Raw genomic sequence first — 55,915 nt, 5'->3', positions numbered from 1 at the left:
GAGCGCGCCCTCCGGATACCGCACCCAACTCGCGACGGTGGTCTCCGGAGGCGTCGCGTACGCCCGATACTTGAGCGAGGAGACGAGGTTGCGGACGAACCCGAGCCGGTGGAGCCGCGCCTCGACGACCGGGTACGGCTCGCGGACCGTGAACGCGTACTGCTCGCGGGGCGTCTTCCGCTCGGCGTAGAGGCCGACGAGCGACAGCGGCGCGTGGAGGAGGCTCGCGACGTGCTGGCGGAGCCGCTCGAGGAAGCGGAGTTCGTGGGTCACGGCGGGCGATTCGGGCGCCCCCAGAATGAAGCTTCGGCGTAAGGTAACTCTTAAGTCCGGAGGTCGGATACCTCGACATGGACGGGTTGGTGGTCTAGCTAGGTTATGACGGCTCCTTCACACGGAGCAGGCCGGCGGTTCGAATCCGCCCCAACCCATCCGCTTTCCTGACGTTCGTGAAGGAGCTACTGAGAGGTCAAGGATTCTCATCCGGATCCTCTCGACGGAACGCAGCGGCGATGTAGGAGAGGCAGCGATCGCCGTCAGACCTTAGCCCGCCGCGCCCCCGTAGTCTGCCATGGTCTCGCACGCCGGGTTCCACTCGCTTCACGAGGAGACGACCGCGTCGATTCCGGTCCGGGGCGATCTGCCCGCGTGGCTCCGGGGCAGTCTGATCCGGAACGGTCCCGGCGCGTTCTCGTTCCCGGACGGGAGCGACGTGGACCACTGGTTCGACGGCCTGGCGATGCTGTACCGCTTCACCTTCGATCCGGGGGACCGCGCAGACTCGGTTTCGGGTGGCGACGGCGACGCGGTCCACTACCGCAACCGCTTCCTCCGGAGCGACGCGTATGACGCGGCGACGAGCGGCGAATTCGAGGGCGGGTTCGCCACCGGCGAGACGACCCTGCGCTCGCGGCTGGCGACGTTCCTCGCGGAGCCGTACGACAACGCGAACATCGTCACCGAGCGGATCGGCGACGAGTACGTGGCGCTGACCGAGTCGCCGCGGGGCGTCGGGGTCGACCCGAACACGCTCGCGACGGCCGGCCACGTCGACCGGGAAGGCGACGCGCCGAGCGGCCAGCTCTCCTGCGCTCACTTCAAGCGCGACCCGGCGACGGGGGCGCTCGTCACGGTCGACACCGAGTTCGGACGGACGAGCCGGTACCACGTCACGGCGTGGACCCGAGACGGGGAGCGTCGCCACGTCGGCAGCGTCGACACCGACGAGCCGGCGTACATGCACAGCTTCGCGCTCACGCCCCGGTACGTCGTCCTAACGGAGTTCCCCCTCCGACTCGACCCGCGTCGGTTCCTGAAGCCGGGCCGGCAACCCCCGTTCATCGAACAGTTCGAGTGGGAGCCCGATCGCGGCACGCGGATCGTCGTGCTAGACCGGACGACGGGCGACGTGGTCGCTGACCCGACGACCGACCCGTTCTTCGGGTTTCACCACGTCAACGCCTTCGAACGGGACGGCGGGACCGAGGTGGTCTTCGATCTCGAAACGATCCCGGACGCGACCGCGATCGACTCGCTGTACTTAGAGAACGTCCGCGCCGGCGAGATGGGGACCATGGCGGGTCGGATCGAACGGTTCACCGTCGACCTCGGGTCGGCGATCGGTGCGAACCGATACGGCGGCGGCGACGCGGCGGTGTCCCGGGAACGCCTGTTCGACGGCGGCAGCGCGCTGCCGACCGCGTCGCCCGCGCGCTGGTGCCGCTCTCACCGCTACGTCTACGCGATGGGGATGGACACCCCGGTCACGGAGTGGGCGCGACGCGTCGTGAAGGTCGACGCCGAGACGGACGCGGTCCGGACCTTCGACGACGGCGGCGACTACTTCGGCGAGCCCCTGTTCGTCCCGGCGCCCGACGGCGAGGCCGAGGACGACGGCGTCGTCGTGACCGTCGCGCTCGACGTCGACGCCGGCCGGTCGCGCCTGCTCGTCCTCGACGGCGAGACCCTCTCTCTGCGCGCTCGGGCGACGTTACCGCACGCGGTCCCGTTCGACTTCCACGGCCGGTACTTCCCGGAGCTCCGGGCGAAGCCGGCCGAGTGAACTCGGTCGGGGTTCGTCCGGGTCGCGTCGGTAGTGCTCAATAGCCATCTATCGGCGTACGATGGCCTCATAGTTCGTTTTATGACGGATCGGGACGGCCCTCAGACCCATGGGAGCGAGCGACGTGGTCCGACGGCGATGTACGGTCGCGGCGGAACCGAACCGCGACGGTGGAGTGACGCTGTACGGCGTCGACGGGCGGGCCTACCAGGCTATCGACGCGAGTGAGGGGGTCTGCGAGCGGCTCCGGGAACTCGGTCGCGGAGACACCGTCACGGCCGTGCTGGAGCCGGTCCGATGTCGCGGCGACGGCTGGCGGATCGTCCGGCTCGACGGCGTCACCTCACGAGGCCACCCGCTCGAGCGGACGCCCTCGTCCTCGACGGACGGGGGGGTCGACGGACCGGAGCCCTGAGAGCGGCGCTGCTACGGACGCAGCCGAATCGCCGCGAACACATCGTTTTCAACCGGGCCCCCGTTAGCGGAGACATGACTCGCACGGCAGTGATCGCCGGCGTCGGTCCGGGGCTCGGGGAATCGCTCGCGCGGAAGCTCGCGGCGGAGGGGTGTCGGGTGGCCCTGTTCGCCCGCTCGACGGAGTACGTCGAGGCGCTCGCGGCCGACCTCCCCGACCCGGGGGAGGGGCTCGCGGTCACGACCGACCTCACCGACGTCGACGCGGTCCGGGACGGGTTCGAGACCGTCCGCGAGGCGTTCGGGCCGGTGGACGTCCTCGTCAACCACGCGAGCGCCGCGTCGTGGACCGGCCTGATGGACACGAGCGTCGAGGCGTTCGAGGAGGCGTGGGCGGTCAACGGCCGGGGCGCGTTCGTCTGCTCGCAAGAGGCCGTCGACGACATGCTCGAAACAGGCGGCGGGACGGTGATCTTCACGGGCGCGACCTCGGCGGTGCGGAGCCGCGGCGGCGCGATCGGGTTCACGGCCGCGAAGTTCGCCGCCCGCGGGATGGCGATGGACATCGCCCAGGAGTTCGGCGGCGAGGGCGTTCACGTCGCGCACGTCGTGATCGACGGACAGATCGACTCGCCCGACGCCCGCGAGCGCCAGCCCGACCGAGAGGCGGAGACGTTCCTCGACCCCGACGAGCTGGCCGAGACGTACTGGCATCTCGTCGAGCGGGACGACGTCGGCACGCAGCCGTTCGAGGTCCACGTCACGAACGGGCCGAACCCCTCGGAGTTCATCTAGCGACGCGGGCGCAGATGACGGGGCGTCTGGAACGACGCCGTGACGCGGTCGGAGTCGGACTCGGTGACGCGGTCGGAGTCGGACTCGGTGACGCGGTCGGAGTCGGGGTCGCAGTCGGGGGAGTACCGGGGCGACGCGTCTGTACGCCGGGGCGCACCGGTCGCCAGCGGTCCGAGGCGTCTGTCAGAACGTGATGATCTCGTCGTCGTCGTTCTCCGCGAACTCCGTGGCCGCCTCCGAGGCGTTCGCGAGGCGACCGTAGTCGGCGTGCGACTCGTCGCCGGCGAGGACCACGGTTGCGGCGCGTACCGTCGTGTGTCCGGATGAATCGCACTCGTACGAAACCCGACCGGGGCCGTGTGTTCGGACCGCCGGACCGACCACGAACGCGGGCAGACGGTCCCCGGACGGGTCCGACGTGACCCGTCCTCACCAGTCGCGCGACACCGGCGTCTCGCTCGCGTTGGCGTTCTCCAGCAGCCACGCCGCGGCCGCGTCGAGCGCGTCGTCGTCGGTCGCGGTCACCTTCAACCGGTTGTGGGCGGCCTCGCGGTCGGGGTAACAGCCGACGGCGACGTCGAACCGCTCGGCCGCCTCCGCTAAGGCGGCGATGATGTTCGACTCCGGCTCGACGGTGTACAGGAACCGCGAGCGACGGTCGCCCGCGAACTCGTCCCCGACCGTCTCGAACGTCGCCTTCAGCTCGTCCGGAATTCCCGGCATGACGTAGACGTTCTCGACGACGCAGCCCGGCGCGAGTCCCGCCTCGGTCACGAGCGGTCGGCTCCCCGCCGGGACCGCCGCCTCGGCCGCGACGTCGACGTCGAACTCGCGGTCGGGCACCCGCTCGCGGATCGCGGCCAGCCGCCGTTCGACCGACTCGCGCGTGAGGTCGGTGACGACCATCTCGCGGTCGAACGCGTCCGCGACCGCCTCCACCGTCACGTCGTCCGGGGTGCTCCCGATGCCGCCGGTGACGATCACCGCGTCGAAGTCGTCGGCGTACTCCCGGACGCGCGCCGCGATCTCGGCCCTCTCGTCCGGGATCGAGAGGATCCGCTTCACGGCGACGCCCCGGTCGCTCAGCTCCGCGGCGAGCCAGTTCGCGTTCGTGTTCACCGTGTCGCCCGAGAGCAGTTCGTCCCCGACCGTGATCAGCGCGACCTCCATCGATCGGCCGTACGGCCGGCCGACGGATGTACGTTTCCCGCGCCCGATCCGATCCAAATTATAATGAGGGATCGCGGCCTCGGTCGGGAGGTGACGCGCGATACCACGCGCCGCGCGGTCCTCGCGAGCGCCCTCGCGGCCGGCACGGCCGGGCTGGCGGCGAGCGACGCGGCCGACCTCCTCGACTCGTTCGCCCCGCTGTCCGGCGAGACGTGGGACGCGGCCGACCGGTCGCTCCCGGAGACCGTCGAGAGCCCCCACGGGGCGGCGAGCGTCTCGCGCGACGAGTTCGGCGTCCCGCGGATCGAGGCGGACGAGGAGCCAGCCGCGTACTTCGCGGTCGGCTACTGCCAGGCGTTCGACCGGCTGTTCGCGATGGACCTCCAGCGCCGCGCCATGCGCGGCCGGCTCTCCGAGGTCGTCGGGGAGGCGACCCTCGACAGCGACGAGTTCAACGTCGCGATGGGGTTCGCCGACGCCGCCGAGGCCACGTGGGGGGTCGTGGCCGAGACCCGCGCCGGCCCCCTCGTCGAGGCGTTCGCGGACGGAGTCAACGCGGCGATGAGGGACCTGCCGCTCCCGCTGGAGTTCGAGCTGATCGGCTACGAGCCCGCGCCGTGGACCCCCGTCGACTCGATGCTGATGGAGAAACAGATCTCGTGGACGCTCACCGGGAACTTCGGCGAACTCCGGCGCGCGCTCGTCGCCGACCGCCTCGGTGCGGAGCGCGCGGCGACGCTGTTTCCGAGGCGGTACGACCACGACGAGACGATCCTCGACGGGACCGAGACGCGGCTGTCCGAAGCGGGGGCGTCCGCACTCCGCGGGGCCGACCGCGCTTCGGTCCGCTCGCCCGTCGATTCGCTCGGATCGACCGATCCGGTCGGCCCGGTGCTGACCGACTGGCTCTCCGGCTTCGAGTCCCCGACGGGCGTCGGCTCGAACAGCTGGGTCGTCTCGGGCGAGCACACCAAGAGCGGAACGCCGATCGTCGCGTACGACCCGCACCTCTCCTTACAGGCGCCGCCGCTGTGGTACGAGCAGTCGGTCGACACCCCCGAGCGGTCGGTCCGGGGCGCGACGTTCTCCGGCGTCCCGTTCGTCATCGCAGGCGCGAACGACCGCGGCGCGTGGTCGTTCACCAACCTCGGCGCCGACGTCCTCGACTGCTACCGGTACGAGATCGACGACGCGGGCGACCGCTACCGGTACGACGGCGAGTGGCGCCCGTTCGAGACCGACGAGCGCGAGGCGATCCCGGTCGCGGGCGGCGAGGACCGCGAGCTCCGCGTGCGCCGCACCGTCCACGGACCGCTGATCGAGCGCGAGGGGCGCACGGTCGGCGTCGCGTGGACCGGCCACACCGCGACGCGCACCACGGCCGCCATCGAGGCGTACGGGCGAAGCGAGGGGATCGACGACCTGCTGGAGGCGACCCGCGACTTCGATCTGCCGACCCAGAACCTCGTGTACGCGGACGCGGACGGGCGGACGCTCTACTTCGCGACCGGCCGGCTCCCGATCCGCCGTATCGACGGCGAGGTCGTCGCCGGGGATCGGATCTTCGACGGCTCCGCGGGCGAGGGGGAGTGGGAGGGGTTCGAGCCGTTCGGCGAGTCCTCGTGGGACGGCTTCGTCCCCTTCGCGGAGAAGCCGCACGCGATCGACCCCGACACCCTCTCGACGGCGAATCAGCGCCCGATCGACGACCCGGTCCACTACGTCGGCGTGCACTACGCGGCCCCGTACCGCGGCGCGCGGATCGCCGACCGGCTCGACGACGCGGTGGGCGGGGACGACGCCGACGACCCCGGGAGCGGGACCGGCGCCACGGACCCCGACTTCCACCGCGCGCTCCAGAGCGACGTTCGCGACGGCCGCGCGCCGGAGTTCGTCCCCGAGTTGGTCGCCGCCGTCCGCGCCGGGGCCGACCCGGATCCGGCGCTCGTCGACGCCGCGAACGCGCTCGACGAGTGGGAGTACCGGATGCGGCGCGACTCCCGCGCCGCGCTGCTCTTCGCCCGCTACCTGCCGAAGTTCCGCGAGCGCGTCTTCGACCCGGCCTTCTCCGACGCCGACCTCGGGGAGGCGTACTACCCGAGCGACTGGACGCTCGCGCGCCTCCCCGACGACGACCCGCTGTTCGACGGGCGTTCGCGTGCGGACCTCGCGGTCGAGGCCCTCCGCGACGCGCTCGACGAAACCGACGAGGCGGGCTGGGAGGCGTACGGGGACTACAACACCACCCGGGCGATGGACCACCCGCTGGGCGGTGAAGCGCCGTTCCTGAACTACGAGGAACTGCCCGCCGACGGCTCGTCCGCGACCGTGAAGAACTACCGCGTCGAGTCCGCCGTCGGGTCGAGCTGGCGCATGGTGGTGCGCCCGGGGACCGACGCGACCGCGGTCCTGCCGGGCGGCAACTCGGGCGACTACTTCTCCGAGCACTACGACGACCAGCTCCGGCGGTGGCTCGACAACGACCAGCGCCCGATGCCGCTCGGCGCCGGCGGCGGGCCGACGGTGCGGTTCGAGCCGACGGAGGAGTCGCGATGAGCGGCTCGCCCTCGCTCCTGGACCGCGTCAGGACGGAGCCGCGACCGCACGCCGTCGCGCTCGTCGCCGCGACGGCGGTCGGCGTCGCGCTCGCGTCGGCCCACTGGCTCGGGCTGATCGCGGCCGGTGCCCTCGCCTCGCTCGCGGCGCCGACGGTCCGTCGCGGCGTCGCGTACGCGCTCGGCGCCGGCGTGACCTCCCTCGTCGCGTTCGCGGTCTCGCTCGGCCCGGCGGCCGCCGCGGTGCCGGGGATGCGGCCGGTCGTGTACGTCGCGGTCGGCGCGGGGCTGGGGCTGCCCCTGTTCGGGTCAGTCGCGCGCGCCGTCGCGCCGTGAGGATCAGTCGAGCCGTTCCGGCTCGGTCACGGTCTCGTCGCTCTCGACGTTCCCCGTGTTGCGCGTCTCGCTCGGCTCGAACAGCACGACGTCGGCCTCGGGCTCCGCGACCGGACGGTGTTCGGTCCCGCGCGGGACGATCGTGAACTCTCCCGCCTCCAACACCGCGTCGCCCGCCTCGCGGAACTCGATCCGGAGCCGCCCGGAGTGGACGAAGAACAGCTCGTCGGCCGCCTCGTGTCGGTGCCAGACGAACTCGCCGTCCGCCTTCGCGAGCTTGACCGCCTGCCCGTTGAGTTCGCCCGCGAGCCGCGGCGACCACGTCTCGTCGAACGAGTCGAACGCCTCGGCGAGAGAGACCTTCTCCATGGCCACGCTCGGCGGCGGAGCGGTAAAGTTGCTGTCCACCGGCGCCGGCGATCGGGCGGCCGCGGGTTCGACGGCGAAGAGATATATACCGCTCCGGAGCGGTCCGAACCGCTCTGGCGGCCGCGATACCCCTCATATAAGCGTTTACTACGGGGCTCGGCGTACGGCGGCGTATGGCAGCCACTCACGCGGACGAGGGGAACGACCCGGTCCGTGCGGCGCGGGCCGCCCTCCGGATCGAGCGCCGCCGGACCGTCGACGAGCGGGAGGCGCTTCGGGCGTTCCGCGGTCGCGTGTCGTCGATACCCGACGAGAGCGTGAGCACCGGTCCGTCGGACGCCTCGGGGGGTGACGGATTCGCCGGTGTCAGAGGCCTAGCCGGCGGTTCGGTGAAGGGTTCCGTCGGGGGCGCCGGCCGCGGGACCGCCTCTCCCGGCTCTCGACTCGTCGCGGTGCGGGACGCGTACCGAGCGACGGTGATGTCGGTCCCGCACTACGAGGCGGAGTACGACGACACCTACGAGCGGAGCGTCGTCGAGGAGTTCGGCCCCGAGCTCGCGTACGCGCTCACCAGGACGGACTACTTCCACGAGGAGTACAAGCGCTCCCTGCTGAGCGCCGCCGAGACCGCGGTCCAGGAGCGCGAAGCGTTCCTCGACGCGCTCGAATCGGAGACCGAGTCGGTCGAGCGCGCCGAGTCCCGACTCGACCCGATCCGGACGGAGATCGAAGCGATCCGCGACGAACTCGGCGGCGACGCCGAGCCCCGGAGCGAGAGCGACGACGAAACCGAGGCCGGAACGCCGGGGTTCGGCGCGCTGGACGCCTGTCGGACTCGAATCGAGGCGCTCCACGGGGACTGCGACCGGATCGCGGCCCGCCGCCAGCGCGTGCTCGCGGAGCACGAGCGGCGGCTCGCGCTGAGCGACGACGTCGACCTGCCGGCGTACTGCTACCAAGACCTCGACGTCACCTACCCGGTCCTCGCCGCGGTCGGCTCGGTCGGCGAGCGACTGGACGGGCTCCGCGACCGGATCGAGCGGGCGATGGCGCGGACGCGGTGAGCCGTCGGTCCGCTCCGCCGCGGCCGAGGACCCGGTAACATCCGTGTCCGCGCCGATTCAAGTCCCTGGGCCACGTATCGGGTACTATGACGGACGAATCCGATTCCACCGACGCCGGCGCCGAGGGCGCGGCGGGAGACGGCCCGACGCCCACCCCCGGAATCCACCACGTGACCTGCGTCGCGGGCGACCCCCAGCGGAACCTCGACTTCTGGGTCGAGACGCTCGGCCTCCGGCTGGTGAAGCGGTCGATCAACCAGGACGACCCCGGCACGTACCACTTCTTCTACGGGGACGCCGAGGGCACCCCCGGCACCAGCATGACGTTCTTCCCGTGGACCGACCTCCCCGAAGGCGAGGTCGGCGCCGGGCAGGTCTCCCGAACCGCGTTCCGCGTCCCCGAGGGGAGCCTCGGCTACTGGGAGGAGCGGTTCGACGAGCGCGGCGTCGACTACGACGCCCGCGAGGAGCGCTTCGGCGAGACGGTCCTCCCCTTCCGCGACCCCGACGGGCTCCCGGTCGAGCTGGTGGCCGTCGAGATCCCCGACGACGACCCGACGACCGCGTGGACCGCGTTCGTCCCCGAGTCGGCCGCGATCCGCGGCTTCCACTCGGTGACGCTGTGGCTCGACGACGCCGAGCGCACCGAGGGGCTCCTCGAAACGATGGGGCTGACCGAGTCCGAGTCCGGGGCGGACGCCGCGACCGGTAACGACCGAACTCGCTTCGCCGCGGGCGGCGCCGTGGGCAAGTACGTCGACGTCGTCGAGACGGACCGGCAGGGGAGCTCGGGCCGCGGCACCGTCCACCACGTCGCGTTCCAGACGCCGACCGACGCCGACCAGTCCGGGACGCGCGACGCGGTGGCGTCATTGGGATTACGCCCCACGGAACAGATCGACCGCCACTGGTTCCGTTCCGTCTACTTCCGCGAGTTCGCCGGCGTCCTCTTCGAGCTCGCCACCGCGGACCCGGGGTACGCGAGCGACGAACCGCTCGACGCGCTCGGGGAGCGCCTGGTGCTACCCGGGCGGTTCGAGGACCGCCGCGACGAGATCGAGGCCGGGCTCGACGACGTGACGGTGCCGAGGCCGGAGACGGAGTTCGCCGCGAACCGCGCCGACTGAGCGGCGTCTCGGCGCGCCACCCCGGGCTGAACGCGATCCGCCCGCCCGAGACCGATCCCTCCCGAGACCGATCCCGCCCGAGACCGATCCTTCTAATCGCGCGCGGTCGAACGGGCGCCCATGACCGAGGATCTCGGCACGCCCGTGCTGGACGATCACCTCCACCTCGACCCGCGACACGGGCGGGGGATCGAGGCCGTCGAGGAGTTCGCGCGGCTCGGCGGCACCCACCTGCTCGTGGTGAACAAGCCCTCGTGGCTGCTCGGCGTCGAGCCCGACGAGCCCGAGGAGTTCCGGGCCGTCTTCGAGGAGACGCTGGAGACGGTCGCGGCCGCGACGGAGGCGCTTCCGGGGCGCGCGTGGCCCGTCCTCGGCGTCCACCCCGGCCTGATCAGCCGGCTGGTCGACGAGCGCGGCTTCTCGCCGGAGGACGCCCGCGACCTCATGCGCGGCGGCCTGAAGGTCGCGAGCGAGTACGTCGCGGACGGCGACGCGCTGGCGCTGAAGTCCGGACGCCCCCACTACGACGTGAGCGACGCGGTCTGGGAGGCGTCGAACGCGGTCACGCGCCGCGCGTTCGAGCTCGGCGCCGAGGTCGACTGCGCGGTCCAGCTCCACACCGAGGCCACGGAGGACCTGACCGACCTCGCCGCGGTCGCGGAGGCGGTCGGCCTCGACCCCGCGAACGTCGTCAAACACTACGCCGCCGGCGAGCTGGCGGGCGTCACGCCGAGCGTGATGAGCGACGAGGAGCGGTTAGAGCGCGCCGCCGAGTCGGGCGAGCCGTTCCTGATGGAGACCGACTACGTCGACGACCCGGACCGGCCGGGGATGGTCCTCGGGCCGAAGACCGTCCCGCGGCGGGTGCGCTGGCTGCTGGAAGAGGGGCACGAGGAGGCGGTCCGGCGCGCGCACGTCGAGACGCCCCGGGACGTGTACGGGATCGACACCGAGTCGACGCTCGAACGGGAGCCCTGAATCCGGGATTCTCACGGGTGAGACGCGGTCTCGCGCGGCGATCGATAGGAAAGGCATTTGAGTAGTCCGGGCGACGTACGGGACATGACCGACGACGACGCCGTCGAAACGTTCTATACCGACGAACGCTGGCAGAACTGGCTCGACAGGCTGGCCGAGGAGGACCTCGACCCCGAGAACGAGGACTCCGCGCGGCTCCTCCTCAACCTCCAGGACGACGCCGCCATCGCCGTGGTGAAGGTGCTGGCCGCGTTCGACGACGACCGCATCGACGAGGACCGCGCCGTCGAGGAGATCCACGACATCCGCGACATCGTCCTCGCAGACGTCGACTTCGACGACGAGGACAAGGTGATGCTGATCGACGGCGTCCAGACCTCGCTCGTCCCCGTCTTCTACGCGGCCGAGGAGTACGTCGTCGGCGGCGTCGTGGAGGGCGACGTGAGCGAATTCGTGCGCGCGGCCGCCGAGGCCGAGGAGGGCGACGACCTCGACGCCGCGCTCGGCTACGTCGTCCAGGCCGGCACGCGCGTCATCGACGGCGAGGCGCTCGACATGGAGCTCGTCGAGGACCTGGCGTACGGGCTTGTCTCCGAATGGGTCAACGGGCTCGACTCGCTCCAGTCGGCCATCGAGGACCCGGAAGTCGTCGAGGAAGAGGACTAACGGCGTCGGCGGACCCGTCCCCGCCGGGTCGATCGAAGTGAAGTGTTTTCAGCGCACGTAGCGTCCGGTCCGTATGGTGACTCTCGCGGCCGGGGTGGCGATCGCGCTGCTCGTCGTCTGGACGGCCAGCTCGTTCGTCCCGCTCGTGCCGGGCGGCGTCCTCGCGGCGCTGACCGTCGTCGGCTACGCGTACACCACCGGGTTCGCGGAGCCGAGCCTCGCCGTGGCGGTCGCGCTCGTCGTCGTCTCGCTTTTCGCCGCCGCCGCGGACGTCGCGTCGGGGATGGTCTCCGGGCGGCTCGGCGGGGCCTCGACCCGGACGGTCGTCGTCGGGACGCTGGTCGGGATCGCGCTCCTGATCCCGCTCGGCCCGATCGGGCTCGTCGTCGGATTGGGGGGCACCGTCTTCGTCGCCGCCCTCGACGAGCACGACGGCGACACGCGCGAGGCCGCTCGGCAGGCGGCCTACGCGGCCGTCGGCGCCCTCGCCAGCGCGTTCGTCCAGGCCGTCCTGCTCGCCGGCGTCACGGTCGCGTTCGCGCTGGCGGTCCGCTGAGGACGGACGCCGAGTTCACGCCGCGACGGAGAACAACAGCAGGTTATGCGCGGCCGGCCCGAGCCCCATCGCCGCGACGAAGCCTAAGAGGAGGTACCCCTCCGCCGGCTCCTCGCGGACGTACGCCGCGAACAGCCACACGACGGCGCTCGCGACCGCGAGCTTCACGAGCAGGAACAGCCACCCCTCGCCCAACACCGGCACCGGGGGGATCCCGCCGAGTTCCAGGAGGATCCGCGATATCGGCGTGCGCTCGCCGAAGCCGAGCTGGGTCGTGCCGACCGCGGTCGAGACGCCGTCGAGCGCGTGGCCGAACAGCGCGAGGGCGCCGACGCCGCCGGTGACCGCGACCTCGGGCCGGAGGCGCGTCAGGCCGGCCCAGGCGGCGCCGGTGATCGGGAGGGCGAGCGCGAGCGCGACCGCCGACCAGCGCGCGCCGGCGAGAGAGAGCCCGGTCCCGAGGGCGACGGCGACGACGGGGAGGAGGCAGAGCGCGCCCGCGGCCGCGAGGGCCGTCGCCACCCGGTCCGGGCGAGCGGCGGCGGCGGCGAGCCACGCCGCGCCCGCCAGCGACCCCACCGTGAGATAGACGGTCGGAGATCCGGCGAACGGGGCGAGGAGGGGCGGGAGCGCATCGACGACGTAGAGGACGTGGGCCGCGGAGCCGAGCGCCATCCACGGGGCGAGCGCGAGCACGCGCCGGGCGGTGACCCGCGGGCGCCGGCGGCGGAGCGCGGCGACGACCCCGCCGGTCGCGAGCAGGACGACGAGGAGGTGGGGGAGGGGGGGTAGCGTCGTTCCCGCCGGGAGGAGGCCGACGACCATCAGACGGACAACACGGGCTGGCTCGCGTACAGCAGGACGTACTCCGCGGCCTTCCCCAGCACCTCGCCGGGATCGCCGGAGACCGGCTCGCGCGGGACGACGATGAAGTCCGACTCCAGCTCCTCGGCGGTGTCGAGGACGACGCTCCCGGGGTGGACGGTCTTCACCGACGTGGAGAAGCCGTAGGCGATGGAGTTGCTGTGGGGGACCTCGGCAGCCTCCGCGCGGCGCGCGACGGAGTCGGTGAACGCCTCGGAGTCGGCGGCCACCTCGCTCTCGTCGACCACGCCGTGGTCGATGGCGCGGACGACCTCCTCGTCGAGCACGTACAGCGCGTGGACGCCGGCGCCGTACTCGCTCGCGAGCGCGATGGCGTAATCGACCGCCTCGTGTGACTCCTCGCTGCCGTCGACGGGCACGAGGACGAGGTCGATATCGAGATCGGTCATACCCTGGCCGTCGGCGGGGGAGGTCAAAAAGCCCGCCGTAACGGCGCGGTCGGGGACGCGGAAACCGACACCGGCGGCCCCGGCGGTCGCTGCCGCCGGCGGCCGCTCGGGACCGGTTCAGAAGCGAGAGAGCTTCCGCTGGCCGGCCTCCCGGCGCTCGGCGGGCGGGACGTTCGTCGCGACGATCTCGTCGACGGCGTCCCGGTTGTCGGCGTCGCTGTTGATCGCGCGTGTCGCGTCTTCGCGGTCGACGCGGAACCCCGCGTCGGCGTACGCGTCGTACATCATGCCGCTGTTCGAGAGCACGACCCACACCCCGGCGTCGTCGAGTTCGCCGGCGACGTCGAGCAGGCGGCGCTGGTCCTCGCGGTCGAACCCCGACGCGCTGTACTCGTTGAAGTTCGCGGTCGCGCTCATCGGCTCGTACGGCGGGTCGAAGTAGACCAGATCGCCCGGTTCCGCCGCGTCGAGGACGTACGCGAAGTCTCCCCGTCGGATCTCGGCGTCGGCCAGCAGATCGCTCGCGCGCCGGACGCGGTCTCGCTGAACCCAGTCGGGGTCGACGTACCGCCCGACCGGGACGTTGAATCCGCCGTCCGCGTTCTCGCGGTAGAGGCCGTTGTAGCAGGTGCGGTTGAGGTAGAGGAGGAGGGCGGCCTCTTCGAGCGGGTCGAACTCCCCCTCGTACGGGCGGCGGTTGAACCGCGCGCGCTGTTGGTAGTAGTAGCTGTCGACGGCCTGACCGCGCGCGGTCTCCGCGGCGTACGGGAACTCCGGGTCGGGGTCGCTCTCGGGGTCGTCGAACGAGGCCAGCCGAGAGAGCAGTTCGTCGGGGCGGTCGCGGACCTGCTCGTAGAAGTTCACGAGCCGCGGGTTCGCGTCGTTGATCGTCGCGTGCGGCGGTTCCAGGTCGAAGAAGACGGCGCCGCCGCCGACGAACGGCTCGTGGTACCGGCCGAAGGAGGACGGGAACCGGGCGTACAGCTCGTCGAGCAGCTGCCGTTTCCCGCCCGCCCACTTGAGGATCGGCTCGGCCATCGCTGTCGGGTGTCGCTCGCGCCCGGACAAAAACGTCCCGGGCCGCGCCGGCGGCGGGGCCTCGTGCCGGGGCGCGCGATCGGTCGGAGCGTCAGTCGTCGGAGGGCTCCGGCTCCGGCATCGGGAGGTCGTCGACGTGGGCCGCGGCCTCCTCGAAGTTGGGGCCGGGTTCGATGGTCCCGGCCTCCCGGTCCCACTCGATGTAGCCGGCCTCCTCTAAGGCCGGCAGGTGCGTCTCGCGGAGCTCGGCGGCGATCTCGTCGGCCCGGCCGCGAACGCGCAGATCTGCGACCGTCTCGACGGTGTCGTCGGCGAGGCCGGCGACCGCGCGCCTGCGCTCCGGGGCGGAAACGACGAGCGCTGGATCGGTAGTGGGAGTGTCGGGTGTCATCGTGTGTCTCTGTCCGTATCTACGGGACGACTCGAACCGGAATAAAGCCACCGCCGAACGCGGTGCCGGTCCGGCGTCGCCGCCGGCGGAGCGCGCCCCCCGACGCCGGAACCGCGAGCGGCGTCCGCGCCCACCGGGAACCCCCAACCACCGGGCGGGATCGGCGCCACCGACCGACGTATGTCACAGATATATGAGAAGTGTACTAACCGTTCCCATGGTACCACTTACACGGCATGAACGACCGTTTTAGATGTTTTCCGTGCGTGAGTGTTGGTACCATTTCTCAAAACTTATTTGGAATATGAAAGGTTTTAGTCGTCGGAGCGTGTAGGGTGAGATATGAATCAAGGCTCCATGATCTCGGCGGACCAGCACCGACGGATCGGCTCCGAATCGCCGCCGGGCAGTCGCTCGCCGCTGGGAACCCTCGCGTTCCTCGCGCTCATCGTCGTTCCGTTCGTCGCGTTCGCGTACCCGGTGGCGAGCGTCGCGCTGTTGACCGGCACCGTCGCGCTCGCCATCCTCTCGCGGTCCGTCCTGCGGACCCTGCGCCGACGCAGCGGACGGGTCCAGACGCTCACGCTCCCCGGTCTGGGCACGGTCGAGTACCGGATCACGACGAACTGACGCGACCGCCCGGCCGCCGGCCGAGGCGTCGCAGAACCGCTTTTTCGAAAAGCCGCCGTTCTCGGAGCGGCGCCGCCGCGTCCGACCGCGGCGCCATCCCCGAATCTCTCGTTTCCCGCTCCTCCCTAGATCCGGTACGCGACGCGCTCGCCGGCGTCGAGCCCGTTCGCGATCGCGGCGTGGAGGCGTCCCTCGCCGGCGACCCAGTCGCCGAGGAGGTACAGCCCCACGTCGCGCGCCGAGTCGACGGGACCGCGGTCGACGCCGCCCTCGGGGAGCGCGTAGCGCCACCCCTGATGGTCGGTCCACGCCGGGTCGGCCAGCCGATCGTCGCCGATGATGTCGGCGGCGTGGGCCGCCAGCGCGTCGACGTTCCGGGCCGGGTCGTCGTCGTAGTGCGCGGCGGACCACGCGCCGTTCGCTTGGACGACGAGCAGCGTCTCCCCGTCGGGGACGTGGCCGGCCTTACACTCCTCGCGGGAGATCCAGCCGACCGCGTGCTCCTTGTCGGTGTTGACGAGCGCGTAGTAGGGAACGTCGAGCGAGAACGGGTAGTGGAGGACCGCGGTCCAGACGCTCCCGTACTCGACACTCCCGACGGCCTCGACGAGCGTCTCGCGGAGCGGGTCGTCCCACTCGGCCGTCCGGAGCAGCTCGGCCGTCTGCGGGGCCGGCGGATTCAACAGCAGCGCGTCGAACGGCCCGTGCGTCTCGCCGTCCGCGTCGTCGAGTTCCCAGCGGTCGTCGCCGTTCGCTTCGTCTGCGCCCCCGCCCGCGCCGCCCGCACCGTCGACCCGCCGCACCGTCTCGACCCGGGTGCGTCGGTGGACGGTCGCGTCGGTGCGGCCGAACAACCGCTTCGCGATCTGTGTGAGCCCCCGCCGGTAGCTCCACTTGTGGTCGTCGGCGTCGCGGCCCGGGGACACCGCTCCGTCCGCCTCGAAGGTGTACACCGGATCGGTCACGTCGACGAGCCCCTCGTCGTCGAGCGTCTCGGTGATCAGTTCGACGACGCGGTCGTCGTCGCTTTTCAGGTAGTTCGCCCCGTAGTCGTACGTGAGGTCGTCGTGGCGGCGGGTCGCCGCGCGCCCGCAGAGGCCGCCGGACTTCTCAAGGACGGTCACGTCCGCGTCGGGCACGGTGCTGTCGATCACGAACGCCGCCGCGGCCGCCCCGGCGCCCGCGCCGACGATGCCTACGTGGGTCACACCGATCGTTGGGCTCCGATCCACTTAATCGGTCGCGTGGCGGCGACCGCGGCGTCGAGGACGCGGTGACGGAGCGAAACGCCGGACGCGGGCCGGGACCGAGTCGGAGTGACGGAGGCGGTCGAGCCCGGGTCGGCGGGCGGCGCCGATCACCGCGAGGTCCGCGTCGTGCGAGTCGGCGCGGGGGACCGACCGCAACGACGCGTTTTAGTCGACGAGTGCGGTGAGTGAAAACGAGCGGCCCGCCCCGCGACGGACGGAGAGACGGGCGCGGGGACGCGGACCGACACGGGACACGCACGTCATGACACAGACCGACAGCACGCGGACGACGAACGACGATGGGTGAGGGCGAACCGACGGCGGAGGACGCCGATGGGGAAGCGGAGGGAGCGGCGACGGCCGGCGGCGTCGACTACGCCGCGCGCGCGGCCGACACCCTCGGCTTCTCGCGGTGGTGGCAGATCGCCGCCGCCGCCGGGATGATGGCCGCGGTGAGCCCGTACCAGTACGTCTGGTCGTCGATCTCGCCGGCGCTCTCGGAGGGCCTCGACATCGCGCTCCCGGCGCTCGGCGCGGTGTTCTCGTTTTACGTGGTGTTCCAGTCGCTCTCGCAGTTCCCCGCGGGAAAGTGGCGGGACAGCCGCGGCCCGGGTGCGCTCACGTTCCTCGCGGCGATCCTGGCCGGCGGCGGGTACGTCGGGCTCGCGTACGCGACGAGCCTCTGGCAGCTGTACCTGCTGTACTCGCTGGGCGCGGTCGGCGTCGGCATCGTCTACACCGTCGCGGTCAACACCGCAGTCAAGTGGTTCCCCGACCGAACGGGGCTGACGACCGGGGTCGGGACGATGGCGTTCGCCGCCGGGAGCGCCCTCGTCGTCCCGTACGTCCGCGCGAACGCGACCGTGACGGCGTACAGCGACGTGCTCCGCAACATCGGGATCGGGATCCTGGTCGTGACGCTGGTCGGGTCGCTCCTCCTCCGAGACCCCCCGAAGGACTGGCTGGATCGGGCGGACGGCGACGACGACGGCGACGAGGGCCTCGCGGCGTCGATCCGCGGCCGAAACTACTCGACGCGAGAGATGCTCACGACGTGGCAGTTCTGGCTCCTGTACGCGATGTTCATCGCGATGGCGAGCGCCGACCTCCTGGTCATCGCGAACGTGGTCCGGTTCGCGGAGAACTTCGGGCTCGCGGCGCTCGTCGCGACGCTGTCGGCGACCCTGCTGCCCGTCGCGGCAGGCGTCTCGCGGCTGATCCTCGGCGAGGCGACCGACCGCTTCAGCCGCAAGCGCGTGATGGCGGGCTCGTTCCTCCTCGCCGGGCTGTTCCGGATCGGCCTCGTCGGCGCCGGCGAGGCGGGCAACGGCGCCGTCTTCGTCGTGTTCGTCCTCGGAGCGATGTTCTTTTCCTCGCCGCTGTACGTCTTCTTCCCGTCGCTCCTGGCCGACTACTACGGCGCGGCCAACTCCTCCGGCAACTACGCGGTCCTGTACACCGCGAAGGTCGGCGGCGGCGTCTTCTCCGGCGTCGTCGCCGGCTACCTCGTCGCGGCCCTCGGCTGGAACCCGACGTTCCTCCTCGGCGGCGGGCTGGCGGTCGCCGCGGGACTGGCGACCTTCGCCCTCCGGCCGCCGAGCGGGTCCGGCCTGGAAACGGTCGAGCCGGCGGCCGCGGACTGAACGAGCGGCCTCGGAGTCGGGCGTTTCGGCCCCGCCCCCTACCGCGTTCTCCGACGGACGGCGAGCGACCAGAGCCCGACCGCGGCGCCGCCGGTCGCGAGCACCGCGTTGACGCCGCTCGGTTCGAGCCCGAACGGCGTGAACGCCGGCGCTATCGACGCGTGGAGCAGGAAGCCGACCCCGAACGCGGCGGCGACGCGTCGCGGGCGAAACACCCACGCGTCGGCGTCCCGCTCCGCGGTGCCGAAGACGCGGTCGCCGGAGGCGACGAGGACGTGCCCGACCCCGAACACGAGGCCGAGGGCGACCGAACCGGCGAAGTCGACGGCGACGCTCGTCGCGAGGGCGCGGTACCACAGCACGTGCGCGAGCCGCGCGGCCGCGCCGAGCGTGACGGCGAGCGCGAGGTCGAAGGCGACGACCGCGACGCCGCGCGGCGTCACGGGAGCCTCCCGACCACGGCGTGGAACGGGTCCTCCCCCGGCCGCTCCGCGATCCGCTCGGTGACCTCGAACCCGCCCGCGGCGAGGTATTCCTCGACGAGGTCGGCGCGCTCGGCCATCGAAGCGGCGCGCCACGCGCGCACGGCCTTCGTCGGGAACATGCGGTTCGAGAAGCTCACGACGACCGTTCCGCCGGGGGCGAGGACGCGGGCGAACTCCGCGAACACGGCCCCGGGATGCTGGAGGTACTGGACCGACAGCGCACAGCAGACGACGTCGAAGGCGTCGTCGTCGAACGGGAGCGACCGATCGGCGTTGAGGTCGGTGACGACGAACTCGTCGAGCCGGTCGTTCGCGGCCAGCTCGGCCTCGTTGAGCCCGTGGCCGACGACGCGCTCGTAGTCGGTGTCGGGCAGGTGCGACACCCAGCTGCTCATCGCGTCGAGGACGCGGTCGCCGGGCTCGGTGACGGAGTCGTACAGCTCGGTCAGCCGCGCGAGGAACGCGTCGTCGGCGTGGGTGACGAACCGCGGCTCGTCGTAGAACGTCCCGTCCGGCCGGTCGTCGCGCTTGCGGCGGTCGAGATCCGAGAGGACGGTCGTCACGGTACCGGATTGTGGGGAGCGGGACAAAAGAGCGCGTCGCCGTCGCGGGGCGGCACCCGCGCCTCGCTCGCCGTCCACACCCCGCCTTCCGCCGGTCCCCTCCACCGGACGGCTTTTGCCGACGGAGATTTTACCAGTTGGTAATGGACTCCACCACGACCACCGACCGCGGGCTCTACCCCGCGCCCCGATCCGACGTCTTTCAGGACCAGGGGAAGTTCCGCACTCGGTTCAACTTCCCCGGCCGCAACCTCCCGGACCACGACGACCACGGCTACGGCCCGCTGTCGACGGTCGTCGAGTCGTTCATGGACCCCGGCACGCTGATCCGGATGCACCAGCACCGCGACGAGGAGATCGTCTCGTGGGTGCCCGCGGGCGTGATGCGCCACGACGACCGCGAGGGAAACGAGCTCGTCACGGACGCCGACCACCTGCTCGTGATGAACGCCGGCGAGGGGTTCTGGCACGCCGAGGAGACGCTCGCGGACGACCCGCCGCTCCGGATGCTCCAGATCTTCGTCCGCCCGCGGGAGCTCGGCTTAGCGCCCGGGATCCAGCACGGCCCGCTGCCGGACCCCGAGCCGAACGAGTGGCGCCGCGTGTTCGCGTCCGCGGGCGCGGATCACCCGTTCACCGTGCGCAACGCGGTCGACTGCTACGACGTTCGACTCGACGCGAACGAAGGCGCGACGCTCCCGGCGGCCGGGGAACGAGACGCCTACGCGTACGTCTTCGAGGGGTCGGTCGACGTCGGCGGCGCCGCCCTCGACGAGACGGAGAGCGTCCTGTGGACCGGCGACGGCGCCCCGCCGACCGTGACCGCGGGCGGCGAGGGCGCGACGGTCGTCGCCTTCCTCGTCGACCCCGACGCGCCCGTCACGCGGCAGGGGACGATCGGGCGGTAGGGTCGGAAAGGCTCAACTCCCGGCCCGCCGAACCCGGGGTATGCGCACCCCGCTCGCGGCCGCCGCGCTCGTCGCGCTCGGCCTCCTCCTGATGGCGAACCCCCTGTATCTCCCCGTCTCGGTCGGTGAGCCGGACCCCGCGTACACGCACACGGTCCGGCCGGTGGGAGAGGGGTCGGCGGCCGGCATCGAGTCGCCGGCGGCCGGGAGAGCGAACGGCAGCGCCGAAGCGTCGAACGGGGTCGTCGCGTACGCCGACCTCGCGCCCGAGGCCCGGGCGGCGTTCGACCGCGCCCGCGACGCTCCCGAAGGCGGGTTCGGGGTCGAGAGACCGGACGAACGCGTCGACTCGCTGTCGTACCCGACGGAGCCGACGCTCGGGGACGGCCTGTTGATCGTCGCGTACGACGGCGAGCGGTACGAGTTCTGGACCCGGACCGTCGAGCGCGAGCCCGTGGGCGTCGTCGCGCAGCGCGTCCTCCTCCAGCCGGCGGCGTTCCTGGTCGGCTTCGTCGGTGTCGTCGCCGGCGCCGCGCTCGGGCTTCGGAAGCGGCTCGGCGGGAGCTGAAACCGCCCCTCCCGCGACCTCACCGCGACGCCGTCGGCGTCGGCTGTCCCACCGGCTCGGGCGCGTCGCCGGCCTCGATCGCCCGGCGGGTCGACTCGCCGATCTCGACGAGGTGACACAGGGGGTTGCCGGGGTAGACGACCGGGTTCTCTAGGAGCCCGATCAGGAGGCCGGTGAAGGGGGCTTCGACCGCGACGGCGTCCTCCTTGAACGGATTGGTGATCGTCGCGATGCGCTCGCCCTCGCGGACGAGCGACCCGCTCTCGAAGTGGGTGTCGACGATGCCGCCGGAGTCGGCGCGCAGCCACGTCTTCTCGCCCGCGCCGGCGACGATCGTCCGCCAGCCCGGCCAGCGCACCGTGTCGGTCTCTAGCAGGCCGTACTCCGCGAACACGGAGCGGACGCCGGCGAGGGCGTCGTCGATCAGCGGGCGCTGGAACCGGTGGGCCTCCCCCATCTCGATCGTGATCGTGGGGACGCCGTCGTCGGTCGCCTCGCCGCGGAGGGTGCCGCCCGGCCCGTCGCTGTCGATGATCACCTTGGAGCCGAACGCCAGCGCGAGCCGGTGGACCGACTCGTCGGTCATGTCGGCGCGGACGTGGAGCATGTTCGTCCGGCCGCGGGTGGAGGTGTGGAAGTCGAGTCCGAAGTCGCACGGCGCGACGAAGTTCTCGTAGATCCGGTGGGCCATCCGCTTCGAACTGGTCGACCCCGGCTTCCCGGGGAACGACCGGTTCAGGTCGCGGTCGTAGACCGGCAGGTAGCGCTGTTGGGCGAGGAAGCCGGGGACGTTGAGGACCGGGAGACAGACCAGCGTGCCCGCCAGCTCCGAGAGGTCCCACTCGTGGGCGACCTCGCGGACGACCTCGATCCCGTTGAGCTCGTCGCCGTGGGCGGCGGCGGTGAGGAACGCGGTCGGGCCGTCGCGCTCGCCGTTGACGATGGTGACCGGGATCCGCACCGGGTCGCCGAGGTACGTCTCGCTGATCCCGTAGCGGATGTTCTGGGTGTCGCCGGGCGGTACCGCCCCGCCGTTGTACGTGAACGCCCGGTCGTCGCTCATGACAGGAGGGAGCGCTGCGGAGGGTTTATATATGACGACCCGGCCGTCGGGCCGCGGTCCCGCGTCAGCGGTCCCACCGGTCGGTCCATTCCGCTCGGGACTCGTGTTCGGCGGCCCGCGCCGCGACCGCCGCCCGGTCGAGCCGCCCGTCCTCCGTTAGCACCCCGGCCAGCAGGTCGCCGGGGACCCGCTCGAAGATCGGGTTCTCGACCGCGACGGCGCGGTCGCCGTCGTACACCGCCGAGGGGTCGCCCGACTCGCGGACGACCTCGTCCGCCGTCGCGACCTTGTCCGCGGCCGCGACCGCGTACGCCGGGACGCCCGCGTCGGCCGCCGCCAGGGCGAGCGGATACGAGCCGACCTTGTTCGCGACGCCGCCGCTCGGCAGTATCCGGTCGGCACCGAGCAGGACGCAGCCGACGTCGCCCTCGCGGACGAGCCCGGGGAGAGCGGCGTCGGTCGCGAGCGTCGCGTCGACGCCGGCGGCGGCGAACCGCTCCGCCGCGTCCACCCCCTCGCGGCCCGGGCGCGACTCCCCGACGACGACCGGCCGGTCGACGCGGCGCAGCGTCGCCGCGACGGTTCCGGACCGCGACAGCGTCGCCGCCGGACCGACCGTCTCCGCGACCGCGGCCGCCGCCCGCTCCGCCGCCAGCCGGTCCGCGTCGAGCGCGGCGTCGAGCCCCGCGAGGGCGCGGTCGTGGACCGCCTCCGGCGCGCGGTCCGCCCCGCTCAGTACCCGGTCGATCCGGTGTCGGACGACGATCATGCTCGGGCGTGCGCCGCGGAGCTCCCGAGCGGTCTCCGCGACCCGGTCGACGCCGCCGTCGAGCGCGCCGAACGCGACCGCGCCGGCGCGGTCGCGCAGCGCTTCCAGCGCCCTGACGGAGAGCCACGCCGCGCCGTGGGTCCGGTCGGTCCGGAGCAGGTCGGCGTCGGGGCCGACACGGCGGTAGCTCTCCCACAGCCCGGGTGCCGTCGTGTGCCGGAGGAACGCCGTCGGCGGCAGCCACTCGCCCGCGGCGGTCGGGGGATCGCGCGGGGCGTCGTCGGCCGTGCCGCCGGCCGCGACCTCGAACAGGAATGGAGAGAGGGTCCGGTCGGTCCCCCCGACCGGGACGGACAGCGGCTTCCCGCGGCGGACGAGTTCGGACTCCCCTCGGGGTGTCGCGTCGCGGACAACCCGGCGCGCGCTCTCGGCGGGGTCGCTCTCCCCCGCGAGTACGTCCCCCACGAGGACTTCGAGCGGTTCGCTCCCCTCCTCGGTCGCGCCGCGGGAGGCGGGACGGAACACCCTCCCGCGGCGTCTGAGGAAGACCCTGACTGCGTCGGTCACGCGACGGGGTTCGGCGGACGCGGAGTTAACCGTGATCCTCCGTGGTTCCGCGCGACCGCCTCGCCGGTCGGAACCCGTCGCTCGCGGCCTCGACGGCCCTCGATCGGTCGCCGTGTCGAACCGATCGGCGCGCCTTTTAGCTCGGCCCACGCAGGTGTGGACATGAGTTCGGACTCGGTTCGGGTGGGAGTGCTGTCGCTGCACAACAGCAAGGAGACGAAGGCAATTTGCAACGCCGTCGAGGACCTCGGTCACGAGCCGGTGTGGCTCCGCGAGGAGAACGCCGCGGTCAGCGTCGAGGACGGCGACGTGTCGGTCGAACCCGCGGTCGACGTGATCGCGAACCGGCTCCTCCTGTCGAACACCGACCAGCCCGCGGAGCTGCTGGGGCTGGCGGCGACGTTCGAGCGCATCCGGCCGATGCTGAACGAGCCGAACGCGGTGCTCGCGTCGATCCACAAGTTCGCCACGGCCGCGACGCTCGCGGACTGGAACATCCGCGTGCCCGACGCGCTGCTCGCGCTGTCGAACGACCGCCTCAACGAGGGCCGCGAGCGATTCGGCGACGTGGGCGTGTACAAGACCGCGATCGGCACCCACGGCGGCGGGACGTGGAAGGTCGACCTCACGGAGCGCGTGAACCCGAAGGTGGGGAACCGCCAGGCGTTCCTCCAGCGGCTGATCGACCGGGACGACGAGAAACACCGCGACCTCCGGGTGTACGTCGTCGGCGACGAGATCGTCGGCTCGATGTACCGGTACGCCCCCGAGGGCGACTGGCGGACCAACGTCGCGCTCGGCGGCGCGGTCGAGGACGCGACCGACGACATGCCGCAGGAGGCGGCCGACACCGCCCTCTACGCGGCCGAGGTGATGGGGCTCGACTACGCCGGCGTCGACCTCGTCGAGGGGTACGACGGCTGGTACGTGCTGGAGGTGAACCCGACCGCGGGCTTCAAAGGCCTCTTCGAGGCGACCGGCACGAGCCCCGCGCCGCACATCGCGCGGCTCGCGATCGAGACGGTCGGCGGCGAGGTGGACGACGACGCGGTCGCGCGCGTCGCCGAGCGCCTCGACGACTCGCGGCCCTCCTGCGCGCCCGCGCCGAAGCCGACCCCCACCGAGCAGCCGGACATCGGCTACATCGAGGAGGTCGTCGTCACCGGCACCTCCGGCTCCACGCAGGCGCTCGCGAAGTCGGACACGGGCGCGACCCGGACGAGCATCGACACCCAGCTGGCCGCCGAGATCGGCGCCGGTCCGATAAAGAGCATGACGCGGGTCAAGTCGGGCAGCGTGAAGGGGGGAAAGGCCCGCCCGGTCGTCGACCTCGTCATCGGCATCGGCGGGAACCAGCACACCGTCACCGCGAGCGTCGAGGACCGCGGCCACATGGAGTACCCGCTGCTGCTCGGCCGCGACATCCTCACCGACTACCGGGTCGACGTGCGCCGCCGCGCCGACACCGACGAGGCGGAGCGCGCCGAGGCCGGGGAGGTCCTGGAAGAGGAGGAGTGATTTTCTCGGACGCCGCCGAACCGGACGCCGAGGACGTCACCGAGCCGGACGTCGAGCGCCTCTCCGAGCCGAACGCCGAGGTCGTCTGACCAAACTATAAGACCGAGGGTGTCAACGTCACGGCATATGGTGAAAAGTACGGTCCGGTTTCCCGAGCCGGTGGTCGAGGAGATCGAATCGCTCGTCGACGAGGGGGAGTTTGAGAGCAAATCGGAGTTCTACCGCTTCTCGGCCGACTACGTGCTCTCTCGGACGCTCGACGAGTACGACCCGGCGACGATCGACTACGACGCCATCGAATCGGAAGTGATGCCGGAAGCCGAGCGAGAGCTCGGCGGCGACGCCGACGCGGACGGCCCGCCGTTCTTCGAGTCCGTGGCGTTCGTGCGGAAGCTCGCACTCAGGGGAAAGTTCAGCGACGCCGAGGACTTCATCGACCACCAGTACGTCCCGGGCGACCGGCACGCCGTCCTCCTCGAAGAGATCCTCCGACTGTACCGCGAGGACGCGACGGCCGACGACCGACCGTCGACCCCCGAGCCCGAACAGGAGGCCCCGACCCGAAACCGATAGCGCGATCGAAATCACGCAACACGCATGAACGCGGTCACGGACGAGCGGACCCGAACCTGTATTCGATGCCACGAGCGCTTCACCGAGCCCGCCGGAACGGTCACGCGCATCTGTGACGAATGCCCGAGCCACGGGACCGGATCCCCCTTCGACGCGGGCGGCGGGAACGTCGTGGGTCGCAGCAGAGAGCGGGCGTGTATCCGCTGTGGCACGGCGTTTCTCGAGGTCCCGGGCGGAATATCCCGCCTCTGTCCGTCGTGTGACCCGGATCACGTCGTCCTCGAGTAGCGCCGACGGGCCGGCGGATCAGGACTCGTACTCGGCCCAGATGTATCGCGTGCCGTAGCTCCGGTAGGGGCGCCACGCCTCGCCGATCTCGCGCATCTCCGCGCGCGACAGCTCCTCGCCGTCGTTGTAGGCCCGCTCGATCCCCTTCCGCACCGCGAGGTCGCCGAGCGGGAGCACGTCCTCGCGCCCGAGCGCGAAGATGAGGTACATCCGCGCGGTCCACGCGCCGACGCCGCGGATCTCGGTGAGACGGTCGACGACCGCCTCGTCGCTCACGCCCGCCAATCCCGCTCGAGTGAACTCGCCGTCGCCGTCGCGGAACGCCGCGGCCGCGTTCCGCAGGTACTCGACCTTCGTGGCGCTGAGCCCGGCCTCGCGTAGCGCCGACTCGTCGGCGGCGAGGACGCGCTCCGGGGTCACGTCGCCGTCGAGTTCGGCCACGAACCGCTCGCGGATCGCGTTCGCGGAGGCGGTCGAGAGCTGCTGGTTCACGATCGAGGTACAGAGCCGACCGAACTCGTCGTCCGCGGGCGCGACGTCGAGCGGGCCGTGCCGGTCGACGAGCGCCGCCATCGTCGGGTCCTCGCGCAGTGTCGCCGCGACGGGGTCGTCCATGTCGGTGAGCGGGGCCGCAGGTACGAGTGCGGTTCGGTTTCGGGGGCTTGCGCGCGGGCGTCTGTCGCCCGAATAAACTTACGTCGAGTTTGGCGTTTGGAAGATGGAAACGTTCAACCATGACGGTTCCGACCCTCAGGTATGCAGCTCGAAGACGTCCAGCGCGTGACGGTGCTCGGTGCCGGGAACATGGGCCACGGCATCGCGGAAGTGGCGGCGCTCGCCGGCTACGACGTGTCGCTCCGCGACATCAATGAGGAGCTCGTTCAGGAGGGATACGACCAGATCGAGTGGTCGCTCGGCAAGCTCGCCGAGAAGGACCGGATCGGCGACGACGAGGCCGACGCCGCGCTCGACCGCGTCGAGGCGTTCGTCGATCTCGAGGACGCGCTCGACGGCGCCGACGTGGTCGTCGAGGTCGTTCCGGAGAAGATGGCGATCAAGAAGGACGTGTACGACGAGGTCGTCGAGCACGCGCCCGACGAGGCCGTCTTCGTCACCAACACCTCCAGCCTCTCCATCACCGAGCTGTCCGAGGTCACCGACCGCCCCGAGCGCTTCTGCGGCATGCACTTCTTCAACCCGCCGGTGCGGATGGACCTCGTCGAGGTCATCTCCGGGAAGCACACGAGCGACGAGACGCTCGACCTGATCGAGGGGCTCGCGGAGTCGATGGGGAAGACCCCGGTCAGGGTCCGCAAGGACAGCCCCGGCTTCATCGTCAACCGGATCCTCGTCCCGCTGATGAACGAGGCGGCGTGGATCGTCGAGTCCGGCGACGCGACGATGGAGGCGGTCGACTCCACGACGAAGTTCGACATGGGCCTCCCGATGGGCTCGTTCGAACTCGCGGACCAGGTGGGCATCGACGTGGGCTACCACGTGTTGGAGTACATGCACGAAGTCCTCGGTGACGCCTATCGCCCCTGCCCGCTCTTAGCGGAGAAGGTCGAGGCGGAGGACCTCGGCAAGAAGACCGGCAAGGGGTTCTACGACTACGAGGACGGCGACGGCGCCCAGATCCCGAGCGACGCGGTCGACGCCGACGTCCGTCGCCGCCTGCTCGCGGTGATGGCCAACGAGACGGCCGGCCTGATCGGGAACGACGTGGCCGACGCCGAGGACATCGACGAGGCGGTCAAGCTCGGCGCCGGCTTCCCCGACGGCCCGGCGAAGCTGGCCGACGCCGAGGGGCTCGACTCGCTCGTCGAGACGCTCGACGCCCTCGCGGAAGAGACCGGCGAGGCGCGCTACGCGGCGACCGACTACCTGCGCGAGGCCGCCGAGGCGGGCGGTTTTCGCGGCGACGCGGGTAGCGGGAGCGGCGACGCGGGCGACGCCGAGGGCGGCGCCGACTACGAGGTGCTGAACGTCGCGGTCGAAGACCGGGTCGGGCACGTCGAGATCGACCGCCCGCACCGGATGAACACGATCAGCGACGAGGTGCTCGACGAGCTCGCGACGGCGATCGACCGGCTCGACGGCGACGACGAGGTCCGGGCGATCCTGCTGTCCGGCGCGGGCGACCGCGCGTTCTCCGCGGGCGCGGACATCCAGAGCATGGCCGCGGGCGGCGCCGACCCGATCCACGCCGTCGAGCTCTCCCGGCAGGGCCAGCAGACGTTCGGCAAGCTGGAGGCGTCGGACAAGCCCGTGGTCGCCGCCATCGACGGCTACTGCCTCGGCGGCGGGATGGAGCTGGCGACCGCCGCGGACATGCGGATCGCCTCCGAGCGCTCCGAGCTGGGCCAGCCCGAGCTCGACCTCGGCCTCCTCCCGGGCTGGGGCGGCACCCAGCGGCTCGCCCGGATCGTCGGCGAGGGGCGCGCGAAGGAGATCATCCTCACCGCCGACCGCTACGACGCCGAGACGATGGCCGAGTACGACTTCGTCAACGAGGTCGTCCCGGACGACGAGCTCGACGAGCGGGCGCGTGAGCTGGCCGAGCAGCTCGCGGGCGGCCCGCCGATCGCCCAGAAGTACACGAAGCGCGCGATCCACGCCGGCCGGACGGACAACGAGGCCGGCCTCGAAGTGGAGGCGATGGGCTTCGGCCACGTAATGAACACCGACGACCTCATGGAGGGGGTCACGGCGTTCATGGGCGACGGCGAGCCCGAGTTCGAAGGGAAGTAAGAGGCGAGTGGGTCGGCTGTGGTGGCGAGGGCGACCACCTCGACGACCGTTTATTTTTAACTAAGTAATCGCCGAGTGGCGAAGAACACCGCCGAAGCCCCAGCCGGGAGGACTCGATGCGCTCGCTGCGCTCCTCGGTTGCTCACTCCGTTCGCTCCCTGCGGTGCTTGCGTCGCGCGTCTTCGTCCTCCCGGCTGCCCCTTCGATTCCCACCCGGCACCGCACCTCACGCCTCCCCAGCCTCGTCGGGCGGCCTCCGCTTCGCTCCGGCCGCCCGACTCCCTCGCACGCGCTCCTCGTGGCCGCCAGAGGCGGCCACTCGGAGGCGCGCGCCACTGGGAACATTAGAATCGCGACCCGCGGTCCAGTCGCTACTGGTTATTTAAAAATAGTCGAGGTCGCCGTCGACGATGACCGTAGACCGACTTCGATCTTAGACGTACCCTTCCTCGACGAGCAGCTCGCCGTTGAGCAGCGAGGCGCCGGCCGCGCCGCGGATCGTGTTGTGCGCGAGGCAGTTGTACTTCGCGCCGGCCTCGGTGGCTTGGACGCCGCCGGCGACGATCCCCATCCCGTCCGCGTACGTGCGGTCGAGGCGGGGCTGCGGGCGCTCCGGCTCGTCGTCGCCGAACACCTTGATGAGCTGGTCCGGCGAACTCGGGAGGTCGCCGGCGCCCTCGAACGAGCGCATCGCCTCGCGGAGGTCCTCGGGGGAGGGGTCGGCCGCGAACTCGGCGAAGACGTTCTCCAGGTGGCCGTCGAGCGTGGGGATCCGGTTGCAGGAGGCGGCCACGTCGGCGCCGTGGAGCGCGACCTCGGCGCCGTCGAACTCGCCGAGCAGCTTGCGCGACTCCGTCTCCATCTTGTCCTCCTCGCCGCCGATGTGCGGGATGGCGTTGTCGATGATCTCCATCGAGGTGACGCCGGAGTAGCCGGCGCCCGAGACGGCCTGCAGCGTCGAGACGCGAACGCTTTCGAGGCCGAACTCGTCGATCGCCGCGAGGGTCGGCACCATCGTGATCGTCGAGCAGTTCGGGTTCTTCACGAGGGCGCCGTCCCAGCCGCGCTCGTCGCGCTGGACCTCGATCAGGTCGAGGTGGTCGGGGTTGATCTCGGGGATCGTGAGCGGCACGTCCGCGGCCATGCGGTCGTTCGAGGAGTTCGAGGAGACGACGTACCCGGCCTCCAGGAAGTCGGGTTCGACTTCGGCCGCGACCCCGGAAGGGAGCGACGAGAAGAGGAGGTCGATGTCCGCGTCCGCGACGCCCGCTGGCGTCGTCTCTGCGACCTCCATCTCCGCGACGTCGTCCGGGATGGGGGTGTCGACGCGCCACTTGGCCGCCTCGCGGTAGCTCTTGCCCGCGCTCTCCGAACTCGCGGTGACCGCGGCGAGGTCGAACGTCGGGTGGTCGTCGAGCAGCTGAATGAATCGCTGGCCCACGGCGCCCGTCGCGCCGAGGATTCCGACTCGGACTGTCATTGCGCGTGGGTCCGTGACAGGGACGTAAGTGCGTTCGGATACGCGCCGATACCACCGATCGCTCCACGTGGCCGACGAACCGCTGACGGGCGAGAGCGGGGAACGGGAACCCCCTCACCGCCGAACAGGACCGTTAAGCCCCTCGGGTCGCTACGTCCCTCCGCGCGCCGTCAGTCCCCGCCCGAGTACTCCCCGATGGGAGCGATGACAGCGCGGAGAACCCAGGCGCGTGACACCGGTCGCAGACGCGACCCGCCCGTCGCCGCGCAGGCGACCGCCCGCCACGAGGGTTTCCCGGTCGACGCGGCACGCCGCCGGAGATGAGACCGGTCGTTAGTGTCGCGGGCGCACATTTCGAATCAGAAAGCGGTAGCGCTGTAGAGTCGGGCATCGAACTGTTGACTGTCAGTCACCCGTGTAGCCAGTCGTACCACTCGTCGAGGTCAACGATCTCGTTTTCGATGTCCGTCGCTCCGTACTGGGTGAACACTTCGTCCACGACTCGCGCTACTCCTTCCGGATCCTCGTCGGGGCGGTTCTGATCGTAGTAGAGCAGTAGCCCGGCGTGGTCGATCTCCCGGTGTAGTTTCTCGAAGTCCCGCGCGTTGTTCGTCATCAGCGCGACACCGTGCTCGCCGCACCACGTCAGTAACTCAGCGTCTTCCGTGAACTCGCCGAACACGTCCTTCGCCTGCTCGACCTCGTAGCCCCGTTCGCTGAGCACGCGCTCGAACACTCGCCCGACGTGCTCGTCCAAGAGAATCCGCGCTCCTGTCACTGAATCGTTTCCTTCGGCTTCAGCGATGACTCGTGAATTCGCTCGAAGGCAGCCTCGTTTTCACGCTCGAACTCACGCATTTCCTCGACGTGCGCGTAGTAGTACGAGAGCGCCTCGTACACCTCGGAGAGGGAGAGTTCGAGTTGGTCTGCGACGTGTGCGGGCGACCGGTCGCTATCGACGACCCTGGCCGCGACGTGCCGGACGCCGACTCTCGTCCCCTCGATTCGGGGTTCCCCCCCGAGGACTCTCTCGTCGCGGGAAATACTCATACGCTTCTGTTGGTCGTGTTCTCGTTTATATCTTTTCGGCAGTCACTCGTCGCTCACACGGCCGGTTCCACGTCCACCGAGCCTACTAGTAGATTCTCGCCCGGTAGTGTCGCGGGCGTACACACCTACGTTATAGTAAATTCACTCGTAAATGATATCCAGATATGAGAGAAATTTCCGGAAGGTCATGCGAGATACAGTAGGGTATCTCTACCAGATATCTGTTAGTAGCCGATTTACCTGCGGGCTTTTGTACGGAACTTGCGAAGAACTATATTTCAAACCTAGCAACGGACGCTGTGAGGGTACGTGGTTTTGATCTCGCCATGATCCAATCCTGGGTCGACACACACCGTGTTCCGGCGTTCCTCCTCATCGTGTTCAGTTGGTCGTGGTCGTGGGACGCGATCTACTACGTAATGGGCTTATGGGAGACCTTGCCGGTCTACATCAACACGTTCCCGCGACAGTGGGGTCTCCCGGTCGGAGCGGTACTCGTCGTCTGGGCGAGTGACATCCCGACCCGAGATTGGCTCGGGCGGGCACTTCAGTGGCGGTTTCCGGTGTGGGTGTACCTCGGCGCGGTATCCCTCCCGGTCGTCGTCGGGGAACTCCAGCCGGTACTCGCCGCGCTCAGCGGCGGATCAGTACGCTACGCACCGCCTGCCCCGCTATCTCTACTGTTCGGATTCTTCGTACTCAACGTCGTCCTTTTCGGGGGTGTTGAGGAGTTCGGGTGGCGTGGATTTCTCCAACCACGGTTCCAAGAGCGGCTATCGGTTCTAACGGCGAGTCTCGCCGTCGGAGTGCTGTGGTGGGTGTGGCATCTCCCCCTGTTTTTCGGACACCCGAACTTCACTCTTGATCCGCTGTTCCTTGTGGAATACACGACCTTCGTTTTGGGTGCGTCAACTGTCCTCGGTGCGCTTGTCAACCTCACCGACGGCGGAGTGATCCCTGCTGTGTTCTTACATGCCGCGATCAACGTCGGAAGCGTTCTGGAAGGTTCCGGTGGAATGGCAGAGGAAATACTGCCGGTGGCGTTCGTCGTCGGTTCTGGAACATGGTGGCTGATCGCCGTTGTTTTGATCGGTCTGTACGGGCGCTCGATGACCCCCAGAACACCGATTGAACCCCTGTCGGAGCGCTATCGATCCAGCAGTTCCAGCCCGGAGGAGTTCCCCTGACCGCTACCCACGGCTGCGGACCGCTGTTTCATCCCGTAATCGACTGACGTCGTTTCGCCTCGAGGCGGTGAGTCGCTTCGATGAGTACAGGGGTAGTTCACAGCGAGATCAACCCACTATCTCGGGTATTTCGTGTAGATTATTTATCTCATACGTGGGGGTGGTCGAAAGGGTCACGTCCGTACAATGGGGTCTGCGAACGAACACCGAGTCCATACCCGCTTGATGAGCGGCTATCACGTCGTGCTCGCTATCACCGACGTAGAGCGCGGATTCTCCGCCGAGTTCCGACAGCGCCAAGTCGAGATAATGCGTGTTTGGTTTCTTGTAGTCGAGGCTCTCCACCGTCTTCTCACGCCCATAATAGGTGTCGAATGTGGATTGTAGGTCGAAAAAATCCATCACGAATTCAATCGTACTGTGATGGTTGTTACTCACGATGCCACAGGTCTGAGAAACGTCCGAAATAGCCGTAACGTCGTCGTAACGGGTTCGAGAATCTGATTCAAACTTTTTAAATTGAGACTCCTCGTCGAGACGCTCACGGGCTTCCCAAAATGTGTTCACGTCAAGTTCGTAGGCGGCACATATTTCGTGAAGCCGTTCGACCGTAGTGCCATTCACTATTTCGTCGATATGATGGTTTTTAGGCCGTTTAACCCCTACTTCTGTGAAAGCCGCTCGTGTCGCTTCGACTTTGGTTTCATACGTTGGTGGCTCAACTAATACTCCGTCACTGTCAAAAAGAACTGTGTCGTATTCGGTCACTTGTTGTGAAATTCTTTGCCGTCGGATTAATTTTCTGATGCGTACGGTTCCGAATCGCAATTTGAACCCACCAAGAGAAGGGTTCGTGAAACCGGGGTTAGACGACTTTCTATGCTCGATGGACGATTGCGACGTCACAGTCAACCTCTTGAATGCGCTCGAATGTCGGCATGGACACGACTCGTGAGAGAACGCTTCGATCGGTGCTCGCCCCGACAACTGCTAGGTCGTACGAGGATGCGTTCCGATCGAGGAACGCTTCGGCAGACGCGACGCTGATGCGAGTCTCGATACCCGTCGAAAATTGTTCGACGAGATTCTCAAGCATAATCTCCGCTGTCCGACGCTCCTGTTGGTGTGAAATACAAGTACACGCACTTATCGTCCCGTCGGGGGGGAGGAGTCGAACCGCGAAGTCAAGCATCGCGTTGGCAGGTTCTCCTGACGAGCGGGCCATTACAAGAATGCGCCGCCACTCCGTTCGTCCGTTCGATGAACGCAACACGATCGAGTCCGTGTTACCCTTCAGGATCGTTCTGACGAACGGACTGGGGCCTCCGTCTTCGGTGTCGTACGGACAGACGATCAGATCACAGTTCTCCTCTTCAGCCGTCGTGAGGACGGTTTCTCCAGCTGAATTTCCCTCCGCGGCGATCACGAACTCACACGATACGTCGACGGTTGATTCGACCAGATTTTTGAGTCCTTCGAGCCGCTGTAGTTGCTGTTCAGTCACCAACTCTTCAGCCGCGCGGGTTACGCCTTCGTCCGGCGGTTCTTCAGGAGCCTCGGGAACAGTCCCCCGTTGAGTAGCCGCCACTATCGTTTCGGTTTCCTCGATGACCTCCTCACTGACTGTTCTCAGGAGAACGACCTTGCTGGCGTCGTGGGCGGCCGCGAGACGTGCGGCAAAGAGGGCGAGTGACTCGGACGTCTCGCCACGGACAGGTACAAGGATCTGATCGTCACCGTGGGTGGACGTGTACAGATAGCGGGCGCGCTCGTGATAGAAGTGCCGCCGCCAGAGTACGAAGGCGCCGGCGATGAGTAGACTCGCTCCGATGATTCCAGTGACGTACGCCAGCCGGTCGGAGCCGGTGACGAGGACGAGAAGCGCCGTCGAAAACGCCGTCGGTTCTTCGAGTGAGAGGACCCACGTGACGATCCCGGTGAGAAAAATACCGAACGCAGCCACGCCAGCCTGTACCTGGAACTGCTCGGCCGGAGTCTGGTACCAGAACCGCGTTCCGATTTCGAGCGCGAACCATCCGCTGAGCGCCCCGGCGGTCATCCCACCGACGAACTTCGTTGGCGAGGAGTACGGTCCGTCAGGGTCAGCAAACAGCGTATATGTGCCCGACGCCAGCGGCGGGTAAACGAGAAAGGACACGACCGGTGAGACGTTCGCTATCCACGTGATGGCTCCGATGAGAAGCGGTACGATAACCACGACAGAGAAGTGAAGCAGATTCTCCGTGTCCTCGAGCCACCGACGGATCTCGTGAACCTCACGTCGTTCAATTCGCAGGATTCGATTGCGAATCGAGTGATAATGACGTCGGAGCTGATCGCGCATACGTGGGTCTTGACACGCTGGCTGATTTGAGTGTCGGCTTAACACCCGAACGAGCCAGCCAAGTATCCAAGCCCGAGTACGGGCGGGAACGCGGATAGATTCTCAGTTGTCGGCTTCATCTCACGCGTGAACTACCCCACCCTACCGCTCGGGCTGACGCCCTCGCGCTTGAGGGTGGGGCTTCCTGTTTCCACGACGCGCTTTGCATCCACAACCGAGGACACAGGGAGCGCAGTCTCCACAGGCGTTGATTCGGAGCGTCCCGCTCCTAACCGCTTCTTCACACCGCGAGAAAGAATATTCCACGCCGCATTCGCGTCTCTGTCGGCCTCGAACCCACACGCCGGGCAGGAGTGTTCGCGCACCCACAACGGTTTCTCGGTCGAAACGCCGCAGGACGCACACTCTTTCGTCGTTCCGCGCGGATTCACAGCAACGAAGTGCGTTCCTTCGCGTTCGCACTTGTATTTGAGCATCCGCAGGAACGTCCCCCACGCCGCACCTGCCCGGTTCCGCGAGTTGCCCGGTAGTTCGACCAACCCCTTCGCGTCCAAGTCCTCGACGGCCACCAAGTCGTACTCCCGAGCGTAGTAGTTCGAGAGCTTGTGAAGGAAGTCGCGGCGCTTGTTCTTCAACTCGGCGTGGCGTTCTGCCACAACCCGACGCTGTTTCTCCCAATTGTCCGACCCGTGCTGTTTCCGCGAGAGGTCGCGCTGTGCGCGTTCCAAACGTTCGCGTTCGTTGGACAGGTCGAGGGATTCGACGGCGGTTCCGTCGGTGTCGTGAGCGTACTTGAGAATCCCCACGTCGATACCGACGCAGTTCTCGGGATTCTCCGGCTTCTCCGGCGGGTCGTCGGGCGTCTCGATGCCGAGAATGGCGTACCACTTCCCGGTAGGTTCTTGCTTGACCGTGACGGTCTTAATGTCAGCGTCGTCGGGGAGGTCGCGGTGGAAGGTGAGGGGGATTTCTCCGAGTTTTGAGAGCCACAGTCGCGTCCGACCGCCCGTGTTCTTGAGCTTGAAGCCGGATTGACTGTAGGTGAAACTGCGGTACTCGCCCGGTGCCTTCCACTTGAGCGTCCCGACGCGGTAGCCCTTCTCTTTGCGCTCTCGTAGTGTCGAGAGGTTATCGTACAGCCGTTGTACGACCTTCTGTAGTACCTTCGAGTGAACGCCTTTCAGGTCGCTCCACCACTTCTTGAGACTCGGCAGGAGCTTCTGCTCAGAGTACGCCGAGGTGTCGTCGGTGCGGTTGAGTCGGTGGAGAAAGTGGTTGTAGACCTGTCTACAGGTATCGACAGTCCACGCTAACTGTTCTTCGAGAGCGTCGGACGGTCGGAGTCGATACCTGTAGTTGTAGTTCACGAGCGTTCTTCGATGAGTTCGTCAAGTTGTCCGCGAACGAACGACGAGAGGTTAAGATGGTTCTCCTCGACCCACTCGGCTTGGTCTTCGCGGATGGTGATGTTCTTCCGCCTCACTACATACGTATTATGCGTATCTATGCGTATTGTTGTTTCGATTGCGTGGGTCTGTGGGCCGAGCGTCGAACGTGTTTGAGAACCGTGCGGCGCTGTATCCCCTCCCTACTCACTCTCTTCGCTCGTTCGTTGAGGAAGGGGCCTTAGCGCCTCAATTCAGGTAAACGGATGAATTCGCCTCGCTACCGTTGTAATCGAAAGCTGCGATTACTCCAGCCGATGAGGTGTTCTCGGGAGTCGGTGACGGGTACGCTTCGGACGGGTTGGGAACCACCCGGAGACCCGCCTTTTTGACTTGAGACAGATGGTTCTCGTTGTATTGAGAACCGGTGAAAACGCAACACGGCTCCGCCGTGTAGGTCCGGGTGCGAGAATCGAACCCGCGTCTCAGCCTCCACAAGGAGAAAGTAAAACGATATACAAATTTGGTTAGATTGAGAAAATAGATTTGAGCTAAAAAGTGTTTAGGGGCCCCTAGATGTCACAGAAGCCAATATGAGGAAACCAAAGATAATCTACGCAAGAGTGGTGAGTGTTTTCACGAATTTGCCGACTCGATAATCTCTTCGTCTACGTCCAGCAATAGCTCTGCCTTCGGTCCAAGCCGATAGATGGAGGACCCCTTGCTATCTTTCTTGAGCCAACCCAATTCTATCATCGTCTTCAGAACCCTTCTCACAGTCGCTGTCTGTGATTCATCGAACGAGAGGTCGCTTAACTTGAACTTGCCGCGGTTAACGAGCGTCGTCAACGCAGCATCCCACACTCTATCCCTAACGGTAAGATGTCCTTCGGGCATTTTTGGTCACTTCTCTGTCTGGGAAAGGTGGCTCAAGCATGGTAGTAGTTGCTGTCGCCTACTCGTGTCGATTACCGCACGTCGAAGTAGTCTTCAGAGGCCTTGTCCGCATTCTGGACGTATCGCAAGGCGGTCTCGTAGCGGTCGATGCGGAGCTGCTGCATCAGGAGACTGATGTCGCCGCCCTTGTTGACGATGTCAGTTCCGAGTCCACGTCGAATCATGTACCAGCCGTTCTCGCGCTTGTCGATGTTGATGCCGGCCTCTCGCTGAAGCGGAATCATGACCGTGCGACGGAGCGTGCTGCTCACGTATCGGTTCCCCTCACTCGTGAGCCAGAGGGCATCTGTGTCCTTGTACTCTGGTAGCGTCTCGCGCTCGTCTATCCAACGTTCGAGAATCTTTGCAGCCTCAACGCTCAGCCGACAGTTGCGGTTCTTCTTGCCCAGCTTCGAATCCTCTTTCCGTGGAATTCGAATGTACGGCTTGCTGGCACCCTCGATATCTGCCCAGTAGACCTGTGCCCGGGTCACCTCACAGGGGCGTAGACCAATGTCGCACGACACGTACACAAGGCTTGGAACCTTCCAACTTTCGGCCTCCCAGTCCTCATCAGTGAGTTTGTTCTTCGGCTTTTCAAGCCGTTGAGCGAGGTACGCTCCCCACTCCTCAATTTCTCCCTCGGAGAGCTTCTTTCGGTCTGGGGTCGTGTGGAGGTCCAGAGATGCTGCCTTGATATCCTTCAGCTCGTAGTCACGGTACCAGTCTCTGAATCCCGGGTCGGCTTCCTCCTCGGCGATGTCCCGATAGATTTCCTCGCTCTCCGGAATCTTCCACTCTTTCCCCCTCTGCTTGAGGACGAGCCTAACGTTCAACAGCTCTCGACGCTTGCTGTCGAGCTTCGTGTCCCGCCCAAGCTGGTAGTACCAGTAGTCGTCGAGGTGTTCTTCCGTGAACTCAACGGTGAATCCACACTCTGTGTAGAGCCACACGCTGAACCGCTCTACTGCGCTCTTGATGTGGGGCATGGAGTTCCTCGCGTAGCCCTTCCGTCGACTCGGCCGGCGTCCACGGTCGAACGCCCACCGGAGGACCGCGAGTTGCCAGTCCTTGTAGAGAGTGAACTGATTTTTGTTCAGTTCTCCCCGGAGCGTATCGCTGACTGTTCCAACGTTCATTTCTTCCCGGGTATACTTCGGGACTCGTACATCGTCTCGATTGTTTGGTTTAGAGGACATGTTTTATTCCTCATAATTTCGGACGCTTTACTCTATACATATATGTTGCTTCTGAAATTAGTATAAATAAGAACGGGTTTAGAAGGCCCTAAAAGCCTTTTTTCAGGCAATACAAATAATACATCATGTGTCATAACTGAGTAGTCCCACCATACAGTAGCCACATTTACACGCCTTCGATTGTAGCAAAATCAGTCTGTAGAACCTATGAGACTGACCTTTGCCAGAAAGAGTTGAGCAGGCCCATCAAACTGAGAATTTTGCTACTATCAAAATATAATGCCATATGAGTAAATGAGAGACTGATAATATAGATAGAGGCCCTGTGCCAGCTAAGTATAAGCGTTCTAACTCGTATGATAGCACGATGTACCCGTCGAGCGGGGCAATTACCGAGGTAACAATAGAAGCAGATGACCACGAACTCATCTGCCAACACTCCACTGATGTGAGTCACATGAATAACCCCCGTGATACGCTCCATTTTTTGCTCACTCGCGGTGCCGCGACTCGTGAGAACACAGACAACCGTTTAGAAGTCCAGCGAAGCAATTTTCATGATAGCACTGTCGATGTAGTTGCCACTCAGCACGACGCGATTGCCTACTATCTTGGCAATCTTTCCGCTCGTAGTGAACTCTCTGAGGATGAGGCTTACGGCCTCCTCATAGACGCTGGCGTTGATATGATTGAATACGAAAAGTGGCGTAATTCATTCAATAGACGCCGACGCGCGAACCGCTTGTTGGCAGATTCAAAAGAGCGAGTCCGCCACCTCGGGAGCGCGATAGACTACGCTGTGCTTACGGGCTCCTGTCCGATTGATGGGGTCAAGTATAATCCATCAAGACGGTCGACAAACCCACCGGAAGATGTGGTCGCCGTCGCCGAAGAATGGCGTGCCAACAGTATTGACGCGAATTCGTGCTATTTACTCGCTTTTGAGGCACTTCGCACGAACGCGTTCGAGGTCTACGACGATGTTCGCTATTGTGAAGGACTTGCTATGGCCAGTCATCCATCTCGCGCATCGACGCACGCGTGGGTCGAAGTTGACAACGAGGTCGTTGAAGTCCTGTGGAAATGGGATGGGCCTGCTCCATCAGACGAGGCAATTTATTATGGTGATTCGATTCCCTTTGAGGCAGTTATCGACATAGCGAATCGTCGTCCAACTCACGCGAGCGTTTTGATTTCCGATGAGCAATATTTCGAACTGGAAGAAGTCAAGAGAGTCATGGCCTCGCGCCTGTTCGGTCTGTAGAGAATACCAGCAACCGACTGTGGTTCACTCGAAAGCGTCGAAAAGAATTGTACGTCCAAGGTCTGCGTTCCTCAGTATTCATCCCACGATTGGGCTTGCTCTCTGAAGTCTCCCGCTTTCACGTGAGCCCACAGTTCTTGTTCCTCTTCTTCGGTGTCAGGAGAGCAGGTATTACACCACGCGTATAACTCCGGTTCGAGGGGGCTCAAGAGAGATTCGTACTGGATACGCACTCCGTCCTCACCAACGATTACACCACATTCGCCACATTCGAGGTCGTCGGGCCAGTCTATCGCTGAGTCGTCGACCATGGTCCTGAAACGGTCTCGCCGACTATATCGGATTCGCTGACCTCGACTGCTGTGCTGTCGCCGACTGGCTGCCTCCAAGTCCTGTCCTGTTCTAAGAAGTATCCCCCTTGTTAGTGTTCTTCGAGAGTGAGGTGTGTGGTTCGCGCGCTCGCTCGCATTACGTGTCGAGGTTCGTTCTCCGAGTATCTGGGAGTTGGCGATAACTAGGTGTACCTCGTCGTTGCTCTCTCCGGTATCGAGTTGTTCGCTGTGGACTCATACACTTTTTCAAGAGAATCACCTTGGGTTCTACACTCTTTGAGGGGGGCGTGTCTATGAGTAAGAGTCGGAAATAGTGGGCAAAGCCTCTGGAAGCCTTGGTAAGAAGCTTCGAATTATACCCCGTCAAAGGCTGTCCGACCATGCTTTGAAAGCCTGTGACACCCATACACATTTACAGTCTTACTATCAATAATTATATATGATTCAGATGAATCAGACCGAAGAAACGCGTGAATTTATCGCGGCTGTCCTTGAAGAAGACGGCGAAGCGGCCACGTCGACGATTCGGCGGCGCACAGAGTTAACTGAGGGCCAGTTACAGTACCAGTTCCGAAAATTAGAGCGACACGGATATATTGAAATCGAGCGGTCACAGATTCCCTCGCGGTCCGGGGTGAGAATGAAGGTCGCGGTTATCCCGGACGAAAAAATGAGAGAAGCGAAGAGACTTATCTCCCATGACCGCCAGCCTGCCCGCACAAAGGTAGATGTCGTTGAACTTGCTAAGGAATTCGATGAATTGGAAGCGTCTATCGAGGACGTACAGGAGTACGTGTCTCAGACCGTGTACAGGCAGCTCGCTATGATGCGTTGGAGTCTCGCGCGGGTCGAACTCGCGCTGGAAGACGCCAGTGTCGAACTCAACTCACTAGACGGAGTTGACGCAAAGGATGCGGAGCTGAAGCAGCGAGCGAAAGAGGTTGGCGTTTAAGACTGATTAGACCCAGTTCGAGTCATCGTCGCGAGACAACCGCTGAAATGACTCAGGGCCAATCAAGTCCAACTGGACGGCCGTCTTTCCATTCAATGGACTTGATAAGGTCCGGGAGAGCCTCCATTCGTTTCTCGAATACTTCCAGAGGATGTGCATCAATGAACGTAGCCGATACGTGCTCAACTACAGTTTTACCGTCGTTTACCTGTGCATGGACTTTCCCTAAGTCGTCGTGGCCATGGTCTTGATGCCATCCCACCATTATATTCCGATTTGGCTCAATCCAGTTCAACCGGTAGTGTTCATACGGTGCTGAAGTATTGATATCGAACCCGACCTCTAGACGACCTTCCTTTTCAGGGTACGAGGTGTCACCAAGGAAGATGCGCGGGTCCGTCTCAGCGTAGATTCGGTATGGACCTGCTGCTCGCGCTGGACTACGCTTTAGCTGGACCGTATGGAAGTACCCTCCAGACCTTAGCTGGTTCCGGAGCCGTTTGTGTAATTGACGAGCTTGAACGTTGGTACGATTTGCGAGAAAGAGCACAAATATCAGGGGAGAGCAGTCGGTGTAGTTGAGTCGGCCGAAGAGATGTCCTGTACGTCATCATAGAGACGCAATGCATGCCGGTAGAGCTTCTCCTCCATATTGAGCGTCTCCCACGTTGATGCGATGTTCTGTCTTTCCCGCAACTCGTCCGCCGAGATGTCCTCGTTCTCTAACATCTGCTCGCGGAACATCGTTAGCGACTCTACACCGAACTCATTTTCAAGTTCTTCTTTTTCTTTCTTGATGTCCACTAGTTCGACATTCAATTCATCCCGGGTGTGCTCCTCGATGAGTTCCATTATCTCATCAAAGAACAGCTTAGCCGGGTTGAGCTGGTAGCCCTTTTTGCCATCTACGAGGGTCTGGTGGACTCGGTTGTCAGCCTCCATCTGTTTGAGTTCGTCATCTGCCGTGTTCCGAGAGACATCCGCGCGGTCCGAGATTTCCTGTACCGTTGCAGCCCCGCTTAGCGTCTCCATCACCGCTCGAACACGCTCTCGACCGCTCATTTCATCCCACGACCCGGCTAGCGCATTAGTCATTGTATCCCCACCTTTGTGCCCCCTGTTCAAATAGTTTTGGTAGAATTCAAATGTTTGAATAGGGCCTCTCCTCTACTGTCTCGTGTTCCAGAAAAATCGAGAGCCTGACTCCTACCCGAGCTGTCCTTGTGACTTCTTTTACTCAAGACACTTCTTCTGAGTAGACGAAGTATAGTTATCACAGAGCCAAAGGCTGGACGCGATACGGCGGGTTCATCGACTACCTCGGTCAAGACGTGTCGCTCATCTCTCGGGCCATGCTTCGAGAGGTTGTCAGCGAACTCGGCGTCTCGAAAAAGTGATGTGGAGAAAGACGGAGGAGTGTCGAGAGAGGGGAAATAACGGAACAGACCTTAAGAGCGATTTTTACTCGGACTTGGTTGGATAATGTCAACCAAGATTGGGTTGATTAGGGCGACGGTCACCTGCTAAAGCCACGTTGACGGTGTGTGTTTTGACCGACCATTCGATTGGCCCAGATGATGAGCGCAAACGTCGGAATACCGACGACGAACAAGAGTGTAGCGACCGCGATAGAGTTGAGGATGGCCGCTACAAGCAAATCGAATACGAAGTAAGCGATGACACCCGGAACTCCTGCGATAATATAGGACCCTACAACCGAAGCGACAGTCAATCCGATACTGAATAATCCTAATACACCAACAAACATCATCGCGTAGCTTGCTGGGTCGATAAACGCATGTTCTGTAGCAGGTGCGTCGTTCAACACTCCCGCCATCTCAATGAATATCGTCTGGAAGACCGGTATCAGAATAACAGCAATAATTTTGCCTTCAAACGCATCCTCTGCAATCGTTGCGCTCGAAGCAGCGGGGCTACGTGTCATCCTTTACCCCCTGAGAGGGCTTCCCTCGTTTCGGTTGTTGTGGTAATCTCTTCTCGAATCTTGTCCTCGCCCTTCCACTTGATGTACCGATACCAGACTCCATTTGCGTCGGGCGTCGTCCGGTTCAGTTGGCGACGGTCCTCACTGAGTCGGTCGAACTTCGCCATAACTTCCTCGTCGTTCAAATCTTCCGAGACCACTGTGATTGCGAGGAAATCGCGGTACTCGTCGAAAAGTGCGTGATAGCGACGAGCTGACCGGCGGAACTCTTCTGCCCTGTCTTCCAGATTCGTACCCCGCCGATATCCAGTAATACCGGCGATGAGCAGCGCAGGAATCGCGATATATCGATTCGGCATCACACCCCAGAAATTCGTTGCGAGTATCAACGAAGCAGCAGCAAACATTACGACATCTAGCACACGCGAAAGCGCACGGTAGAAGTTGGCCGCTGCAAAGTGCTGTTTGTACGTGTAACAGATGGAGTCGGCCTTGTTCTCCGCCCTATGGCGAATTTTATCTCGAATTCCGTCCATTAGTCGATGTCCTCCCCGAGAGCATCGCCATACTTCTCGTTCGCCTCTTCATTGTCACCGGTCTGTCGATGGGCTCTTGCGTCTCGCATCTGTCTCCGAGCAGCTTTGGCCTTCCTGATAGCCTCTTTTCGATTCGAGCGGTCCATATTTGAGTCCAATCGGTCACCGTTTACGGGGTCCCGAGTCCCCCGCGAAATCCGGCGAGGGAGTTCTTCAACAAACCCTTCGACTAATTCCTCAGTCGACGCGTCCTTGTTGGGATGGTTGTGTACATGGTCATAGGCCATCACCTCCATGTGGTACGAACTAACCGGAACATTTCGATTCTCACGGAGCTTCTTCGCCACTCTAGCTACTTTCTGGAGTTTACCGCCACGGGCGTTGTCGACTGCTTCGAAGCGTTGCTTGTAGCCTCGCGGGTTCGTGCGCACCCAAGACCTACCTTCGCTGTACGTGTCCGGGATTTTGTAGCCTCCAGTTCCGTCCTTGAAGGCCGGAGCAACATCCACGGTGAAGTCGCTGAATTGGACACTCACGACGTTTCGGTCGATTTTGACCTTCGAATTGGGATATCGTTTCTCCAGTGCTCGTTTTACTGCCCGGAGGCAGTTGCTCGACCCATTTTCTCCACGTTCCCACTTGCCGTGTTTTTCACGGCTTAGAACGAACATCACGTCCGTATCGGAGTCCTCCGAAAGTGGGCCCACCATCGTCCCTCGGGTAAACGACCCGAACTGATGGCTCTCGACGACCTCCATCTCCTCTTCTAGAATCTGCTCTAGTCGCTCCCGACGCTCGTTAATCGTCTTGCCTTGGCGGTTCGTGGGTCCAGTTTCATCCGCATAGTCATCCAACGAGGTTTGACCTGTATTCTGTTGTTCAGATTCATTCTCATCCTGATTTCCGGGATATCCGGGTGGGGCGATGTCAGTCCCCATCAGGCCCACCCCCGTGAGTTCGTGAACGCATAGAGTGGTGCCTGTCCTATCGCAAGAGCGGACTCAACCTGTTGACTCCAAACATCGTACTGACGTACGGCTGTCTCGACAGACATGTTCCGAGGGTTGAATTTTCGTAGCCACCGTTGACCAGCCGCACCAGTCACGCATGGTGGAAAGTCCGATACCAAGTTCTCCGATTGGAAGCCGATTAGCATCATGTTCTCTGGTTCAAATTCACGTGCGATACGATGGATGCGCTCAAGCAGGGCCTTGTATCGAAATCCGTAGCTGAAGTATTGGACGCAGTAGTAGGCCAATCCCGTCAGGCCAAGCTCTGCGAACGCTTCGTAGCAAAGACGACGCTCGTACTCGGTTTCGCCCTTGACCAAGGGGACCACTTCAACACCAGCACTCTGGAACTTCGGAACGAACTCCTTCAAGTCGGCCACATAGGTCTGGACGGTCTCGATTCGTTGAGAACGCGCGTCACTATTGTAGACCGGACGGTCGCAGGGAACTATGGCATCTGCTCCGACTCTCTTAGCGAACGCTAGCTCACGGGCAGGAAACCACTCCTCCAATGTCTCGTCTGGTACTGTGGAGGTGAGTATGAGTTCGACATCGATGTCCGCGAGATTGACGCCATTCTGGTCGAGCCGGCGTGCATGGGGGTAGTCAAGCATCACAGTCTCAATCGACTTCGCCCTCGATGCGAGGTCGAGATGTTCCTGTTTCGCTTCTATCCGTGGGATTACACCCGTCAGATACCCACTATTCATTGACCAGCACCCCGCTTCTCGCGTCCCTACACATATCGCTACATCATCACAAGGTGCGGAGGGGGTATATAACCTGAGTGAAACAACGCAAGCTGTTTCTATATGAAAATACTGAGCGATGTTTTGATATACAACCATAATAGTGGTTGTTGATATGGCTGACAATTACGAACTCAATGAATCCCTCCAGACAATAATGGAGTGGGGACAGTACGAGGCAGCAGCATACCGAGTTCTTGTACGGTATGGACCGCTGGAGGCCTCAGATGTTGCTGTCCGAGCCGAGATTCCACAGGGTCGTGTCTATGATACGCTGAACAAGCTACACAGCGAGGACGCTGTAGTCAAGCAGGGCGTCCAACCGACCAACTGGGACGCACAAAACCCTCGGAAGCTGATTGAGCCAAACCAACGGAAGTTTGAGGATATGGCTGTGGAGGCGATTGAGGCGTTGGAACCCGCGTACGACCTTAATCTGGAGTCCCAATCTCATCCTGCATGGGTGACGACTGGTATTGCTGATACTTCGACGAAAGCGCGTGAACTCTTTGAGGGGGCTGAAGACAGAATCTGGATTCTTGAGCGTTCATTCTGGCTCTCCGAGCAAGACAGAGAACTAATTCAAGAGAAGGCAGAAGAGGGCGTAGATGTCCGAATTATCGGCTGGGGAGGCCGCCCCGAGCTCCAAGATGTTGCTAATGATATGCCTGCCGCAGATTTCAGAGAAGTTGATGAGGTCGATACATCGTTCTACGTAAGTGACGAAGGCACGGTCTTGATAAATCTCAATCAGGGGGACATGGGAATGCTCTTCTACGATATTGGCACAGCAAAGATTTTCACACAGCACTTCCAATCCTTATATAAGGATGCGAGTGAGGTGACCCCTGATGCATAGGAAAATGCTCCCGATGGCCCTGCTCGACGTTTGTGAAGGGAGCTGTGTTGAGGGTCGCACCCGGCTCCAGAAGTTGGTATTCCTCATGGAACAAGAGCTCGACGAGGTGTCTGCCGTATCACTCGATAGTCCAGATTACAACTTCATTCCCTATGATTACGGACCGTTCTCAAAGGAGCTCTACGACGACTTAGACTCGCTTGAGGAAGCTGGATTGATTGAGGTGGAAGAAGAGCCTATGGCGGACGGGAAGGTGAAATACACCTACCAGCTCACGGAACAGGGGCAGTCGTGGGTACAAAATCAATTAGCGGATTCTAGTGCTAACAAAGCGCATTCACTAGCAGAAGGCCTCGCTGCCGAGTATGACGATATGCTGCTTTCTGACCTTATCGACGAAGTCTATGCGGAATACCCTGAGTACGCGAAGAACAGCGTTTGGTGATTAGCGGCCTATTTTCTGTCTCGGTAGATTTCCTTCGATGGTCATCATCGTCGAAGGCTTGAACAAATGGAATCAGGAAGACGGGGCATTAACCTCTAGTCTTCAATCACAATCCAGCATCGACCGTTACTGAGGGTTTCAACCCAGACCGTTGTAAACAGTAGCAGGTTCTGCTACCGATAGTGGATGCTGACCTCGTGTTTGGGTCGTAAGACCAAGACAAGCTAGTAACCACACCTAATTATTACCATATCGAGTGCCGTTCACCATTTCGCTATTCTACTGATTGGCCAGATGGCCCGGCCTGTTCAGGTACGTATCCGTAGACTAGCTACGCGACTCACAAGTTTATGATACTATGGCAAAGACTGATGTTATGAAAAATAGGCCACGTCAAGGGGAGAAATCTGAACTAGCCGTTGCCTCAGAGCTGATGATGAAAGGATACGGTGTGTCCTTCCCGTTTGGCCACAATCACCAATATGACCTCATCGTCGACAAGGACAGTGAGTTATACAGGATTCAGGTTAAAACAGCAAAGAACGAGGACGGGAACCGGTATTACATTCAAGCGGAGGCCGGCCGTTATGACAGGAAGTATGTCGACTTGTTCGCGGGCTATTCAGAGGATGAGGTGTCTACATTTTTTATTCCGGTTGCTGAGGCGAGTGGAAAGCGGCAGCGCGTGACCTACACGGATTTAGACGAGATGGGTTCTGACGAAAATCGACAGAGGGCAAACCACATCAGTAAATATCGATTTTCTGAGGCAGTCGAACGACTAATGCGGTGACGCAAATTTATCACTCAGTATGATATTCGGTTATTCGCAATTACAGGTTCTCGCGGTATTCACAACGCTACTTATTGGTGGATGGTGGACGCTCACGTTGCGAACACGAATAACACGGGAAAAGGTAATGAGAGAGATGGAAACCCAATTTTGGATAAACCACTCTGTTGACCTACCATATGCGCCCGGACGGCTAACACCCGAATTGACAGATGTAAGACTATCTGTCAAGGGCATAGAAATCTATGAGAACTATTGGTGGCTAGAATTCGGGGACAGAACGGACCCCTACATCCTCGCTGACCCAGAGGAAACCTATCAGAGGCTAAAGCGACGGGTGAAATCATTCGGCGCGAAAGGCCGATATTTGCTTTACCGAAATCTTGTCCCATATGCCGGAATAAAGACTGAAATTGTACTTCTCATTCAGGCTGAAAAGTGCCACATTCGGATGAATGAGACTGTTGAGGAAACCGAGTTTGGTACTATGTACGAGGGACCACGGGTAGGGGAGGCTGTGCCGGTCGTCGACTCGGTAAACGAACTGTGGGATGACCTCTACCGCGTCCACGTAGTAACTGATGACTACAAGGAGGCTGATGAGGCGATGATGAAACTTGCCTCATCGGATTTCATTGAACCTCAACAGAACGATGAGACCGAAGGAGGAGACCATTAAATGCCAGAAGTCAGAATCGACTAGTAGATACTCCAACCGTAGCACTCTAATTGGACAGGTAGGCTTAATGACGTTCCATATGAACACGGATGAAAATGGACGAAAAGGAGTTTGCTGAGTATATTCCGGGCATTATTTCTACAACGGGTATGGACCGTCACGGTCATCAAATTCCTGAAGAAGAACTTGAGAGGTGGGCAGAGAAAATTAGGTCAGAGGGTATTCCGCTCACCCTACACCACGATTCCGATAAACTAGTTGGAGAGTGGGTGACCGCGGAGGTGATTAGCTATGGGAATTTCGCTGCTTTGAGTGGTATCGCTGGTGTCTACGGCGGAAATGAAGATATAGCAGAAGACCTTAACGACGGCGAATTTGGAGGGCTGAGTATAACAGCACAAGACTATCTCAATACATCTGAAGAGGACTGGCAATCTGTAGACGAAACGCTCTCACTTTCAGTAGACGGGTCATGGAGCCAATTCGTCTACAAGATGATTGAGGCAGAGGAAATTGAATCCCGATTCGAGATTCAGAAATCTGCCGCCGGACTCGCCCTATTCGAAATCGCGGTCGAGAATATCGACAAGATAGTACAATCAGCGATATTACTTCATGCCTATTGGAAGTTCCAACTGAAGAGTGGGCCGAGTGAGGAGGAAGAAGTTGAACCACCGAAAATCGAATTACCGAATGGGGAAATGATAACTCTCCCAGATACTACCCCTCCGGAGATTGTAGAGAAATTAGTCGAAGCAGGGTATCCAGTCACTATCACTCCTGAACAAGCAGATAAAATAAGCCAGAATACGGAGAAAGAACTTAACGAAGCGGTCAAAGACGATTCGAAGTAAGCGAGATTGATAGCATATCAAATCCCTAATCGGTAGATGTTGTTGCGGTAGAGTTCCTCAATACCCTCGTAGTTGGTTTGTCTGATTCAATATCCCAGAAACATTAGTTCTGAGCAAGTAACCCAAAAGCAGGTGCGGTTAGATGTGAATGAATCTTACTCAGAGTAAGCCTACAAGTGCCAATTATATCAGCGTATCTACACCTACACCGTCTACCGGCCAACAACGAAAAGCTGAGACAGACACTGCCTATTTGTAGTTCAAATGATATTGGCGATACAGCATGACTGAACAGCCCGAATCAGGTGTACTTCTCGTAGGGTCGTACCTCAGATTGGTTGAAGAGTGTGAGTTAGTAACATATAATCAGCGTTCACAAGAACAAGACAATCAACTCGAAATAGACGTTATCGGTGTCGACAATACAGATGATGGTACATGATTGTACTACCAGCTCTCCCCTATTTGTCAATTACAGATGACAAAACCATTAGCCAAATATTTGTGCTACCGCCTCAGAGGTGCTTGAATTTCCAAGCATGAGTCCAAGCATAATTTTACCAGAGGTGTCATCATCGTCAATATTTATTTCATGGATTTTCACATTTTCTAGCGATGTACGCTCTTCACACCGTTGTTCAAGCTGCCTACAAGTGTCGGAATCAGGGGTGCTGTCTAATGGCGATATTTGATACTTTCTATCCTCGGTTATACCCCAGACAATGATTTTGAGCCCCTCAGTGTCGCTCTCGCTAATTATTTGCTCTTCAAGGTCGTCAGCGAGTTCTTGTTTGTATTCAATAACGTCACTCTCATGCTCAACTGACCTACTCTGCGTTATCGTGAATGACTGGCATGCTTTCTTTAGATATTCTGTGTTCGTGTCAGAAGAAATGTCAATTAGCTCAAACAGAACTCGTGTGAGCATTTTTGCCATCATGTCGTCACGTATATTCTCATCAATATCTTCGTACACAGAATCAAGGACTTTTTTAGTCGGAGTATCAACATCTTCTTGGTCAATTGATTTGAACTCTATTCGATAGTCTTCTCCACTAGTTGGGATTGTTAACGGAGTGCGTGAGTAGCCCGCAGCCGGTGCGTACAGACGCAGTGTGGAGCCATCAACAATTCGTTCAATTATTCTGTTCAAAAACTCAGGCGTGAGATAGTCGTATTTTTCGGTCGCATAGATAGGTATGATATCACCTTCAGTGCCAACTTTACTATATCTTGAATCACCGACTTGGACATGGTCAATAGCTTCTATAACTTCTTCATCGCCTGCTTTCTCAATATTGGAGTCAATATTGGTCAGCTTTTCATCGTGGGTGTGGAGGTTGTTCTGTTTCCTATCAAGGTCTGAAAGAAACGCTTGTAATCGATGCGACTGAGAGCCAGTGTATGTACTACCGTTCCAGCTTACCTTTTGTAGGGGATGCTCATCACCGTAGAGAGTAATTGTACGCTCTTCTGGTGATATCTCTATATTGTCGTTTTCAATGAACTCAGATTCATTAATATTAATATACGTGTTTATTCCCTCTCCATTATAATCAAATGTAACATATACTGAAACTTCTTCAGTAGTAGCATCGGACAAACCGATATACCGCCGAAAGTAGTCTGATTTTGAACGAGAATGGTACTCTAACTGGAATTCATCGCCTGCTGTCTGGGTCACTTTAGCTGAGGAGATTATATTATCAGTATCAAGGATTCTTTCACCAACCTCATAATTGTCGCCAGTAGAGTAGCTTCCATCTTCAGTGTGCCCATGTGATATCACTACGTAGTCATTATATTTTAACAACAAGACGACCTTCTCAGGTTCACGTTGCCACTTATGTAATGCTTCGCGAAATGACTCTAGAAGTGCATCGACGCTATCTTCAGTTACAGTATCGTCCTCAATTAGACTCTGAATCTTCTCTCGAACCAGACTCTGCATATCAGTCTCAGAGAGTGACGGTCCCGATTCATATCGGTCGTCCAATTCAGATACAACGCGGCCATGGCCATCAATCTCACCACTTTCAATCGAATCTGAGTCATCTGCTCTTTTTATGAAAATCTTTGCAGGCATAGTGGCCATTTTGTAGCACCATCACATAACAGTTATCCAAGGTTTTGTGTAACGAAATATTCCCATTCTAGACACTATGTTAGCTAGAATGAATTCCTACATAGCCGGAGACCTCACAGTACAACCAGTCATTCGTTCATACTCAAGCCTTGACCCAGTCTACAAGGACGGAGGAAGTCAGGAACTCTACCTTACGGGTAAGAATGAAGACGAACGGCTCACCCTGCCCTCGGTGAATAGACTCCCCCTCAGAGTGAATTGAGCGAGTTGAAGAGCGGCTCACAGGGCTTAAGTCCAAGGTGAGGAGAAAAGAATAACCTGTATAGTAGAGCCACAATACTCCACTTTCACCGTAGATAGCTCACGTCTAAGTCACAATCAGCAATATAGGCAGGTATGTCGGACAGTCCATACAGCTGTACTCGGTGTAACCGCGAACTTACGCACGTCGCCAGTTACGATGTTGAATTTACTGTTCGCTCGGAGTCAACCGGTGAATCACTAGAGTCCGGACACATCACGTATTGTGCTGACCACGTGCCGGAAGAGATGAGTAGTGACACGTCACACTATCTTGACAACTGTGCCCAGTGTAATCGCGTTTTTATGAATGAACCTGCATATGAGGTGGAATACAGTATGTATCCGGACTCGTCGGGATTCGCAATGGACACGGGGAACCTCGCATACTGTGCCGACCACGCTCCTCGGGAGATAGTGGACGATGAGTGACTCCTGTGACGTATGTGGTGCCGAGAGCCCGCCATTCACCCATCTACACAGCCCTGACGGGACTGACTACTGCTACTGCGACGAGTGTGTCCCAGACAGACTTAGATTACCGTAAGTTGGAGCCTAAGGCCACCTCGGTACTTGTCCATTTTACTCAACCCTCTCCGAGAGAGGGTACGTGTGTCGACCTCTTAATTTGAGGGTATCAAGTGCCGCCCTCGTGCCCTCTCACTGAGCGAATTTCCCAACTTCGCCGGGACTCGGATAACCCGCTATTCAATCCGACTAGTTGCGTCACCTATTTTCATTGAATACTCATTCTCCGGAACCGAATAGTTCACATCGGACAAGCAATCGGGCTCCGGTTCGGTTTTTGATTTACTCACAGTATCGAACAGGGGTCTCATAGACAAGGGTCGTTACGCATTCTGGAGGCTCTCGTAGGCTCGGTTGAACCCTCGCTCTCGCAGTCTCGGACAGGGTGGCATAGGCACTTCTTGAAGGTCAGTCACCAGTACGCCAATACACTCTGCTGACGCCTCTTCAGTATGTACTGGACTACCGAATCACGCGCGTTTCTGTCCGCAATACATGAGGCTGGAGGAACAGCAACGATGCGAGATATCCGGCACCGAACCGACCTCACTGAAGGACAGCGTCAGCACCAGTTTGAGAAGCTTGAGGCTGATGGCTACATTGACGTGGACAGGGTAGAAGGCCTCACCTCTAACGGGGTAGCAATGAAGGTCGCAGTCCTCACACAGGCTGCCGTAGACGATATCCAGCGAGGTGTACTGTCAGGAGAGGCCAAGTATAGTCGTCGAGCATCTGTCGATGTCACAGAATTGGCTGAGGATGTTCAGACGACACAACAGTACGTGTCTGAAGTCCTCTACCCACGGCTTCAGGAACTACAACAGCTCTCACAGCGGATAGATGAGCTAGAGGCCGCAAACTGAGCTAAACGGCAATCTCCAACAAACTGGTGTTTCAGACCACTTATGGCGCATATGTTGGCTTTCGCTCTCGGTCGTGCTGACACTATGTATTTAGTCGGAACCTGCTTCTCTAGCGGTATGTCAGGAACTGCGCCGTCGCGGTTGCGAGGCCGCAACCACTTGGCATAGGCAACAACAATGAGAACGAACGAAAGCAACGTAGATAGAGGTATCGCCGTCTCGAATACGGATATTGCCGAATATCCGGCCCCTGCCCTACACCGAATCGAGATGCAGGGCCAGCTCGACGACAACAACGACCTATTCGACACTGTCTCGCAGTCTCTGGAACGGTTGGACAGACAACGGGGAGTCACAGCCGACAAGGACACACCGCACCGAATCAGCCGACAGTCGTTCAGTTGGACGAGCAGCCAGCCCGTAGAGGTTGGGCTCTTCGCGTCTAACTCCCAGTGCGGGTATCTAACCGGAGCTGGGTACAACTCGTCACAAAAGCTCCACATCGGCTGCTACAGCTCGATTGAATCCGGGAGAAAGACTACTCATCCGGTTCGGGTGAGCGTCGTACTCGAACGTCGGAGCTCGGAGCTCGTCTACCCGGACGGGAACGCGTTCACGTGGGCAAAGGGATGGGACGGTTCAACCCACATAGCAGGCACCCGACTTCGGATAGTGTCGACGTACGCGGCCAATCCTGAACTCATCTGGCGACGCGCGTTCGAGTTGCTCGGTGCGCTCGTCGACAGCCACCAACTCGCAGAACTTTACGCAAAAACCGAATACACGACCCTTCGCGTGGGTGGCGTTGAGACGTACCACAGACATCATAACAAGACGCTCCTCGGGGTCAGCGACACAATCCACCAGACGGCCGGGCTACTTGTTTGGTCTGAAGAAGACTGTAAAGAGCACCTCAGTCTGGAGCGGGGTGAGAGACTACTTCACCGGCTACAGAGCCCTCACTTCGGTCTCCTCGGGTTCGACATGACCATTCAATTTGAGCACAAGGGAGCGCGATACACTGATGATATCTCGGACGCCGTGGTCAAAGTCTATGAGCATCTTGAGGCCTCTCGCCTCCCCTCCGGCCACTCGCTCACACATCCGAAGTCCGAGGTCAAGATTCACGGCTGGTACCCCGCACCAGCGTTCGAGACCGTCGTCCGCCGGGCGACCACCATCCTCCACGCCTATCTGGCGTGGGGTGGGGTCGAGGCATCCGACCTCGTTACAGACGACCACTACACTCCGGACGACCACGAACTGGTCACTACACCCCTGCCGACAGAGTACCTCACGCGTCTGGACCGCTACTACCGGTCTGACCAGATACGGGATACTGCCATCGGGCACCTGTTCCACCGGCAGACGATGGCTCCTCACGACATCATCGCGACACTGCTCTTCCGCTCGTCGTCCAGTCGGTACGGTTCCTCCAGCCTTCCATACGACGCCCTTGTTGAACACACAGGACTCGCAAAAGAAACCGTTCGTCGCCATGTCCGAAAACTTGAGGAACTGAATCTCGTGAAGCGAGTTCGCTCACACAAGATGTACGTCGCGTTGTGCAAGGAATCACGAAACGTGCTTCGGGAGCTCGTCCTGCCCGCGAAACGAACCGTCGGGAAGGTTATGGATGAAGTGCGCAATCGAGCTCTCGCCAGACACGAAAGACGTGACGCGTCGAACGAAGATGACGACGACGAGTCATCCAATCTTGAAGTGGTTACTCCAGCCGAACGCCGGGACGCTGAGGAACACTGGGTGTCTATCTCCCGGATGGACTATCTGCCCGAGGACCTCCCTGAACTCGTCAGAGACGGAGTCATCTCAAGAGACGACATCTACCTCCGAAAGTGACTTACCCCTCTCGGGGGCCGCCGGTGTTGAGCGGACGCTATCGTCTAACCTCTCCCTTTTCGACGCCAATTTCCGTCACACACGTGATTCGAGTCCTCTCTCGCCTCATCTGACTCGTTCGTAACCACTTCTCGACGTGTCACACTCCTCGGCCAAAGAAGAGAGTCAACATTTTTCACCTTCGGCCGGTAACGCTCTCTCATAATATCCGTCTCTCAAGGATTGTAACGCTTGAATTTGGCATTTCGGGTATCAGACTGGTTGCTACTGTGTGGGGTTTCTCTTAGCTGTATGCCACTAAGACGTGGCTTCTCTTACTAGGTGAACTATAGCCACGTGGGCCGACACAGCTACAGTGGATAGTAGGGGGCAGCGGTCGATTTATGCTTAGCCGTATATCAGAGATTGACCGATATTTCTCGTACTCCTGTTATCTGGGTCAAAATCGGTCTATTTGCCTTCTTCATCCCGGCGTTCAGCAAACTCTTGCCGAGATGCTCCGCGAGCGTCTCTGGGTCTATTGTGGGTTACTAAGAGACGTACCGGTCAATGCTTGCTTAGCCGACTTCTTAGCCGTCTCGGCCGCGTGACCTTTGGGATACCCACCACGGCCCGGTACCTCCGGACCAGCAGAGTCCTGTTCGCCGTGGCTAATCAACTGCTTTCTGCTCGTCTCTTCTGGATGCCTTCCAGAAACGGTTCCTCCTGTTGTTGACTGGCGGTGAACAATCTCCACGAGTGTAACTGTATACCGACAGCACATCGAACTCCCACGCACGTCTCGTCTGGTCGCTCGTGGGAAATGGAATGGAAATAAGCTCACTGATTGGCTGGACCTCTCCATCAGGCGGGTAGCGGTTCATTACTTGAGAGACGCTACTCCCTCGAAGCGTGATATCGAGACCGAAGCTCTGGTAGATTCTAGAGATGTCCTCGACTTGCCCGACCTCGATGTACCGTCCAGTCGAGGTAGACACTACATCGGCGACGCGGAACTCAGCTGGGTATCGTTGTTCGTAGGTGATATCTGTAGCACCCTGTTGTCGGAGATACCATGTCGCGACTGCCTTGAGGTCCGCGTGAAGGGCTGAAAGCGTCGTCGACCGGGCGACAGCACGTCGTGCCCGTACAAACTCTGGAGTCGGGATTTCAGCGAGGTCTATTGGCGTCGATTCGAGGTTAAGATATCCATTCTTAACGAGATACTGGAGACGCCGGTTCTCACGCCCTCCCGGCGGTGGGATGCGTAACGCCATCTCTGCGTCACTCTTGACCGTCTGTGTCATTCGTCTGCGAGCCGGAGCTTCTCCTCAGAGAGATTCAACAGCATCTTGGCCTTTGGCCCCGCACGCCAGATAGCCGAGTGCTCAGAGGTCCTCTCAAGCCAACCAAACTCCTCGGCCTGTCGGAGGCACCTTCGGACCGTATGCCTTTCCGACTCTTTGAACGGTAAATCGGTTAATTTGAATTTTGGTGTCATCACGGTCTGTTCTAGCAGAGAGCTCCAAGCTTCGTCTCTTAGGGTCATCAACGCTCAGTAGGTAGTCAGCGTATATGAACCGTGAACTAAATTCCAACACCAAATATGGTGAGAATAGACCAAAGCAGTTCTCGCGTGTCCACCTATATAATGGCAAAACACGAAAAGGAGGTGACAGACGGACATCTGACCTACATACACGTCGAAGGGCAATATTACAGATGTGAGTGCGGTGTGAAAACCTCACTGCGTGCGATTCAAGAAGGACTCCACCGACGCCGCTGTAAGCGGCTATAATTACATACAGTGGAGGCAACGGTTACTGAGTGCTCTATACGAACAGCGGCTAAAACCTCACCTGAGCAGGCCCCGCACTCTGTCAAGAAATCCAGCCTTCTGCTCAGTCCCGACACCGAGCCACGTCTCAA

The 55,915-nt window shown here is 62.7% G+C and carries 58 protein-coding genes and 1 tRNA gene (2 of these 59 only partly in view); 28 read left to right on the top strand and 31 right to left on the bottom strand.

The window, feature by feature from the left end:
* Positions 1-273: the 5' portion of a hypothetical protein gene (locus BM286_RS13960; protein ID WP_092923735.1), read on the bottom strand. 255 nt of this gene lie to the left of the window's left edge; 273 of the gene's 528 nt are visible here — the first part of the coding sequence; its start codon is at positions 271-273; its stop codon lies off the left edge, out of view.
* 83 nt (positions 274-356) lie between these two features.
* Between BM286_RS13960 and BM286_RS13955 the strand changes: the two genes are divergently transcribed.
* The 4 genes from BM286_RS13955 (at position 357) to BM286_RS13940 (ending at position 3,271) form a co-directional block, all read left to right on the top strand.
* Positions 357-431 (top strand) — tRNA-Val (locus BM286_RS13955).
* 140 nt (positions 432-571) lie between these two features.
* Positions 572-2,062 (top strand): carotenoid oxygenase family protein, encoded by a 1,491-nt coding sequence (locus BM286_RS13950; RefSeq protein ID WP_092923732.1) that lies wholly within the window; start codon positions 572-574, stop codon positions 2,060-2,062.
* 109 nt (positions 2,063-2,171) lie between these two features.
* Positions 2,172-2,477 carry a hypothetical protein gene (locus tag BM286_RS13945; RefSeq protein ID WP_092923729.1) on the top strand — a complete coding sequence of 102 codons (306 nt, stop codon included), beginning with the start codon at positions 2,172-2,174 and terminating at the stop codon, positions 2,475-2,477.
* 74 nt (positions 2,478-2,551) lie between these two features.
* Positions 2,552-3,271, top strand: a complete 720-nt coding sequence (locus BM286_RS13940) for an SDR family NAD(P)-dependent oxidoreductase (RefSeq protein WP_092923727.1) — start codon at positions 2,552-2,554, stop codon at positions 3,269-3,271.
* Positions 3,272-3,700: 429 nt separating this feature from the next.
* Here BM286_RS13940 and BM286_RS13935 read toward each other — a convergent pair whose 3' ends face one another.
* Positions 3,701-4,441 (bottom strand): competence/damage-inducible protein A, encoded by a 741-nt coding sequence (locus BM286_RS13935; protein ID WP_092923724.1) that lies wholly within the window; start codon positions 4,439-4,441, stop codon positions 3,701-3,703.
* A 90-nt stretch (positions 4,442-4,531) separates the two neighbouring features.
* Here BM286_RS13935 and BM286_RS13930 point away from each other — a divergent pair, with 90 nt between their 5' ends.
* Together BM286_RS13930 and BM286_RS13925 are read left to right on the top strand one after the other, a co-directional pair.
* On the top strand, positions 4,532-6,997 hold the full coding sequence (locus BM286_RS13930) for a penicillin acylase family protein (protein ID WP_092923873.1): 2,466 nt from the start codon (positions 4,532-4,534) through the stop codon (positions 6,995-6,997).
* Positions 6,994-7,332 (top strand): hypothetical protein, encoded by a 339-nt coding sequence (locus BM286_RS13925; protein ID WP_092923721.1) that lies wholly within the window; start codon positions 6,994-6,996, stop codon positions 7,330-7,332. Before BM286_RS13930 ends, BM286_RS13925 begins: the two co-directional genes overlap by 4 nt.
* A 3-nt stretch (positions 7,333-7,335) precedes the next feature.
* Here the strand turns inward: BM286_RS13925 and BM286_RS13920 are convergent, their stop codons facing one another.
* A complete protein-coding gene (locus BM286_RS13920; protein ID WP_092923718.1) occupies positions 7,336-7,701 on the bottom strand; it encodes a cupin domain-containing protein in 366 nt (121 codons plus the stop codon).
* 173 nt (positions 7,702-7,874) lie between these two features.
* Between BM286_RS13920 and BM286_RS13915 the strand changes: the two genes are divergently transcribed.
* The 5 genes from BM286_RS13915 (at position 7,875) to BM286_RS13895 (ending at position 12,092) form a co-directional block, all read left to right on the top strand.
* Positions 7,875-8,765 carry a DUF7260 family protein gene (locus tag BM286_RS13915; RefSeq protein ID WP_092923715.1) on the top strand — a complete coding sequence of 297 codons (891 nt, stop codon included), beginning with the start codon at positions 7,875-7,877 and terminating at the stop codon, positions 8,763-8,765.
* 86 nt (positions 8,766-8,851) lie between these two features.
* Positions 8,852-9,892 carry a ring-cleaving dioxygenase gene (locus BM286_RS13910; RefSeq protein WP_092923712.1) on the top strand — a complete coding sequence of 347 codons (1,041 nt, stop codon included), beginning with the start codon at positions 8,852-8,854 and terminating at the stop codon, positions 9,890-9,892.
* Positions 9,893-10,012: 120 nt separating this feature from the next.
* Positions 10,013-10,870: a TatD family hydrolase gene (locus BM286_RS13905; protein ID WP_092923708.1), complete on the top strand. Its 858-nt coding sequence runs from the start codon at positions 10,013-10,015 to the stop codon at positions 10,868-10,870.
* Between the two features lie 84 nt (positions 10,871-10,954).
* On the top strand, positions 10,955-11,536 hold the full coding sequence (locus BM286_RS13900; RefSeq protein WP_092923705.1) for a DUF2150 family protein: 582 nt from the start codon (positions 10,955-10,957) through the stop codon (positions 11,534-11,536).
* Between the two features lie 73 nt (positions 11,537-11,609).
* Positions 11,610-12,092 carry a DUF456 family protein gene (locus BM286_RS13895; RefSeq protein ID WP_092923701.1) on the top strand — a complete coding sequence of 161 codons (483 nt, stop codon included), beginning with the start codon at positions 11,610-11,612 and terminating at the stop codon, positions 12,090-12,092.
* Positions 12,093-12,107: 15 nt separating this feature from the next.
* On the opposite strand, the gene BM286_RS13890 is transcribed toward BM286_RS13895, so the two are convergent.
* The 4 genes from BM286_RS13890 to BM286_RS13875 all read right to left on the bottom strand — a co-directional run bounded on the left by BM286_RS13890 (position 12,108) and on the right by BM286_RS13875 (position 14,795).
* Positions 12,108-12,917, bottom strand: coding sequence for a DUF63 family protein (locus tag BM286_RS13890; protein ID WP_092923698.1), 810 nt, complete (start codon positions 12,915-12,917; stop codon positions 12,108-12,110).
* Positions 12,917-13,366: a universal stress protein gene (locus BM286_RS13885; protein WP_092923695.1), complete on the bottom strand. Its 450-nt coding sequence runs from the start codon at positions 13,364-13,366 to the stop codon at positions 12,917-12,919. Before BM286_RS13885 ends, BM286_RS13890 begins: the two co-directional genes overlap by 1 nt.
* Positions 13,367-13,483: 117 nt before the next feature.
* Positions 13,484-14,404 (bottom strand): DNA adenine methylase, encoded by a 921-nt coding sequence (locus tag BM286_RS13880; protein ID WP_092923691.1) that lies wholly within the window; start codon positions 14,402-14,404, stop codon positions 13,484-13,486.
* A 91-nt stretch (positions 14,405-14,495) separates the two neighbouring features.
* Positions 14,496-14,795, bottom strand: a complete 300-nt coding sequence (locus tag BM286_RS13875; RefSeq protein ID WP_092923688.1) for a hypothetical protein — start codon at positions 14,793-14,795, stop codon at positions 14,496-14,498.
* 342 nt (positions 14,796-15,137) lie between these two features.
* Here BM286_RS13875 and BM286_RS13870 point away from each other — a divergent pair, with 342 nt between their 5' ends.
* Positions 15,138-15,425 carry a hypothetical protein gene (locus tag BM286_RS13870; RefSeq protein ID WP_092923685.1) on the top strand — a complete coding sequence of 96 codons (288 nt, stop codon included), beginning with the start codon at positions 15,138-15,140 and terminating at the stop codon, positions 15,423-15,425.
* Between the two features lie 125 nt (positions 15,426-15,550).
* On the opposite strand, the gene BM286_RS13865 is transcribed toward BM286_RS13870, so the two are convergent.
* A complete protein-coding gene (locus BM286_RS13865) occupies positions 15,551-16,633 on the bottom strand; it encodes an NAD(P)/FAD-dependent oxidoreductase (protein ID WP_092923682.1) in 1,083 nt (360 codons plus the stop codon).
* Positions 16,634-16,974: 341 nt separating this feature from the next.
* Between BM286_RS13865 and BM286_RS13860 the strand changes: the two genes are divergently transcribed.
* On the top strand, positions 16,975-18,318 hold the full coding sequence (locus BM286_RS13860) for an OFA family MFS transporter (RefSeq protein ID WP_092923679.1): 1,344 nt from the start codon (positions 16,975-16,977) through the stop codon (positions 18,316-18,318).
* A 38-nt stretch (positions 18,319-18,356) separates the two neighbouring features.
* Here the strand turns inward: BM286_RS13860 and BM286_RS13855 are convergent, their stop codons facing one another.
* Positions 18,357-18,761 (bottom strand): hypothetical protein, encoded by a 405-nt coding sequence (locus BM286_RS13855; RefSeq protein ID WP_092923676.1) that lies wholly within the window; start codon positions 18,759-18,761, stop codon positions 18,357-18,359.
* The gene (locus BM286_RS13850; RefSeq protein WP_092923673.1) at positions 18,758-19,366 is read right to left on the bottom strand and encodes a class I SAM-dependent methyltransferase; all 609 of its coding nucleotides are present in this window, start codon (positions 19,364-19,366) and stop codon (positions 18,758-18,760) included. Before BM286_RS13850 ends, BM286_RS13855 begins: the two co-directional genes overlap by 4 nt.
* Positions 19,367-19,509: 143 nt before the next feature.
* On the opposite strand from BM286_RS13850, the gene BM286_RS13845 reads away from it, so the two are divergent.
* Both BM286_RS13845 and BM286_RS13840 read left to right on the top strand, forming a co-directional pair.
* The gene (locus BM286_RS13845; RefSeq protein ID WP_092923670.1) at positions 19,510-20,274 is read left to right on the top strand and encodes a pirin family protein; all 765 of its coding nucleotides are present in this window, start codon (positions 19,510-19,512) and stop codon (positions 20,272-20,274) included.
* Between the two features lie 40 nt (positions 20,275-20,314).
* On the top strand, positions 20,315-20,842 hold the full coding sequence (locus BM286_RS13840) for a hypothetical protein (protein WP_092923667.1): 528 nt from the start codon (positions 20,315-20,317) through the stop codon (positions 20,840-20,842).
* 19 nt (positions 20,843-20,861) lie between these two features.
* Here BM286_RS13840 and BM286_RS13835 read toward each other — a convergent pair whose 3' ends face one another.
* Together BM286_RS13835 and BM286_RS13830 are read right to left on the bottom strand one after the other, a co-directional pair.
* Positions 20,862-21,905, bottom strand: a complete 1,044-nt coding sequence (locus BM286_RS13835) for a succinylglutamate desuccinylase/aspartoacylase family protein (RefSeq protein ID WP_092923664.1) — start codon at positions 21,903-21,905, stop codon at positions 20,862-20,864.
* Positions 21,906-21,969: 64 nt separating this feature from the next.
* Complete coding sequence (locus BM286_RS13830; RefSeq protein WP_158293690.1) at positions 21,970-23,241, bottom strand: translation initiation factor 2; 1,272 nt, start codon at positions 23,239-23,241, stop codon at positions 21,970-21,972.
* Between the two features lie 156 nt (positions 23,242-23,397).
* Between BM286_RS13830 and BM286_RS13825 the strand changes: the two genes are divergently transcribed.
* Together BM286_RS13825 and BM286_RS13820 are read left to right on the top strand one after the other, a co-directional pair.
* Positions 23,398-24,759 (top strand): putative ATP-dependent zinc protease, encoded by a 1,362-nt coding sequence (locus BM286_RS13825; RefSeq protein ID WP_449272182.1) that lies wholly within the window; start codon positions 23,398-23,400, stop codon positions 24,757-24,759.
* Positions 24,760-24,885: 126 nt separating this feature from the next.
* The gene (locus tag BM286_RS13820) at positions 24,886-25,332 is read left to right on the top strand and encodes a ribbon-helix-helix domain-containing protein (protein WP_092923660.1); all 447 of its coding nucleotides are present in this window, start codon (positions 24,886-24,888) and stop codon (positions 25,330-25,332) included.
* A gap of 306 nt (positions 25,333-25,638) precedes the next feature.
* On the opposite strand, the gene BM286_RS13810 is transcribed toward BM286_RS13820, so the two are convergent.
* Positions 25,639-26,235 carry a DNA-3-methyladenine glycosylase family protein gene (locus BM286_RS13810; RefSeq protein ID WP_092923654.1) on the bottom strand — a complete coding sequence of 199 codons (597 nt, stop codon included), beginning with the start codon at positions 26,233-26,235 and terminating at the stop codon, positions 25,639-25,641.
* A 141-nt stretch (positions 26,236-26,376) separates the two neighbouring features.
* On the opposite strand from BM286_RS13810, the gene BM286_RS13805 reads away from it, so the two are divergent.
* A complete protein-coding gene (locus tag BM286_RS13805; protein ID WP_092923651.1) occupies positions 26,377-28,371 on the top strand; it encodes a 3-hydroxyacyl-CoA dehydrogenase/enoyl-CoA hydratase family protein in 1,995 nt (664 codons plus the stop codon).
* 433 nt (positions 28,372-28,804) lie between these two features.
* Here the strand turns inward: BM286_RS13805 and asd are convergent, their stop codons facing one another.
* The 3 genes from asd to BM286_RS13790 all read right to left on the bottom strand — a co-directional run bounded on the left by asd (position 28,805) and on the right by BM286_RS13790 (position 30,901).
* Positions 28,805-29,851: an aspartate-semialdehyde dehydrogenase gene (asd, locus tag BM286_RS13800; protein ID WP_092923648.1), complete on the bottom strand. Its 1,047-nt coding sequence runs from the start codon at positions 29,849-29,851 to the stop codon at positions 28,805-28,807.
* Positions 29,852-30,260: 409 nt separating this feature from the next.
* Positions 30,261-30,608 (bottom strand): DUF5615 family PIN-like protein, encoded by a 348-nt coding sequence (locus tag BM286_RS13795; protein WP_245779365.1) that lies wholly within the window; start codon positions 30,606-30,608, stop codon positions 30,261-30,263.
* 17 nt (positions 30,609-30,625) lie between these two features.
* Positions 30,626-30,901, bottom strand: coding sequence for a DUF433 domain-containing protein (locus BM286_RS13790; protein ID WP_092923645.1), 276 nt, complete (start codon positions 30,899-30,901; stop codon positions 30,626-30,628).
* 326 nt (positions 30,902-31,227) lie between these two features.
* Here BM286_RS13790 and BM286_RS13785 point away from each other — a divergent pair, with 326 nt between their 5' ends.
* A complete protein-coding gene (locus BM286_RS13785; protein WP_092923642.1) occupies positions 31,228-32,088 on the top strand; it encodes a CPBP family intramembrane glutamic endopeptidase in 861 nt (286 codons plus the stop codon).
* 108 nt (positions 32,089-32,196) lie between these two features.
* Here the strand turns inward: BM286_RS13785 and BM286_RS13780 are convergent, their stop codons facing one another.
* The 5 genes from BM286_RS13780 to BM286_RS13760 all read right to left on the bottom strand — a co-directional run bounded on the left by BM286_RS13780 (position 32,197) and on the right by BM286_RS13760 (position 37,892).
* On the bottom strand, positions 32,197-32,856 hold the full coding sequence (locus BM286_RS13780; RefSeq protein WP_092923639.1) for an HAD family hydrolase: 660 nt from the start codon (positions 32,854-32,856) through the stop codon (positions 32,197-32,199).
* Positions 32,857-32,965: 109 nt separating this feature from the next.
* Complete coding sequence (locus BM286_RS13775; RefSeq protein ID WP_092923636.1) at positions 32,966-34,432, bottom strand: HPP family protein; 1,467 nt, start codon at positions 34,430-34,432, stop codon at positions 32,966-32,968.
* Positions 34,433-34,563: 131 nt separating this feature from the next.
* Positions 34,564-35,799, bottom strand: a complete 1,236-nt coding sequence (locus BM286_RS13770; protein ID WP_092923633.1) for an RNA-guided endonuclease InsQ/TnpB family protein — start codon at positions 35,797-35,799, stop codon at positions 34,564-34,566.
* Positions 35,800-36,453: 654 nt separating this feature from the next.
* Complete coding sequence (locus BM286_RS13765) at positions 36,454-36,714, bottom strand: hypothetical protein (RefSeq protein ID WP_092923630.1); 261 nt, start codon at positions 36,712-36,714, stop codon at positions 36,454-36,456.
* Positions 36,715-36,785: 71 nt separating this feature from the next.
* On the bottom strand, positions 36,786-37,892 hold the full coding sequence (locus BM286_RS13760; protein WP_167603417.1) for a tyrosine-type recombinase/integrase: 1,107 nt from the start codon (positions 37,890-37,892) through the stop codon (positions 36,786-36,788).
* Positions 37,893-38,319: 427 nt separating this feature from the next.
* On the opposite strand from BM286_RS13760, the gene BM286_RS15320 reads away from it, so the two are divergent.
* Complete coding sequence (locus BM286_RS15320) at positions 38,320-39,216, top strand: hypothetical protein (RefSeq protein ID WP_143103891.1); 897 nt, start codon at positions 38,320-38,322, stop codon at positions 39,214-39,216.
* Between the two features lie 71 nt (positions 39,217-39,287).
* Here BM286_RS15320 and BM286_RS15315 read toward each other — a convergent pair whose 3' ends face one another.
* Positions 39,288-39,527, bottom strand: coding sequence for a hypothetical protein (locus BM286_RS15315; protein ID WP_143103890.1), 240 nt, complete (start codon positions 39,525-39,527; stop codon positions 39,288-39,290).
* Positions 39,528-39,996: 469 nt separating this feature from the next.
* Here BM286_RS15315 and BM286_RS13755 point away from each other — a divergent pair, with 469 nt between their 5' ends.
* A complete protein-coding gene (locus tag BM286_RS13755) occupies positions 39,997-40,500 on the top strand; it encodes a transcriptional regulator (protein WP_167603415.1) in 504 nt (167 codons plus the stop codon).
* Positions 40,501-41,055: 555 nt separating this feature from the next.
* On the opposite strand, the gene BM286_RS15760 is transcribed toward BM286_RS13755, so the two are convergent.
* The 5 genes from BM286_RS15760 to BM286_RS15300 form a co-directional block, all read right to left on the bottom strand.
* Positions 41,056-41,562 (bottom strand): winged helix-turn-helix domain-containing protein, encoded by a 507-nt coding sequence (locus tag BM286_RS15760; protein WP_174549017.1) that lies wholly within the window; start codon positions 41,560-41,562, stop codon positions 41,056-41,058.
* 454 nt (positions 41,563-42,016) lie between these two features.
* Positions 42,017-42,445: a hypothetical protein gene (locus BM286_RS15310; protein WP_143103889.1), complete on the bottom strand. Its 429-nt coding sequence runs from the start codon at positions 42,443-42,445 to the stop codon at positions 42,017-42,019.
* Complete coding sequence (locus tag BM286_RS13740; RefSeq protein ID WP_092923619.1) at positions 42,442-42,981, bottom strand: SLATT domain-containing protein; 540 nt, start codon at positions 42,979-42,981, stop codon at positions 42,442-42,444. Before BM286_RS13740 ends, BM286_RS15310 begins: the two co-directional genes overlap by 4 nt.
* The gene (locus BM286_RS15305; protein WP_143103888.1) at positions 42,981-43,919 is read right to left on the bottom strand and encodes a CBASS oligonucleotide cyclase; all 939 of its coding nucleotides are present in this window, start codon (positions 43,917-43,919) and stop codon (positions 42,981-42,983) included. Before BM286_RS15305 ends, BM286_RS13740 begins: the two co-directional genes overlap by 1 nt.
* Positions 43,919-44,701: an apurinic/apyrimidinic endonuclease family protein gene (locus BM286_RS15300; RefSeq protein WP_143103887.1), complete on the bottom strand. Its 783-nt coding sequence runs from the start codon at positions 44,699-44,701 to the stop codon at positions 43,919-43,921. Before BM286_RS15300 ends, BM286_RS15305 begins: the two co-directional genes overlap by 1 nt.
* A gap of 154 nt (positions 44,702-44,855) precedes the next feature.
* Between BM286_RS15300 and BM286_RS13735 the strand changes: the two genes are divergently transcribed.
* The 5 genes from BM286_RS13735 to BM286_RS15290 all read left to right on the top strand — a co-directional run bounded on the left by BM286_RS13735 (position 44,856) and on the right by BM286_RS15290 (position 48,370).
* On the top strand, positions 44,856-45,599 hold the full coding sequence (locus BM286_RS13735) for a TrmB family transcriptional regulator (RefSeq protein ID WP_092923616.1): 744 nt from the start codon (positions 44,856-44,858) through the stop codon (positions 45,597-45,599).
* Positions 45,592-46,044, top strand: a complete 453-nt coding sequence (locus BM286_RS13730; protein WP_092923613.1) for a helix-turn-helix transcriptional regulator — start codon at positions 45,592-45,594, stop codon at positions 46,042-46,044. Before BM286_RS13735 ends, BM286_RS13730 begins: the two co-directional genes overlap by 8 nt.
* 358 nt (positions 46,045-46,402) lie before the next feature.
* Entirely contained in the window at positions 46,403-46,837 is a 435-nt protein-coding gene (locus tag BM286_RS13725; RefSeq protein ID WP_143103886.1) for a group I intron-associated PD-(D/E)XK endonuclease, read from the top strand.
* Between the two features lie 19 nt (positions 46,838-46,856).
* A complete protein-coding gene (locus BM286_RS15295; RefSeq protein WP_167603413.1) occupies positions 46,857-47,516 on the top strand; it encodes a hypothetical protein in 660 nt (219 codons plus the stop codon).
* 95 nt (positions 47,517-47,611) lie between these two features.
* Positions 47,612-48,370 carry a hypothetical protein gene (locus BM286_RS15290; RefSeq protein WP_143103884.1) on the top strand — a complete coding sequence of 253 codons (759 nt, stop codon included), beginning with the start codon at positions 47,612-47,614 and terminating at the stop codon, positions 48,368-48,370.
* Positions 48,371-48,860: 490 nt separating this feature from the next.
* Here BM286_RS15290 and BM286_RS15285 read toward each other — a convergent pair whose 3' ends face one another.
* Positions 48,861-50,456 carry a hypothetical protein gene (locus tag BM286_RS15285; RefSeq protein WP_143103883.1) on the bottom strand — a complete coding sequence of 532 codons (1,596 nt, stop codon included), beginning with the start codon at positions 50,454-50,456 and terminating at the stop codon, positions 48,861-48,863.
* Positions 50,457-51,736: 1,280 nt separating this feature from the next.
* Between BM286_RS15285 and BM286_RS15280 the strand changes: the two genes are divergently transcribed.
* Positions 51,737-52,147, top strand: coding sequence for a hypothetical protein (locus tag BM286_RS15280; RefSeq protein WP_143103882.1), 411 nt, complete (start codon positions 51,737-51,739; stop codon positions 52,145-52,147).
* A gap of 270 nt (positions 52,148-52,417) precedes the next feature.
* On the top strand, positions 52,418-54,007 hold the full coding sequence (locus tag BM286_RS13715; protein ID WP_143103881.1) for a helix-turn-helix domain-containing protein: 1,590 nt from the start codon (positions 52,418-52,420) through the stop codon (positions 54,005-54,007).
* A 650-nt stretch (positions 54,008-54,657) separates the two neighbouring features.
* On the opposite strand, the gene BM286_RS15275 is transcribed toward BM286_RS13715, so the two are convergent.
* The 3 genes from BM286_RS15275 to BM286_RS13705 form a co-directional block, all read right to left on the bottom strand.
* Positions 54,658-55,293 carry a hypothetical protein gene (locus BM286_RS15275; RefSeq protein ID WP_143103880.1) on the bottom strand — a complete coding sequence of 212 codons (636 nt, stop codon included), beginning with the start codon at positions 55,291-55,293 and terminating at the stop codon, positions 54,658-54,660.
* Positions 55,290-55,535 (bottom strand): hypothetical protein, encoded by a 246-nt coding sequence (locus tag BM286_RS13710; RefSeq protein ID WP_092923601.1) that lies wholly within the window; start codon positions 55,533-55,535, stop codon positions 55,290-55,292. The genes BM286_RS15275 and BM286_RS13710 overlap by 4 nt, the downstream gene beginning before the upstream one ends.
* 306 nt (positions 55,536-55,841) lie before the next feature.
* On the bottom strand, positions 55,842-55,915 hold the 3' portion of the coding sequence (locus BM286_RS13705; protein WP_092923598.1) for a phospholipase D family protein. The gene runs 1,879 nt beyond the window's last position; the window shows 74 of its 1,953 coding nt (coding positions 1,880-1,953); its start codon lies off the right edge, out of view; it ends in the stop codon at positions 55,842-55,844.

This window comes from Halorubrum sodomense (assembly GCF_900111935.1).
GTDB classification, from domain to species: Archaea; Halobacteriota; Halobacteria; order Halobacteriales; family Haloferacaceae; genus Halorubrum; species Halorubrum sodomense.
The sequence above is the reverse complement of the archived record's forward strand: the minus strand, read 5'-3'. Positions and strand labels throughout refer to the sequence as shown.

Coding starts and splice junctions, on each gene's coding strand:
- BM286_RS13880 (WP_092923691.1), bottom strand. CDS start 14,404: ATGGCCGAGCCGATCCTCAAGTGGGCGGGCGGGAAACGGCAGCTGCTC.
- BM286_RS13840 (WP_092923667.1), top strand. CDS start 20,315: ATGCGCACCCCGCTCGCGGCCGCCGCGCTCGTCGCGCTCGGCCTCCTC.
- asd (WP_092923648.1), bottom strand. CDS start 29,851: ATGACAGTCCGAGTCGGAATCCTCGGCGCGACGGGCGCCGTGGGCCAG.
- BM286_RS15315 (WP_143103890.1), bottom strand. CDS start 39,527: ATGGTCGACGACTCAGCGATAGACTGGCCCGACGACCTCGAATGTGGC.
- BM286_RS13725 (WP_143103886.1), top strand. CDS start 46,403: ATGGCAAAGACTGATGTTATGAAAAATAGGCCACGTCAAGGGGAGAAA.
- BM286_RS13835 (WP_092923664.1), bottom strand. CDS start 21,905: ATGAGCGACGACCGGGCGTTCACGTACAACGGCGGGGCGGTACCGCCC.
- BM286_RS13775 (WP_092923636.1), bottom strand. CDS start 34,432: ATGCGCGATCAGCTCCGACGTCATTATCACTCGATTCGCAATCGAATC.
- BM286_RS13895 (WP_092923701.1), top strand. CDS start 11,610: ATGGTGACTCTCGCGGCCGGGGTGGCGATCGCGCTGCTCGTCGTCTGG.
- BM286_RS13885 (WP_092923695.1), bottom strand. CDS start 13,366: ATGACCGATCTCGATATCGACCTCGTCCTCGTGCCCGTCGACGGCAGC.
- BM286_RS13730 (WP_092923613.1), top strand. CDS start 45,592: ATGCATAGGAAAATGCTCCCGATGGCCCTGCTCGACGTTTGTGAAGGG.
- BM286_RS15300 (WP_143103887.1), bottom strand. CDS start 44,701: ATGAATAGTGGGTATCTGACGGGTGTAATCCCACGGATAGAAGCGAAA.
- BM286_RS15760 (WP_174549017.1), bottom strand. CDS start 41,562: ATGAGCGGTCGAGAGCGTGTTCGAGCGGTGATGGAGACGCTAAGCGGG.
- BM286_RS15320 (WP_143103891.1), top strand. CDS start 38,320: ATGTACCCGTCGAGCGGGGCAATTACCGAGGTAACAATAGAAGCAGAT.
- BM286_RS13915 (WP_092923715.1), top strand. CDS start 7,875: ATGGCAGCCACTCACGCGGACGAGGGGAACGACCCGGTCCGTGCGGCG.
- BM286_RS13715 (WP_143103881.1), top strand. CDS start 52,418: ATGCAGGGCCAGCTCGACGACAACAACGACCTATTCGACACTGTCTCG.
- BM286_RS13790 (WP_092923645.1), bottom strand. CDS start 30,901: ATGAGTATTTCCCGCGACGAGAGAGTCCTCGGGGGGGAACCCCGAATC.
- BM286_RS15290 (WP_143103884.1), top strand. CDS start 47,612: ATGGACGAAAAGGAGTTTGCTGAGTATATTCCGGGCATTATTTCTACA.
- BM286_RS15305 (WP_143103888.1), bottom strand. CDS start 43,919: ATGGGGACTGACATCGCCCCACCCGGATATCCCGGAAATCAGGATGAG.
- BM286_RS15285 (WP_143103883.1), bottom strand. CDS start 50,456: ATGCCTGCAAAGATTTTCATAAAAAGAGCAGATGACTCAGATTCGATT.
- BM286_RS13735 (WP_092923616.1), top strand. CDS start 44,856: ATGGCTGACAATTACGAACTCAATGAATCCCTCCAGACAATAATGGAG.
- BM286_RS13945 (WP_092923729.1), top strand. CDS start 2,172: ATGGGAGCGAGCGACGTGGTCCGACGGCGATGTACGGTCGCGGCGGAA.
- BM286_RS13925 (WP_092923721.1), top strand. CDS start 6,994: ATGAGCGGCTCGCCCTCGCTCCTGGACCGCGTCAGGACGGAGCCGCGA.
- BM286_RS13905 (WP_092923708.1), top strand. CDS start 10,013: ATGACCGAGGATCTCGGCACGCCCGTGCTGGACGATCACCTCCACCTC.
- BM286_RS13820 (WP_092923660.1), top strand. CDS start 24,886: ATGGTGAAAAGTACGGTCCGGTTTCCCGAGCCGGTGGTCGAGGAGATC.
- BM286_RS13760 (WP_167603417.1), bottom strand. CDS start 37,892: ATGAACGTTGGAACAGTCAGCGATACGCTCCGGGGAGAACTGAACAAA.
- BM286_RS15310 (WP_143103889.1), bottom strand. CDS start 42,445: ATGACACGTAGCCCCGCTGCTTCGAGCGCAACGATTGCAGAGGATGCG.
- BM286_RS13870 (WP_092923685.1), top strand. CDS start 15,138: ATGAATCAAGGCTCCATGATCTCGGCGGACCAGCACCGACGGATCGGC.
- BM286_RS13710 (WP_092923601.1), bottom strand. CDS start 55,535: ATGACCCTAAGAGACGAAGCTTGGAGCTCTCTGCTAGAACAGACCGTG.
- BM286_RS13890 (WP_092923698.1), bottom strand. CDS start 12,917: ATGGTCGTCGGCCTCCTCCCGGCGGGAACGACGCTACCCCCCCTCCCC.
- BM286_RS13860 (WP_092923679.1), top strand. CDS start 16,975: ATGGGTGAGGGCGAACCGACGGCGGAGGACGCCGATGGGGAAGCGGAG.
- BM286_RS15280 (WP_143103882.1), top strand. CDS start 51,737: ATGTACTGGACTACCGAATCACGCGCGTTTCTGTCCGCAATACATGAG.
- BM286_RS13900 (WP_092923705.1), top strand. CDS start 10,955: ATGACCGACGACGACGCCGTCGAAACGTTCTATACCGACGAACGCTGG.
- BM286_RS13920 (WP_092923718.1), bottom strand. CDS start 7,701: ATGGAGAAGGTCTCTCTCGCCGAGGCGTTCGACTCGTTCGACGAGACG.
- BM286_RS13810 (WP_092923654.1), bottom strand. CDS start 26,235: ATGGACGACCCCGTCGCGGCGACACTGCGCGAGGACCCGACGATGGCG.
- BM286_RS13805 (WP_092923651.1), top strand. CDS start 26,377: ATGCAGCTCGAAGACGTCCAGCGCGTGACGGTGCTCGGTGCCGGGAAC.
- BM286_RS13755 (WP_167603415.1), top strand. CDS start 39,997: ATGAATCAGACCGAAGAAACGCGTGAATTTATCGCGGCTGTCCTTGAA.
- BM286_RS13785 (WP_092923642.1), top strand. CDS start 31,228: ATGATCCAATCCTGGGTCGACACACACCGTGTTCCGGCGTTCCTCCTC.
- BM286_RS13875 (WP_092923688.1), bottom strand. CDS start 14,795: ATGACACCCGACACTCCCACTACCGATCCAGCGCTCGTCGTTTCCGCC.
- BM286_RS13910 (WP_092923712.1), top strand. CDS start 8,852: ATGACGGACGAATCCGATTCCACCGACGCCGGCGCCGAGGGCGCGGCG.
- BM286_RS15295 (WP_167603413.1), top strand. CDS start 46,857: ATGATATTCGGTTATTCGCAATTACAGGTTCTCGCGGTATTCACAACG.
- BM286_RS13935 (WP_092923724.1), bottom strand. CDS start 4,441: ATGGAGGTCGCGCTGATCACGGTCGGGGACGAACTGCTCTCGGGCGAC.
- BM286_RS13765 (WP_092923630.1), bottom strand. CDS start 36,714: ATGCCCGAAGGACATCTTACCGTTAGGGATAGAGTGTGGGATGCTGCG.
- BM286_RS13950 (WP_092923732.1), top strand. CDS start 572: ATGGTCTCGCACGCCGGGTTCCACTCGCTTCACGAGGAGACGACCGCG.
- BM286_RS13740 (WP_092923619.1), bottom strand. CDS start 42,981: ATGGACGGAATTCGAGATAAAATTCGCCATAGGGCGGAGAACAAGGCC.
- BM286_RS13845 (WP_092923670.1), top strand. CDS start 19,510: ATGGACTCCACCACGACCACCGACCGCGGGCTCTACCCCGCGCCCCGA.
- BM286_RS13940 (WP_092923727.1), top strand. CDS start 2,552: ATGACTCGCACGGCAGTGATCGCCGGCGTCGGTCCGGGGCTCGGGGAA.
- BM286_RS15275 (WP_143103880.1), bottom strand. CDS start 55,293: ATGACACAGACGGTCAAGAGTGACGCAGAGATGGCGTTACGCATCCCA.